Consider the following 57,671-nt stretch of genomic DNA (forward strand, 5'->3'; position numbering starts at 1 on the left):
CAAACTGCTCACGGCTGATGTCACTGGGATAGCGTGCTCTCATCTCCATATGATCGGATATTTCGGGCAGACTTTGAACAGGTTCTAAGAGCCAACATGGACGTACTTGCGGCGTGTCCCGCGATGGTGGGCGGGCAAGGGCCCCGCAGCCAAGCCCCAGATCATCGGCCCTACAGACAAGCCGAAAATCATCCGCTCCGCCCTACACCGGAGCGCAGCCGTTTTGTCAGCCGCTCTCAGCCCACGTAAGTAATCAGCGACCGTCCCGCAGACGGCTGTGGCGATAGCCGTAGCCGAAATAGACCACCAGCCCGACCAGCGTCCACACCCCCATCAACATCCAGTTGTGCAGCGTCATCGCCGACAGCAGGGCCAGACAGCTCAACACACCGGCGCTGCAGATCAGCCAGGCTACCGGCATGCGGAACGGGCGCGGCAGTTCCGGGTGGGTGCGGCGCAGGATCAACACGCCCGCGCACACCGCCGCGAACGCGATCAGCGTGCCCATCGAGGTCAACTCACCCAATACATCCAGCGGGAACACCGCCGCCAGCAAGGCAATGCCAACACCGGTGATCACGGTATTGACGTGCGGGGTGCGGTACTTGGGATGGATGCGGGTGAAGATCGATGGCAGCAGCCCATCGCGCGCAATGATCATGAAGATGCGCGGCTGCCCGATGATCATCACCAGCACCACCGACGACAGCCCGATCAACGCACCCACTTCCACGATCACCCGCAACCAGGCCAGCTGCGGATGCGCCGCCACCGCAGTCACCACCGGCTCGTCGGTACCCAGCAAGGTGTAGGGCACCAGCCCGGTCATCACCGCCGCCATCGCGATGTAGAGCACGGTGCAGATGACCAGCGACAGGATCATGCCGATCGGCAGATCGCGTTGCGGGCGGTGCGATTCCTGCGCCGCCACCGACACTGCCTCAAAGCCGATATAGGCGAAAAACACCATCGCCGCGCCGCGTAGCACGCCTTCCATGCCGTACTTGCCCGGGCCTTCGTTGGCCGGAATGAACGGGTGCCAGTTGGCGGTGTCCACGTATTTCCAGCCCACCCCGATCACCAGCAGGATCAGCCCGGTCTTGAGGATCACCATGGCCATGTTCATCGCCGACGATTTGCGGATGCCCACATAACAGAGCCAGGTCAGCAGCAGCACGATCCCGGCCGCGGGCAGGTTGGCGATCGCGCCGGTGCGCTGCAGCTTGCCGTCCAGCGGCGCACTGACCAGGGCGGCCGGCAGATGGATGTCGAAATGTTCCAGCAGGCTGAGGAAATAGCCGGTCCAGCTGACCGCTACCGCCGAGGCGGACACGCCGTATTCCAGCACCAGCATCCAGCCGATGAACCAGGCCGCTAGCTCGCCGAAGGTGGCGTAGGTATAGGTGTAGGCACTGCCGGAGACCGGCACCATCGCGGCAAACTCGGCGTAGGCCATCGCGCAGAACGCGCAGCACACCGCCGCCAGCACGAACGACAGCATGATCGCCGGGCCGGCATGGTCGGCGGCCGCCTGGCCGGTGATGACGAAGATGCCGCCGCCGATCACTGCGCCAATGCCCAGTGCAGTCAATCCCCACGGCCCGAGCGCGCGTTGCAGGCCGAGCCCGTCGGCCGCCTCATGGCTGGCGTGCGGGTGTTTGGTGGCCCAGAGTTGCTTGAACATGCAGCGGTTCCTGTTGAATCCCTGCACATGGCGGTGCGGGCGTGTGCGAGGGGTTCGCGTTACCAAATCCCCGCATGTGGAGGTGCGGGCTCTTGCGAGGGACTCGCAGTTACACCTTACGGGCCAGACGGCTATGGCGGATGCCGTAACCGAAATAGATAAACAGACCGATCACGGTCCAGCCCACGAACACTTTCCAGTGCTCCTGGAAGGCCTGGAAGAACAGGAACAGGCAGGCCAGCGCGCCCAGCGGGCAGATCACCATCGCCAGCGGCACCCGGAACGGGCGCTCCAGCTCGGGCTTGGTGAAGCGCAAGACCATCACGCCGGCGCACACGGTGGCGAAGGCGAGCAGGGTGCCCATCGACACCAGTTCGCCCAACACGCTGAGCGGGATCAACCCGGCCAGTAGCGCCGCGACCACGCCGACGAAGATCGTGCCGACGTAGGGCGTGTGGAACTTCGGATGCACCTTGCCGAACAGTTTGGGCATCAACCCGTCCTTGGCCATGGTGTAGAAGATGCGCGGCTGCGCCATCAGCATCACCAGCACCACCGAGGACAGGCCGGCGATCGCACCGATTTCCACGGCGGTCTTGAGCCAGGTCAGCTGCGGGTGCGCTTCCAGTGCGGTGGCCACCGGCTTGGCGGTGCCAAGCTGGGTGTAGGGCAGCAAGCCGGTCAATACCGCGCAGACGATGATGTAGATGACGGTGCAGACCGCCAGCGACACCAGGATGCCGATCGGCATGTTCTTCTGCGGATCCTTGGTCTCGCCAGCGGAGGTAGAGACCGCGTCGAAACCGATGTAAGAGAAGAACACGATGGACGCCGCACGGAATACCCCGTCCCAGCCGAACTTGCCCGGCCCGGTGTTTTCCGGGATGAAGGGGTGCCAGTTGGCCGGGTCGATATACGAAATGCCGAAGCCGACGAACAGGCAGATCACCACCACCTTGATCGCCACCACGATTGCATTGGCGAACGCCGACTGGGTGACGCCGACGTAGCACAGCATGCTCACTGCAGCCACGATCAGTACGGCCGGCAGGTTGATGAGGTTGCCGGAGCTGACGAAGTTATGGCCGTCCCAGGCCAATGGCGCACCGGCCAGTTCCGCCGGGAACGGCAATCCGAGCGTGCCGGTCAAAAAGCTGATCAGGTAGGCAGACCAGCCGACGGCGACGCTGGAGCCGGCGAACAGGTATTCCAGTACCAGGCACCAGCCGATGAACCAGGCGATGCCCTCGCCGAGCGTGGCATATGAATACGAATAGGCACTGCCGGACACCGGCATCATCGCGGCAAACTCGGCGTAGCACAGGCCGGCGAACGCGCAGGCGATGCCGGCAAACACGAACGACAGCATCACCGCCGGTCCTGCGTGGTTGGCAGCGGCCTGGCCGGTCAGCACGAAGATGCCGGCGCCGATCACCGCGCCGATGCCAAGCATGATCAGATGCTTGGCAGTGAGGGTGCGTTGCAGTGTGGCCTCGCCTTGCAGGCTGCCTTCGACCGGTTCGCCCGCATCGACACGTCCGGCGGGTTCGATCGGTTTGACCCTCAACAAAGACTTCAGCATTCGGTACATCCCTAAGTGGCAAAGCTAAGGCGCAGGCGCCCGGACGAAGGTGGTGCGCCGCATCCCGGTGGGACAGGCAAGCGGCCTACCTTGCCAAAGCTACGCGCTCACGACAAGCACGTACGCAGCATGAACGACGATAATGAGCGCCTGGCCCGCAACGGGCGACCGAGAACGACAGATGGTGGATGCGACGCTGCAACAGCAATTGGCTGCCTATCGCGCACGCTGGCCGGACGAAGCCGAGTTGGCCGAGCAATTCGCGCAACTGCTGGACGATGCCAGTAATCCATTCGTGCGCGAGCGTGTCGAAGGTCATTTCACCGGTTCTGCGTGGGTGGTCAGCGCCGATGGCACGCGCGCGCTGCTGACCCATCACCGCAAGCTGCAGCGTTGGCTGCAGCTGGGCGGACACGCCGACGGCGACCGCGATCTGGCGCAGGTCGCTTTGCGCGAGGCGCAGGAGGAGTCTGGATTGAGCGGGCTGCGCCTGGCGGAGCCGGCAATCTTTGACCTGGACCGGCACTGGATTCCAGCAAGGGGCGAGGTGGCCGGGCATTGGCACTACGATGCGCGCTATTTGGTGGTCGCCGGCGAGAACGAGCACTTCCAGGTCAGCGAGGAGTCGCTGGCCCTGGCTTGGAGGCCGATCGCCGAACTGCTCGCGGAACCGGACCTGGATACCTCCTTGCGGCGAATGGCGCGGAAGTGGGTGGCGCGCCCATTGGTCTGGCTGAGCTGACAAGAGGTTCCGAGGCACCGCCAGTGTATCGCTGCAGGACTGATGCGCCCGAAGCGCGAGTTCTAGGGTCTGCAGCGATCTATGGAATCGGATAGCGGCTGCGAATGGGTGGCAGCCCCTCGATCACCGCTCAGCGCGACATTACCAATGTGCCGTGCCCGCAGCCGGATGCTGGACGCGTCGATGTCGTCGCTATCGATCATCTCGTCAATCAGTTCCCCGTGCCGGATCGTCAGCGTCTGTGCGCTCACGTTGGCAACATCCTGTAGATCCAGAGCAATCTTGCTCTTGCCGATAGACGGTGCGTCCAGGGTTTCATCGACCAATTCTCCCTCGTCGATACGCACGCAGCCGTTGCCCCGGACGTTTCCGGAATCGCGCAGCCTGACCTTGACCTTGCTATTGCGAATGCGCTTTGCGTCGATCGGTTCATCGATCAGTTCTGCATTATCGATGACCAGCGCCTGGTGTGCATGAAGGTTACCGCTCTGGCGCATGGTCACGCGAACATCGGCTCGCTCCAGAGACGGCGTCTCCACGATACTGCTCAATAACGCGCCTTGTCTGATCTCGATCCTGCCTGCCTCGACATTTGCGGCCTGGTCGAGATGCACGCCGGTCGTGCCGCTTCGCATCGACGAGACAAGCGAGGCATACGGCAAATAGGCTCGATCGATTTTCAGCGTACCTTGACTGCCTAGAACGTTTGCACTCCGGCGCAGTTCGATGGCGATCGCAGGGGCCACCGAGGGATTGGACGTGCGTATGTCCATGAATGAACTCAGGCTCGGCGGCATCGGGCCGGTACGGCCGATGCGGACTTCAGCGCCAGGCTGAGATAGCAGGATGTTCGCTGAATCTTCAATCGCTATCCGAATATACGCATTTTTGCCCACCGGTCCTGTCACCAGACTCATCGGCGCTTGCGCAGCGCTGTCGTCACTGATATCGAGCAGGCCTGAGACGTGGAGGTTGCCACTGTGGCGGACGAGCAGCCGGACGTCGGCGGACCGTCCTATGCCATACACCAGCAAAGGCAACAACGAAGCTGTCATGCGGGCATTATCCACGCTGGCATTGCGCTCGTTGCACACGGCAATGGAGACGTTTTGTCCATCGCCGATCATGACGGCGTCGGCCGTTGCAAGTCTCTTCCAAGGGCCGGCGTTGAAAGAAATGAAGCGGCCTGCCGTCGCGGGCCGTGTTGCCGTGCATGCCCTCGGTAGAGCAAAGCGAGAGCGAGGCTCCAAGACACTGGCCTGCGCGTACGTGCTATGCAGCAACGCCAGCGTGATGAAAAAAACGATCTGCTCGATGTGTCTGGCGACCTTCGGCGAAGACCACGCGCTATGAAACCTGCTCCTCATCCGTATCGTCCCTATTAGGAAAGCGGCTGCTTGAAAGAGGTGGCGCTGCGAACGCTGCCTTGTTCGCACACTAGCACTGGATGCGATCGGAACGTGTGCCTGATGCCAGGTATCGGATGCTGCGCAGCCTCGCTCTCATTGTCTGCGCAATGTCGAGACGATGTGCACGATGCTGGATCGGGAGGTCAGCTCCAGCACATGCCCGCTGCTTTGCCTCGCGAAAACGTTCCTACGCAGTCAGAGAGCATGCGTAGCGTAAAGCGGTGCGGATATCGGGCGGCGATATCCACCCTCAATACAGGATGCGCGTCCGCAAGGTGCCCTGGATCTGGGCTAATCCTTCCTTCAACGCGGTGGCCTGCGCCTCGCTGGCGCTGACATCGATCACCACGTAACCCACCTTGGCGTCGGTGCGCAGGAACTGGCCGTCGATGTTGACGTTATGGCGCGAGAACAGTTCGTTGATCTTGGACAGCACGCCCGGCACGTTGCGGTGGATATGCAGCAAGCGCAGGCTGTCGGGATGTTCGGGCAGGGTGACTTCAGGGAAATTCACCGCCGACAAGGTGCTGCCGTTGTCGCTGTAGCGCACCAGTTTGGCGGCCACTTCGACACCGATATTGTCCTGCGCTTCCAGCGTGCTGCCGCCCACGTGCGGGGTCAGGATCACGTTGTCGTGCGCAATCAACGGGGATTCGAACGCATCGCCGTTGCCCTTGGGCTCGATCGGGAACACGTCCACCGCCGCGCCGCCGATCTGGCCGGAGGTCAGCGCCGCATCCAGCGCGTCGATATCGATGACGGTGCCGCGCGAGGCGTTGATCAGATGCGCGCCATGCTTCATGCGGGCAATTTCTGCAGCGCCGATCATGTCCTTGGTGGACGGTGTTTCGGGCACGTGCAAGGTCACCACGTCCGAGCGCGCCAGCAGGTCGTTCAGATCGATCGCCGCACGCGCGTTGCCCAGCGACAGCTTGGTTTCGATGTCGTGGAAGATCACCTGCATGCCCAAGGATTCGGCCAGCACGCCGACCTGCGTGCCGATATGCCCGTAACCGACGATGCCCAGCACCTTGCCGCGCGTTTCGTGGCTGCCGGCGGCCGACTTGGACCAGTCGCCGCGATGGCATTCGGCGTTTTTCTGCGGAATACCGCGCAACAACAGGATGGCCTCGGCGATGACCAGTTCGGCCACGCTGCGGGTATTGGAGTAGGGCGCGTTGAAGACCGGAATGCCGGCCAGCTCGGCCGTGTCCAGCTCGACCTGGTTGGTGCCGATGCAGAAGCAGCCAATGGCGATCAAGCGCTTGGCATGCGCCAGCACCTCGGCACTCAATTGCGTGCGCGAGCGGATGCCGACGATGTGCGCCTCGGCGATACGCGCGATGAGTTCGTCTTCCGGCAACGACTTGGCATGCAGTTCGATCTGCGAATAACCGGCGGCGCGCAGCACATCCACGGCGGTCTGGCTGATTCCTTCCAGCAATAGGACGCGGATGTCCTGCTTGGGAAACGAGGTTCTCTTCGGCGACATGAGGGGGGCGTACTGCAGCAATCGGGTCGGCAACTATGCCAGATGGGGTGCCGGATTTGGCGGCCGCAACGCAGTGTTTGCGCAGGCAAAGCCCTTGCGGTGCAACGGTTTCAGTTGAATCCAACACTGCAGCTTCAGTACGTGCGGCTGCTGGACGAGGCTGGCGCACACTGGCAGGCTGTGCGGTTCCTACCGCAGCGCCGCGTGCCATGACCGATCCCCGCATCCTTTCGTTGCAACAGGCCGTGCCTGCGTTGCGTTTGAAAACCGAGCCGGCCGACCTGGAGCATTACGGCCGCGACTGGACGCGGCGCTGGACGCCCAACCCGCTCGCGATTGCCTTGCCCGGTTCGGTGGACGAGGTGCAGGCCGTGGTGCGCTGGGCAAATGCGCAAGGTGTGGCAGTGGTGCCGTCGGGCGGGCGCACCGGGTTGTCCGGCGGTGCGGTGGCGGCCAACGGCGAGCTGGTACTCAGCCTGGAGCGTCTAAACAAGCCGCTGGAGTTCAACGCGGTGGACCGCACGCTCGCCGTGCAGGCCGGCATGCCGCTGGAAGCGGTGCACAACGCCGCACGCGAACATGGCTTGGTCTATCCGGTGGATTTCGCTGCGCGCGGTTCGTGTTCGATCGGCGGCAATATCGCCACCAATGCCGGCGGCATCCGGGTGATTCGTTACGGCAATACGCGCGAATGGGTGGCAGGCTTGAAGGTGGTCAGCGGCGCTGGCGAATTGCTCGAGCTCAACAATGCGCTGGTGAAAAATTCCAGTGGCTACGACTTCCGTCATCTGATGATCGGCTCCGAAGGCACGCTCGGCATCGTGGTCGAAGCGACACTGCGGCTGACCGACCCGCCGCCGCCGAGCAACGTGATGCTGCTGGCGCTGCCGTCCTTCGATGTATTGATGCAGGTGTTTGCCGCGTTCCGCGCGCAGCTGCGCCTGGAAGCGTTCGAATTCTTCACCGACCGCGCGCTGGAACATGTGCTGGCGCATGGCGCACAGGCGCCATTTGCGGAATTCCACCCCTATTACGTGGTCACCGAATTCGCTGCTGGCGACGAGGTGCAGGAAGCCGCCGCGATGGCGGCGTTCGAGACCTGCATGGAGCAGGGCTGGGTCAGCGACGGCGTGATCAGCCAGAGCGATGCGCAGGCTGCGCAGCTGTGGCGGCTGCGCGAAGGCATTACCGAAGCATTGGCGCGCTACACGCCCTATAAAAACGATGTGTCGGTGCGCATCTCGGCAATGCCGGCGTTTATGGCCGAAACGCAGGCGTTGTTGCATGACGCCTATCCGCATTTCGATGTGGTGTGGTTCGGCCATATCGGCGACGGTAATCTGCACATCAATGTGCTCAAGCCGGATGACATGACGCAGGCCGATTTCGTTGCTGCCTGCGACCACGTCACCAAGCTGCTGGCGCAGGCCTTGCAGCGTTTTAGTGGCAGTATTTCTGCCGAACACGGGATTGGGTTGGTCAAGAAGGCGTACCTGTGGAGCACGCGCTCTGCAGCGGAAATCGCCTTGATGCGCGGCATCAAACATGTGCTCGATCCTCATCTTTTGCTGAATCCCGGCAAGCTGTTCGAGATGGACGAGCTGCCCGGCACCACGCGCGCCGGTTAGTCTCTCACCACCTTCACATGGAATCGATACGCCGATGATGCGCTCTCTCGTGTTTTGCGCTTTGACGCTGCTGCCGCTGGCAGCTTTCGCAACCAGCCTGGCCGGTACCTCGGCGGGTGCATCGTCGGCCGGTTCGTCCGACAGCAGCAGTTCGGGCGACGACAAAGTGGTTGCCGATGCACGCGAAGACGCGGCCGGCTTCGTCGCCAGCGATGGCGCCATCCGTGGCGCGCGTCTGGAAGCGGCGCTGCTGCAGCTGCGTAGCCGCAACGATGCGGCGCGGCTGTCCAGCGACCTGCAACTGACTCAGTCCATCCTGGCCCAGTGAGTTCGCGCCGCTGGTGCGGGTGGCTGTGGTTGGCCGCCGTGATCGCACCGGCGGCGCAGGCCGAGTTGCATGTTGAAGTTGTTCCGTTGGACCTCAGTCCGGCGCAGATCGCAGCAACGCATGTCTTAGTTGAACAGGTGACGCAGCGTCTGCCGTCAGGGTGGACGCTGCGCATCACTGCACCGATCCAGCTGCAATGGCGCACGGATCTACCGGCGCACGTGCATGGTCGTGCGATCGGCCAGCGCGTTCTGCTCGATCGCGTGTTGCTGCAGGCGTGGAGCGCGCAATCGGCGACGGCGCAGGCGGATATCGACGCACCGGCCACGCGCGCGGCAATGGCGGCCGTGGTGCACGAGCTGGCACATGTGCTCGATCGTGGCCCGCAAGGCGGGTTGTCGCGCGATCCGCGTCTGCGCGATCTGGCTGGCTGGCAGGTGCGTCCATGGCGGCTCGGGCGTGGCGAAAATCAATTCAGCGATCGCAGCCCCGACGACTACGAACGGCGTAGCCCCGCCGAGTTTGTTGCGGTGAATCTCGAACATTACGTGCTGGATGCCGACTATCACTGCCGGCGCCCGGCGCTGTCTGCGTGGTTTACCGAACAACTTGGCGCGCCACGCGCGGTCAGCGCGTGCGAAACGACATTGCCGTACCTGCAGGCCGATAGCGATGCCGGTGCGATGTCGCTGCTGCGGCTGGATCCAGCGCGCGTGTACGCGGTGGACTATTTGCTGGCAGAGGGCAACGAGCAGCCGATGAGTCGCTGGGGCCACAGCATGTTGCGTCTGGTGATCTGTGCGCCTGGCCGTATACCTGGTCCGGATTGCCGCATGGATCTGCAGTATCACAGCGTGTTGTCGTTTCGCGCCTTTGTCGGCGATGTGCAGATTTCCAGCTGGCGCGGGCTGACCGGCTCCTATCCGTCGCGGCTGTTTGTACTGCCGTTGAATCAGGTGGTCGACGAATACACCAAGGTCGAACTGCGCGCTTTGTCGTCGGTGCCGTTGAAGCTCACGCCCGAGGAAATCGCCGCGCTGCTCGCCCGCGTGGCGCAAGTGCATTGGAGCTACGACGGGCGCTATTACTTCATCGGCAACAACTGTGCGGTGGAAACCTACAAGCTGCTGCACGACGGCGTGCCACGCCTGGCCGCAGCCAGGTTGTCGTCGATCACCCCGCGCGGTGTGCGGCATCGCTTGCAACGCGCCGGCATCGCCGACATGCAGGTGCTGGACGACCGTGCGCAAGCGATCCGTCAAGGTTATTACTTCGAGTCGGCAGCCGCGCATTACCAGACCATGTTCGAGGTGATCCGCCGCGGCATGCCGGTGCCGCAGACGAGCGTGGAGCAATGGCTGGATGCACGCCCGGATGCACGTGCGCAATGGTTCGATCAAGGCGGTTTGCGCGAGACGGCAGCGGCCTTGCTGCTCGAACAAGCTGCATTGCGGCGACAGGAATTGCTGGCGCGCGATGCGCTCAAGCGCCTGCTGCAACCGGGTGCTGCCGGGCGTGATGCTGTGCAAGGCCAGCTACAGGCGTTATTCGCACGGCAGGCGCAACTCAGTCACCCGGCCACGCTGCTGGGAACGTCCGGTTACGGAGTGCCTCAGGCAGACGAGCAGCAACAACTGACCGCACGCGTGGCGCAAGAAAGTGGCGTGTTGATCGATGGTTGGAAGCAGCTGCAAGCGCTGGGTCGTCAGCAATTGCCGGCCGACGTGCGCATTGGATTGGAGCAGGGCGAGGCGAATGTTGAGCGCTTGCGCGCGCGGCTGCGTGTGCTCGCACGCGGCGATGCGGCTGCCGACAAGGTGCAGCCGGATATGGGCATGCCGCTGGAAGCGCAATAGTGACCCGGACTCCCGGGTTAGCTGAGCAGTACAAGCCCCTCTCCCATCGGGAGAGGGGTTGGGGTGAGGGTACGGGGCGAAGCTCTCGTGTGGGTCCAGCTGCACGAGGCTCCCGCACCCTCATCCGCACCTGCGGGGCACCTTCTCCCGGTGGGAGAAGGGCTACACCGGCATACCTCAACCAGCTGGTTTCAGATCCGCTTGTATCGAATACTTGCGCAGCCATTCGATGACATGCGCATCGCTGCGGTACTGCCTTAGTAGCTTGGCCAGCCGCGCCGGCGCTGGTGTGCAGAACTGCGCAATCGCCACTTCGATCTCGTGTCGACGGTCGGCATCTTAGGTCTCTTCCCCAGCGAAGTGCTCGCAGGTGTCGTAGTCCTCCACCAGCGTGCGCACATCCTCCGGCATGCCGCACAGGCCCGGAGGATGTTGCAGCCATTCGTCGTCCACCTTGGTGTCGGTGCAGGCCACCGGCGCGGGCTTGGATGCGGATGTCGGCGCGGGTTGCTCCGTGCAGGCGGCCAACAGCCCCAGCGTCAGCACAACGAACAGCTTGCGCATCAGTCGGCGCGGCCCGCGAATTCGCCGGTGGTGGTGTTGACCAGCACGCGCTCGCCGTTGGTGATGTACTCGGGCACCATGATTTCCAGGCCGGTGTCGAGCTTGGCCGGCTTGGGGCGCTTGGTGGCGGTGCCGCCCTTGAGCTCGGGCGGGGTTTCGATCACTTCCAGCGTCACCGTTTGCGGCAACTGCACCGCCACCGGCTGGTCGTCGATCACCTGCACGTAGATGCCGGTCAGCCCGTCGGTAATGTAGCCGGCATCGGTGCCGATCACATCCGCGTCCAGCGTGTACGGGGTGAAGTCCTCGTCGTCCATGAACACGAAGGCCTCGCCGTCCTTGTACGAAAACGTGGACAGACGACGCAGCAGCTCCACTTCCGGCAGGTTGTCGTCGGCATCGAAGCTGGCGTCGGTCTTCATCCCGCCCGGCACGCTGTACGTGATGAAGCGGAAGCGCACATTGCCGCCGCGGCCTTGCGGCGAGCTGCGTTCGATGTCGCGGATCTGGTAAATGCCGCCGTTGTATTCGACGACGTTGGCTTTCTTGATGTCGTTAGCTTTCATGGGAATCGGGAGTTGGGAATGGGGAATCGGAAACGCCGAGTACGGGGTGCTGAGAGTAGGGCGCCGTTACGATTCCCCATTCTCGATTCCCCATTCCCGGCTACTTGGGCGCCAATCGCACGCCGCCGTCCAGGCGAATCACTTCGCCGTTGAGATAGCGATTGCGCAGGATGAAGGCGACGGTGTCGGCGTATTCGTCGGGTTGGCCCAGGCGCGAGGGGAACGGGATCGACGCGGCCAACGATTGCTGTACGGCCTCGGGCATGCCATCCACCATCGGGGTCCAGAACACGCCCGGCGCGATCGTCATCACGCGGATGCCGAAGCGCGCCAGTTCGCGTGCCATCGGCAAGGTCATGCCGACCACGCCGCCCTTGCTGGCAGCGTAGGCAGCCTGGCCGATCTGGCCTTCATAGGCGGCCACCGACGCGGTGTTGATGATCACCCCGCGCTCGCCATCGTCGCCGGCGGCGTTGTGCTGCATCACATCGGCCGCCGCCTTGGCGACATTGAAGCTGCCGACCAGGTTGACCAGCACGGTGGTGCGGAAGGTCGCCAGCGGCATCGGTGCTTCCTTGCCCAACACGCGGCCCGAGCCCAGGATGCCGGCGCAGTTCACCGCAAGGTTGAGCCCGCCCAGCGCCTGCGCGGACTGCGCCACGTTGGCGGCAACCTGCGCCTCGTCGGTGACGTCGGTGGCGAAGTAATGCGCGTTGCCGGCGCCGAGCAAGGCCAGCGCCGCCTCGGCCTTGTCGGCATTGACGTCGAACAAGGCGACCTTGCCGCCGTCGGTCACGATGCGCTGCGCCACGGCCAAGCCCAGGCCCGAAACGCCGCCGGTGACAATGGCAAGAACAGAAGATGGCTGCATGCGGTGGTTCCCCGGGAAACGTTGGATGCCGATGGAGGCTGGCGGCGATCGGTGGGCGAAGCGGTCGGCAATTCTAGCCGAAGCGTCCAGGCGATCGCCCTGGCGGCAGGGGGCGTGAGTAGGCTGCGGGCGAGCTGTTGCGTTAACGCCTCAGCCAGCCGCCGCCAACGCCTTGCCGACCTTGCTGCCGGTCTCGCGGCCGAGCAGTTGCGCCAGCCAGCGGCCGGTGCGGGCGAGGGCAGCCAGATCGATGCCGGTTTGCATGCCTAATCCGTGCAGCAGATAGACCACATCTTCGCTGGCCACATTGCCGCTGGCGCCCTTGGCATACGGGCAGCCGCCGGCGCCGGACACCGCCGCATCGACCACGCGCACGCCTTGCTCCAGGCAGGCGGCGATATTGGCCAGCGCCTGGCCGTAGGTGTCGTGAAAATGCACGGCCAATGCCTGCATCGGCACGACTTGTGCGACTGCGGCCAACATCTGGCGCGCCTTGACCGGCGTGCCGACGCCGATGGTGTCGCCCAGCGAAATTTCATAGCAGCCCAGCGCGTACAGCCGCTGCGCGACACTGACCACGTCGGCCACCGGCACGGCGCCCTGATACGGGCACCCCAGCACGGTGGAGACGTAACCGCGCACGCGCACACCGTCGAGCGCGGCCTGTTCCAGGACCGGGCGAAAGCGCTCGATCGATTCGTCGATGCCGGCATTGGTATTGGTGCGATTGAAGGCTTCGGACGCCGCAGTGAACACCGCCACTTCCTGCGCGCCGGCCGCGCGTGCCCGCACATAGCCCTGCAGGTTCGGCACCAGCACCGGATAGGCAATCCCCGGCGCCTGGGTGATGCCGGCAAACACCTCGGCCGCATCGGCCAGTTGCGGCACCCAGCGCGGGCTGACGAAGCTGGTTGCTTCGATGGTGCGCAGTCCGGTGGCCGAGAGTTGATCGATCAAGGCGATCTTGTCGGCGGTCGCGATCGGTTGCGCTTCGTTCTGCAAGCCATCGCGCGGGCCGACTTCGACAATGCGCACGAACGCGCTCATGCCATGTCCTCCGGCACCCAGGCCGGCGCGCGCTTGTCGAGAAAGGCGCTCAAGCCTTCCTGGCCCTCGGGCGAGACGCGCAGGCGCGCGATCCACGCGGCATTGGCCGCATCGATGGCATCGCGGTCGGCAGGCGGCAACACCGAACGCACCAGGGATTTGGCGCTGGCCGCCGCCAGTGGTGCGGCCGCCAGCAGCAAGCGGACCTGTCGCTCCACCGCGATGTCCAATTGATCGGCGGCAACCAGTTGATGCAACAGGCCCAGCAACTGCGCCGTGCTGGCGTCGAAAATTTCGGCAGTGGCGAACCAGCGCCGCGCCTGGCGCGCGCCGATCGCGGCAATCACATACGGCGAAATGACCGCTGGAAGCAGGCCTAGCTTGCTTTCGGTCAGACCGAAGCGCGCTTCGGTGCAGCCGATGGCGATATCGCAGCACGCCACCAGGCCTACGCCGCCGCCGAACGCGGCGCCATTGACGCGTGCGATGGTCGGCTTGGGCAATTCGTCGAGCGTGCGCATCAAACGTGCGAGCGCCAGTGCATCGGCAGCGTTGTCGGCCTCGCTGGCGCTGGCCATGCCGCGCATCCAGTTCAGGTCCGCGCCGGCGGAGAAGGCGCCGCCTGCACCGGTGATCACGACCACCCGGATCTGCGCCGCCTGGCCGGCCTGCTGCAAGGCTTCGGTGAGCGCGCTGATCAAGACCGCATCGAAGGCGTTGTGCACCGAAGGGCGGTTCAGTCGCAGCGTGCGGACCGCTCCCTGGTCCTCCACGATCAAGCCGGTGTCCTGCATTGCGTCAACGTCCATGAATGGGATGCGAACCATGATAGCGGCACAGCTGGCCCCAGCCATGACGCGGTGCGTCGATGCTAGAATTGAGAACCATTCCTAACAATCAGGCCGTCTTTGTGACGCTGTCCGACATGCCCTTGCATCGCGCCGCCATCGTGGATTCCGTGGAGGATCGCCTCCCCAACGACACGATTGCCCGGCGCCTGCGTGAACTGGGCTTTGTCGCTGGCGAAGAAGTGACGGTGCTGGCGACCGGGCCGGTTGGACGCGAACCGTTGCTGGTGCAGGTCGGTTACACGCGTTTTGCATTGCGTCGCAGTGAGGCCGCGCGCGTGCAGGTGCGCATCGAAGGGGCACAGGCATGAATGCGGCAAGTGTTCCGCTGCGCCTGGCCTTGGTCGGCAACCCCAACAGTGGCAAGACCGCGCTGTTCAACCAGCTGACCGGCAGCCGGCAGAAGGTGGCCAATTACACCGGCGTCACCGTCGAGCGTAAGGAGGGGCATTTCCGTGCGCCGTCCGGACGCGACTTCGCGGTGCTGGATCTGCCCGGTGCCTACAGCCTGCAACCGGCCAGCCTGGACGAAGCGATCACCCGCGACCTGTGCCGCGGTTTCTATCCGGGCGAGCCGGCGCCGGACGTGTTGGTGTGCGTGATGGATGCGACCAACCTGCGTCTGCATTTGCGCTTTGCGCTGGAGCTGCGCGAGTTGGGGCGGCCGATGATCGTGGCCTTGAACATGGTCGACGCCGCGCAACGCCGCGGCATCGTCATCGATCTGCCGGCCTTGGAACAGGCGCTCGGCGTGCCGGTGGTCGAAACGGTGGCAGTGCGGCGCGGTGGCGCCAAGGCCTTGGTCGAGCGCATCGATGCGCAGGCCGCGAGCTTGATCGCACCGGCTGCCACGCCGCCGGCCGACGGTAACTACCATGCGCAGGTACGTCAGATTTTGAGTGCGGCGGTGACGATGCCGACGCGCACCTCGCGCGTGGATGACGCACTGGACCGTTGGTTGCTGCATCCGATCTGGGGTCTGGTGACGCTGGCGGTGGTGATGTTCCTGATCTTCCAGGCGGTGTATGCCTGGGCCACGCCGGTGATGGACCTGATCGATGCCGGCACCGCGATGCTGGGCGAGTGGGTGGGCGCCACGCTGCCGGAAGGCCCGCTCAACAGTCTGCTCAAGGACGGCATCATCGCCGGCCTGGGTGGGGTGATCATCTTCCTGCCGCAGATCCTGATCCTGTTCGCCTTCATCCTGGCGTTGGAAGAATCCGGTTATCTGCCGCGCGCGGCCTTCCTGCTCGACCGCATGATGGCCGCGGCCGGATTGTCCGGGCGCTCGTTCATTCCCTTGCTGTCGAGTTTTGCGTGTGCGGTGCCGGGCATCATGTCCACGCGCAGCATCCAGGACCCGCGCGACCGGCTTGCCACCATCATGGTCGCACCGTTGATGACCTGTTCGGCGCGCTTGCCGGTCTACGCGTTGTTGATTGGCGCCTTCATTCCGCAGAAGACCGTGTGGGGCATTTTCAATCAGCAGGGCCTGATCCTGTTCGCGCTGTACGCCGCGGCCATCGTCAGTGCCTTGCTGGTGTCGTGGACGATGAAGAAGTGGCGGCGCGACAAGAGCGAGCATCCGTTGATGCTGGAGCTGCCGTCCTACCGCGTGCCGCAACTGCGCGATCTGGCCTTGGGCCTGTGGGAACGTGCGGTGATCTTCCTCAAGCGCGTCGGCGGCATCATCCTGGCGCTGACCGTGCTGCTGTGGTTTCTGCTGTCTTTCCCGGAAGCGCCGGCCAATGCGACCTTGCCGGCAATCGACTACAGCTTTGCCGGCCGCATCGGGCATGCGATGGCCATCTTCTTCGCACCGCTGGGCTTCAACTGGCAGATCTGTATCGCGCTGATCCCGGGTCTGGCCGCGCGTGAAGTGGCGGTTGCCTCGTTGGCCACCGTGTATGCATTGTCCGCCGCCGATGACGATGCCGCCGCGCAAGCCTTGTCGCCGCTGATCAGCGATGGCTGGTCGCTGGCCACCGCACTGTCGCTGCTGGTCTGGTACATCTACGCGCCGATGTGCATCTCCACGCTGGCGACCATCAAGCGCGAAACCAACTCGTGGAAGCAGATGACCATCAGCGCGGTGTACCTGTTCGCGCTGGCCTATCTGGCCTCGCTGGTGACCTACCAAGTGGCCGTGCTGCTCGGAGCCGGCTGAGATGGATCTCTCGCTCACGCTGCAATACGTGGTCATCGCATGCGCAGTGCTGCTGAGCCTGTGGGTGGTGTTGAAGAAGCAGTTCCCCGGCGTCTTGCGACGCATGCGTGGCGCGCTGGCGCTGGGTCTGCTGCGCGATGGGCGACCTGGGTGGATGCGATCGCTGGGGCGCCGCGTGGCACCACCGGCGACGCAGGGCGCGGCGGCCTGCGGTGGTTGCGACAGCTGCGGGCCCACGCCGCCGCGTAGTCACTGAACACGCTGCACTGCACAGCGCCTCGGCCACAGGCCTTCGCTATGCTTGACCCATGACGACCTCCTTCCAGATCTCCCGACGTGCGCAGGCGCTGACCAGTTCGGCGATTCGCGAAATCCTCAAGATCACCGAGCGGCCGGAGGTGATTTCCTTCGCCGGTGGCTTGCCGTCGCCGGCCACCTTTCCGGTGGAGCGCATGCGCGCGGCCAGCGATCAGGTATTGCGTGATGCGCCGCAGGCCGCGCTGCAATATGGCCCGACCGAAGGGTATGCGCCGCTGCGCGAATGGGTCGCCGCACGCCTGAGTCGCGACGGCGCCATCATCAGGCCCAGCCAGGTGATGATCACCACCGGCTCGCAGCAGGGCCTGGATTTGCTCGGCAAGGTCTTTATCGACGAAGGCAGCAAGGTGCTGGTGGAAACGCCGAGTTACCTGGGGGCGTTGCAGGCGTTCTCGTTGTTCCAGCCGGCGTTCGTGGGCATGCCCTCGGACGACGACGGTGTGGTGGTGGAGGCGCTGGACCCCGCCATGTTGGCGGACGCGCGTTTTCTGTATTGCCTGCCGAATTTTCAGAATCCCACCGGGCGTCGCTTGCCACTGGCGCGGCGTCAGGCCCTGGTCGCCCGCGCAGCCGAGGCAGGCGTGCCGATCGTCGAAGACGATCCGTACGGCGAGCTGTACTACAGCGGCCAGCCGTTGCCGAGCCTGCTCTCGCTCAACCCGGAGGGCGTGATCTATATGGGCTCGTTCTCCAAGGTGCTCGCGCCCGGGCTGCGGCTGGGCTATGTGGTCGCACCGGAGGCGGTGCTAGGCAAGCTGATCCAGGCCAAGCAGGCGGCCGATCTACACACCCCGTCGTTTACCCAGCGCCTGGTCTACCAGACGCTGCAGGACGATTTTCTCGAGACGCACATCCCGCAAATTCGCGCGCTGTACGCACGCCAGTGCAGGTTGATGCTGGAAGCGCTGGATCGCCATTTCCCGCCACAGGTGCAATGGAACCGTCCCGAAGGCGGCATGTTCCTGTGGGTGAGCTTGCCGCCCGGTCTGGATGGCACGGCGCTGCTGGCCCGTGCGATCGCGCGCAACGTCGCCTTCGTGCCGGGCGCGCCGTTCTACGCCACCTTGCCGCAGACCAATACCTTGCGGCTGTCGTTCGTGACCGTGCCTAGCGAGAAGATCGATGCCGGCATCCGGATCCTGGGCGAGGTGTTGCGCGAGGCGCTGGCCGAGTTACCAGGGCAGGGCGCATAACCTCGGCCAGCACGCCACTGCAAAGCGCACCGATCGCACTGCTCGGCGCTTTTGCGTTTTCCGAATCCCCAATCCCGACTCCCCAATCCCGGCTATCTTGTACAACCCCCATCGCCTAGCTAGCCTGCCGCCATGACAACGTCTCCTGTGAAAGTTCTGATCCACGGCGCCTCCGGGCGGATGGGCAAGGCATTGCTGCGCTTGGCCGCCGAAGACGAGGGCTTGCACGTCGTCGGCGCGGTGGTGGGGCGCTCGCCCTCGCAACGCGTGGTGGACGGCGTGCCGTACTTTGCCGCCAGCGAACTCGGCGGTGCGCCGGCCTTCGATGTGGCGATCGACTTCAGCCTGCCGCAAGGCTTCGCGCCGATCCTGGCCTTGTGTGCGCAACGCGGCAAACCGCTGGTGTCCGGCACCACCGGGCTGGACGATGTGCAGCGCGCTGCGTTGCTCGACGCTGCGGGCAAGATCCCGTTGGTGTGGGCATCCAACTTCAGTCTCGGTGTCGCGGTGCTCACCGAGCTGGTGGAGCGTGCCGCCGGCAGCCTGCCGGGTTGGGATTGCGATATCGTCGAGGCGCATCATGTGCACAAGCAGGACGCGCCATCCGGCACCGCACTGACGCTGGGCGAAGCGGCAACCGGTAGTGGCGCGCAGCCGCGCTTCGCCAGCCTGCGTGCCGGCGATATCGTCGGCGAGCACACGGTGCAGTTCACCGGGCTGGGCGAACGGGTGGAACTGATTCACCGCGCCAGCAACCGCGACATCTTTGCGCGTGGTGCGCTGCATGCGGCCAAACGGCTGATCGGCAAGCCGGCCGGCAGCTATCGGGTGCGTGACCTGGTGCTGTAACCCGGCGCGCAACCGCGCATGAATGGCGAGCCGCTCCAGCAGCGCATTCACCTCGCTGTTGCGATGTCACTGCAGCATCGGGCGCTCTTCAGGCTGGCATGCCGGGGCACTTGCCTTTACAATTCTCGCTTGCCCGAACCAGCGTCGGACCGGTCCTCAGCACCGCGTCCGCGCTTTGCTGCAACCGGAATTTGGCCGGAAGCGCATCGGAGTCCCAGGCAGCCAGAGCGAGACCCCACGTGACCCAACCCGCAATCCTTGTCCTCGAAGACGGCACCGTGTTCGAGGGCGAATCCGTAGGCGCCAACGGGCTTTCCGTCGGCGAAGTGGTGTTCAACACCGCCATGACCGGTTATCAGGAAGTCCTGACCGATCCGTCCTATGCCCGCCAGATGGTCACGCTGACCTATCCGCATATCGGCAACACTGGTTTCACCGATCAGGACGACGAGGCCACAAAGATCTGGGCTGCCGGCCTGATCGTGCGCGATGTGCCGCGTCGCCCCAGCAGCTGGCGGAGCGAAGTGGCTTTGCCGGAATGGCTGCAGGCCCGTGGTGTGGTGGCCATTTCCGGCATCGACACCCGCAAGCTGACCCGCCTGCTGCGGCAGAGGGGCGCCCAGAACGGCGCGCTGATGGCCGGCGAGATCGACGTCGAAAAGGCGCTGGAAGCCGCGCGCAGCTTCCCCGGTCTGAAGGGCATGGACCTGGCCAAGGTGGTCTCGACCGAGACCAGCTACACCTGGCAGGAAGGCTCGCTGGATCTGAACTCAGACACTTTCGTGCGGGCCGAGCTGAAGTACAAAGTCGTGGCCTATGACTACGGCGTCAAGCTGAACATCCTGCGCATGCTGGCCGATCGTGGTTGCGACGTCACCGTGGTGCCGGCGCGCACGCCGGTGGCCGAGGTGCTGGCAATGCAGCCCGATGGCGTGTTCCTGTCCAACGGTCCGGGCGATCCGGAACCCTGCGATTACGCCATCAGCGCGATCCAGGAATTGATCGCCAAGAAGGTGCCGACCTTCGGCATCTGCCTGGGCCATCAGTTGCTGGCGCTGGCCGCCGGTGCCAGGACGGTCAAGATGGCTACCGGCCACCACGGTGCCAATCATCCGGTGCAGGATCTGGATGGCGGGCGAGTGATGATCACCTCGCAGAACCATGGCTTTGCGGTCGACGAAAGCACGTTGCCGGCCAATGTGCGGGTGACCCATCGTTCGCTGTTCGATGGCACCAATCAGGGCATCGCACTGACCGACGCCCCGGCGTTCTCGTTCCAGGGCCACCCGGAAGCCTCGCCGGGCCCGCGCGACGTGGGGCCGTTGTTCGATCGGTTCGTGGCATTGATGGTCAAGGATGCCGAGCGCGCATGAGCGCTCGGTTGATAGGTGTGTTGATCCTGCTGGTGGGCGCTGCCCTGGCTTACTGGGGCGTGTGGATGCCGCTGGAGCAGGCACGCGCTGGCGCCGAGTCGATCACGCTGCATGGCGGCATGAAGCTGGCCTTGATGGTGCCGATGTGCGTCGTGTTCGGCGTCGGCTATGTGATTGGAGGGGAATCCTTTCACCATCGCATGCAGAACAGCGACCCGGACAAGGTGCGCCGCTGGGGCAAGACCTCCGCGATCGGCTGGCTGCTGATCCTGGGCAGCCTTGCCGCGTCCTTCGGGCTGTATCAATGGCTTCAGCACACCCTGCACGGCCTCGGCTATGGATCTGCCGGATGACCGCTGCTTTCGGCTCAGCCAAGTCGATCAATCATCACGCTGCGTTGCGATGCGATCGCCGCGGCCACTCTTCCGTACTTGCGGCTCGCCGCAAGTCCTTCATCGAGTAAAGAAATGCCAAAGCGCACCGACCTAAAAACCATCCTGATCATCGGCGCCGGCCCGATCGTCATCGGCCAGGCCTGCGAGTTCGATTACTCCGGCGCGCAGGCGTGCAAGGCGCTGCGCGACGAGGGCTACCGCGTGGTCCTGGTCAACAGCAATCCGGCCACGATCATGACCGACCCGGACATGGCCGATGCGGTCTACATCGAGCCGATCAACTGGCAGACGGTCGAGAAGATCATCGCCAAGGAAAAGCCCGACGCCCTGCTGCCGACCATGGGCGGGCAGACCGCGCTGAACTGCGCATTGGATCTGGCTGACCATGGCGTGCTGGAGAAGTACAACGTCGAGCTGATCGGCGCCAAGCGCGAAGCGATCCGCATGGCCGAAGACCGCGAGCTGTTCCGCGTGGCGATGGGCGAGATCGGTCTGGATTGCCCCAGGGCCGAAGTGGCGCACACGCTGGAAGAAGCGCTGGATATCCAGACCCGCGTCGGTTACCCGACCATCATCCGCCCCAGCTTCACGTTGGGCGGCAGCGGCGGCGGCATCGCCTACAACCGCGAAGAGCTGATCGACATCGTCGGCCGTGGCCTGGAGCTGTCGCCGACCACCGAAGTGCTGGTGGAAGAATCGGTGCTGGGCTGGAAGGAATTCGAGATGGAAGTTGTGCGCGACACCGCGGACAACTGCATCATCGTCTGCGCGATCGAAAACCTCGATCCGATGGGCGTGCACACCGGCGACTCGATCACCGTGGCGCCGGCGCAGACCCTCACCGACAAGGAATATCAGCGCCTGCGCGATGCCTCGATCGCGGTGCTGCGCAAGATCGGTGTGGACACCGGCGGCTCCAACGTGCAGTTCGGTATCAGCCCGACCAACGGCCGGGTGGTGGTGATCGAAATGAATCCGCGCGTGTCGCGCTCCTCGGCGCTGGCCTCCAAGGCCACTGGCTTCCCGATCGCCAAGGTCGCCGCCAAGCTGGCGGTGGGTTACACGCTGGACGAGTTGAAGAACGAGATCACCGGCGGTTTGACCCCGGCCTCGTTCGAGCCGTCGATCGACTACGTGGTCACCAAGATTCCGCGCTTTGCTTTCGAAAAATTCCCGCAGGCCGATGCGCGCCTGACCACCCAGATGAAGTCGGTGGGCGAGGTGATGGCGATGGGCCGCACCTTCCAGGAATCGCTGCAGAAAGCGCTGCGTGGCCTGGAAACCGGCAAGATCGGGCTGGACCCGACCGGCCTGGATCTGAGCAGCGAAGACGATATCGCCGCGCTCAAGCGCGAGCTCAAGGCGCCGGGCCCGGAGCGTTTGTTCTACGTCGCCGATGCGTTCCGCGCCGGCATGAGCGTGGCCGATATCTACGCGCTGTCGTTCATCGATCCGTGGTTCCTGGACCAGATCGAAGAACTGATCAGCCATGAGCAGCAGCTCGCCGACGACGGTATGGCTTCGCTGGATGCCGCGCGCCTGCGCACGCTCAAGCGCGCCGGTTTCTCCGATGCGCGGTTGGCCGAGTTGACCGGCACCAACGAAGAATCGGTGCGCACGCTGCGTCGCGCACTCAAGGTGCGCCCGGTCTACAAGCGCGTGGATTCGTGCGCGGCCGAATTCGCCACCAGCACCGCCTATCTGTATTCGACCTACGAGGACGAATGCGAAGCGCTGCCGACCGATCGCGACAAGATCATGATCCTGGGCGGTGGCCCCAACCGCATCGGCCAGGGCATCGAGTTCGATTACTGCTGCGTGCATGCGGCACTGGCGCTGCGCGATGACGGCTACGAGACCATCATGGTCAACTGCAACCCGGAAACCGTGTCCACCGATTACGACACCTCCGACCGACTGTACTTCGAGCCGTTGACGCTGGAAGACGTGCTGGAAATCGTCGAGCTGGAAAAACCCAAAGGCGTGATCGTGCAGTACGGCGGCCAGACCCCGCTGAAGCTGGCGCGTGCGCTGGAAGCCAATGGCGTGCCGGTGATTGGCACCTCGCCCGATTCGATCGATCTGGCCGAAGACCGCGAGCGTTTCCAGCAACTGGTCGACAAGCTGGGATTGAAGCAGCCGCCGAACCGCATCGCGCGCAATTCAGAAGAAGCCTTGGTGCTGGCACGCGAGATCGGCTATCCGCTGGTGGTGCGCCCGAGTTATGTGCTGGGCGGCCGCGCGATGGAGATTGTTTACGGCGAGTCCGACCTGGCGCGCTACGTGCGCGATGCGGTCAAGGTCTCCAACGATTCGCCGGTGCTGCTGGACCGCTTCCTGGATAACGCGGTGGAAGTGGACGTGGACATCATTGCCGACAAGGACGGCAACGTGCTGATCGGCGGCTTGATGGAGCACATCGAAGAAGCCGGCGTGCATTCGGGCGATTCGTCGTGCTCGCTGCCGCCTTATTCGCTCTCGCCCAAGACTCAGGCCGAGCTGCGCCGTCAGGTCGTCATGCTGGCTGAAGGCTTGAACGTGGTCGGCCTGATGAACACGCAGTTCGCGGTGCAGGTCGATGAGGCCGGCGACGATGTGGTGTTTTTGCTGGAAGTGAACCCGCGCGCCTCGCGCACCGTGCCGTTCGTGTCCAAGGCCACCGGCATGCCGCTGGCCAAGATCGCCGCACGCTGCATGGCCGGCAAGACGCTGGCCGAGCAGGGCGCCACCAAGGAAATCGTGCCGGATTACTACTCGGTGAAGGAAGCGATCTTCCCGTTCGCCAAGTTCCAGGGCGTAGACCCGATCCTCGGGCCGGAGATGCGCTCCACCGGTGAGGTGATGGGCGTGGGCCGCAGCTTCAGCGCCGCGTTCGCGCGTGCGCAGGAGGCCGGCGGCATCAAGGCGCCGCCGGTGGGCAAGGCGTTCGTGTCGGTGCGCGACCCGGACAAGAAGCGCGTGTTGCCGGTGGCGCAGGCGCTGGTGGAGCGTGGCTATACGTTGGTCGCCACGCGCGGCACCGGCGCCTGGCTGCAGGAAAACGGGTTGAGTTGCGAAATCGTCAACAAGGTCGCCGAAGGGCGCCCGCATATCGTCGATTCGATCAAGAACGGCGAGATCGTGTACATCGTCAACACCACCGAAGGGCGCGCCGCCATCTCCGATTCGTTCTCGATTCGGCGTGAAGCGCTGCAGCATCGCGTGACCTATTCGACCACTGTCGCCGGCGCCAAGGCGCTGGTGCATTCGCTGGAATTCCGCGGCACCGGCCCTGTGTGGTCGCTGCAGGAACTGCACAAGGAGCTGCAAGCATGAGAGCACCCATGACCGCGAAGGGCGCCCAGCGTCTGCGCGAAGAACTCGATCAGCTGAAGTCGGTCAAGCGCCCGGCGGTGATCAGCGCGATCGCCGAAGCGCGTGCGCACGGCGATCTGAAAGAAAATGCCGAATACCACGCCGCGCGCGAGCAGCAGAGCTTCATCGAAGGCCGCATCAAGCAGCTGGAAGGCGAGCTCTCGCATGCCGAGATCATCGACATCACCAAGTTGTCGGCCGGCAACAAGATCGTGTTCGGCGCCACCGTGACGCTGGCCGACACCGAGACCGACGAAGAGAAGCGCTACCAGATCGTTGGCGATCTGGAAGCGGACATCAAGCTGGGCATGATCGCGATCTCCTCGCCATTGGCACGTGCGTTGATCGGCAAGCTGGAAGGCGATTCGGTCACCATCGACGCGCCGGCCGGCCAGCGCGACTACGAAGTCGTCAGCGTTGCCTATCTAGATTGATTGCCTGGACTGATCGACTGCCATTGATCGACGCCACCGACCGATGACGACCGCAACGCTGCTGCTGCCGGAAACACGCCGTCTACCCGGCGAGTTGGGCGACACGCCGGTGGCGCGTGCGCTTGCGCGTGCCGACCAGCAAAGCACCGAGTCCGGCGAAGTGGCGCAGTTGCAACGCCACTTCACGCTGACGCCTGCGCACTGGCCGGTGGCAGCGCTGACCCGTCAGCTCGATGCCGGCGATGCCGCGGGCGCGACCTGGGTACGTGCCGATCCGGCCTATGTGGTGCCGGATATGCAGGGCGCGCGCTTGATGGGCTACGGCGAGGCGCTCGGCCCCACTGCCGAGGACCTGGCGGTGTTGCTGCCCATCCTCAAGCCGATGTTCGGCGATGCCGGGTTTCTGCTGGATGCGCCAACGCCCTCGCGCTGGTATCTGCGGCTGTCGCCGGATGCCAAGCTGCCGGAATTCGCGCCGCCGGATCTGGCGATCGGCGACGACTTGTTCGAGCATCTTCCCGCCGGCGATGTCGGCCGGCGCTGGCGCGCGTTGTTGACCGAAGCGCAGGTGCTGCTGCATCAACATCCCTGGAACGAAGGCCGCGTGGCCAGCGGCAAACCGGCGATCAATTCGCTGTGGTTCTGGGGCGGCGGCGTGCTGCCGCATGCGGTGAGTTCGCCGCATCGGCAAGTGCGCAGCCGCGAGTCGCTGCTACGTGCGCTGGCCCTGGCGGCCGGTGCCGATGCGCAGGGCGAACAACGCGTGGATGCATTGGTGGATCTGCGTCATCTGCGGTCGCTGCAGCAATTCAGCGACGACGCGGTGGCGCCGTTGCTGGCGGCCATGGCACGTGGCGAGCTGGATCGGCTGGTACTGGATTTCCAGGACGGGCAGACCGTCTCGCTGACGCACGCGCAACGCTGGCGTTTCTGGCGCAAGCCGCGCTTACAGCTGGCGCAATGACGTCCACTCCGCAGATCGTCCGGCGCCCGCCCGGGCAGGCCGGCAGTTGGCCCGATTCCATGTTGCCGCTGTTGCGCCGCATCTATGCCGCGCGCGGTGTCACCGATACGCAAGGCGCGCATCCGCGGTTGGGGCAACTGCTGTCGCCGGAGTTGCTGCACAACAGCGACGTTGCTGCCGAGCTGCTGGCCGATGCGATCGCACACCAGCGCCGCATCCTGGTGGTGGGCGATTTCGATTGCGATGGCGCCACCGCGTGCGCGGTTGGCGTGCGCGGCTTGCGCATGCTCGGCGCGCTGGATGTGCATCACGCGGTGCCCAATCGCATGGTGCATGGCTATGGCCTGTCGCCTGCGCTGGTGGACGAACTGGCCGCGTTGCAGCCGGATCTGCTGGTCACCGTCGATCACGGCATCGCCTGTCATGCCGGTGTGGCCGCGGCCAAGGCGCGCGGTTGGACCGTGCTGGTCACCGATCATCACTTGCCCGGCGAGGTGTTGCCGCCTGCCGATGCGATCGTGGATCCGAATCTGGCCAACGACAGCTTCCCGAGCAAGTCGTTGGCCGGCGTTGGTGTGATTTTCTACGTGCTGCTGGCATTGCGCAGTGTGTTGCGCGCGCGCGGCGCATTTGCCGACCGCGCCGAACCGGATCTGTCGGTGTTGCTGGACCTGGTCGCGGTCGGCACCGTCGCCGATCTGGTGCCGCTGGATACAAACAACCGTGCGCTGGTCTCGGCCGGCTTGCGCCGCCTGCGCGAGGGCAGGGGCTGTATCGGACTGCGCGCCCTGATCGATGCCAGCGGTCGCGATGTGGCGCGCCTGAGCGCCAGCGACATCGGATTCGCGCTCGCCCCACGCCTCAATGCCGCGGGCCGCCTCGAAGACATGGCCTTGGGCATCGAGCTATTGCTCAGCGAAGACTGGAGCCGCGCACGCGAGATCGCCGGCACCCTGGAAGAGATCAACGCCGAGCGCCGCGCGGTGCAGCAGTTGATGACCGACGACGCCGAGCAAGCCGTCACCAAAGTGGTGCTGGATGCCGATGGCGAATTGCCGATCGCGGCCTGCCTGTTCGATGCCGAGTGGCATCCCGGCGTCATTGGATTGGTCGCTTCCAAACTCAAGGACCGCCTGCATCGCCCGGTGATCGCGCTGGCGCCGGCCGAGCCGGGCAGCAGCCTGTTGCGCGGCTCGGCGCGGTCGATTCCCGGCCTGCATATCCGCGATGTGCTGGCGGCGGTGGATGCGCGCCACCCGGGCCTGATCCAGAAGTTCGGCGGGCATGCGATGGCAGCAGGGTTGAGCATGGATCACGCCGCGCTGGCCACGTTTGAACAGGCATTCCGGTCGCAAGTGCAATCGATGGTGGATGCCTCGCTACTGCACGCCGAATTGCACAGCGATGGCGAACTGGCTGCGCACGAACTCGATCACCTGCATGCCGAAGCGCTGCGCGTGGCCGGGCCGTGGGGGCAGGGCTTTCCCGAACCGTTATTCGATGGTCGGTTCGAGGTGCTGCAGTGCCGCGTACTCAAGGAGCGCCATCTCAAGTTGACGCTGCGTTGCGCCGGGCGCGCCGAGCCGCTCAATGCGATCCACTTCAACGGCTGGCGCGGTAGTGAGCCGGGTCGGATGGTGCGGCTGGCCTACCGCCTGGTCAGCGACGATTATCGCGGCGGCACCGCGGTGCAATTGATCGTCGAACATTGCGAGCCGGCAACCGTCACGGCCTGATCTGCTGGCTTGGCGCGATGGTTCCAAGCCGCGTTGGTCGAGGGCGCGGTGTCCTCACCGCACCGCTCGCTGGACACGCCGTGAATCCGTCCGTGTAGGGCGCTGAGGGTACGGTTCTAAGCGCGCGGCTGTCAGTCGCTGGCCTCGGTAGGGGCGGCAGCCGCTGGCTTCGGTAGGGGCGGCAGCGCGGCCGGGGATCGGCTCCTCGGCTCGGTCAGACATCCTGTCTGACTCGCCGCCGCGGCACATCCGTGTGCCGCTCTCCGCCAATCCCCGGCCACGCTGCCGCCTCGGCTTGTCGTTTCCATGACCTGGTCGAGGCACGACAATTCGTCATCTTGTTTTCCAGTGACCCACGCGATTCGCGATGACAAGTATGTAGGTGCTTTCTTAAAGGCCTGTGTTGTTCGGCGTGTGCCGGGAAGCTGACCGGACGCGCCGTGATCCGAGAAACACGTGTCATGCTCTGCTAGCAACCACGCACACCGACCATCTTCGATGGTCCTTGCCCGCCCACCGTCGCGGGACCTTACGCGGCATGGATGCCGCGTAAGAGCCTACATGGACGTACTTGCGGCGTGTCCCGCGATGGTGGGCGGGCAAGGGCCTTGCAGCCAAGCTGCAGCTCAGCCGCTCTGCACTTGACGGCGCACTCACAAGCGGCATTTGCGCGGTGGTACATGCCCTAGCGGCCGCACGCCTGATGGCCGCAAAGTAGTTTCATTCGCCGCTCAAAGCGTCTTGCAAGACAGTGCAAGCGCGCACTGGCGCTAGCACTCACTCGCACTGTCCTCGCATCGATCAAGGTGACTTCTTGACCTCGGTCACCAGCGTCGGCAATTCCCATGCGCCGCCCGCGGCCACCAGCCGGCACAGGCCGGAGGTGGATTTGGAGGTCGGCACAAACCGGCGGCCGTCCCAGGTCCAGCTGGCCTGGCTGTAGCAATCGCCCAGACCTCGCCCCTTGTGCGATGCGAGGATGGTCGCCTCATCCAGACCGCTGGCCTGGGTGGTGATCAAGGTGGGCGCGAACGGCGCGCGCGCATTGATGACCCAATAGCCGGTGCCGACGTTGTAGGCGCCCATCCAGCAATCGGTCGAGACCAATAATTTGTCGCTGCTGAGCCGGGTGATCGTCAGCGGTTCCGGCGCAGTGCTTGCGTCCAGCCCCTTGCATTCGTCGTTGGCCGGCAAGCTGGCACGCAGCGCCTGATAGAGCGCCGGCAGTTTGCCCAGGCGCGCATCGGCCGCTTGCGGCGCGGCGAGTTTGGCTTCGCGCACCTGCGGTACCGTCAGAGCCGGCAGCACTGCGGCTTCGTCGTGATCGCCCTTGCGCACCAGCGCACCACGCGTGCCCAGCCGGCCCTGGAATTCGTCCATCTTCAGCAGCACCGCCGCCGCGCCGCGGTCGGACAGCTGCCAGCGGCGACCATCGTTGCCGAGCGCCACGATCTTGCTGCTGCGTGTCAGCGCGGCCAGCAGTGCGGTGACCTGCGCGCTGGTCAGCAGCGCGGTGCCGCTGTCGCGATTGAGCGCCAGCTTGCCCAGATCGCGCTGGTCGATGCGCAATGTGAGCGACGCCGGCATCTTGACCTCGTCGTACTGGCCCAGCATCAACTCGGCCGTCACCGCTTGCCCGGCCCCGGCCTTGCGGGTCAGCAGCACCGACACCGGCGTACTGTCGCCTTCGTCCGGCTGGTAACCGGCAGCGCGGCAGGTGCGGGTGTTGTCGCAGGCGATGGTCCAGTCTTCATGGTCGAAGGCGATGCCGACCGGGGCCTCGGCAAGGGCGGCGACGGGCGTCAGCAACAAGGTGGCGGCGAGCAGGGTGGGGCGCATGGTGTTCTTCGAAAGAGCGTGTCCGGCGCGCATCTTGCGGTGCTGCGGATAGGCCGTCCAGTCCATCGCGCGCCAAACAGCGCCATCGGTGCGCAATGCGTTCATGACGGCATCGGCATGACGTCGACTTGCCTCGTCGAACGCTGCGTGCGCCCACGCAATCCGAACAAGGGGCGCAGCCAGCGCACGCGGCGGATCGCATATTCATGCAGTGCCAGACCGCCGATCACGGTGGCGGCAATCACCAGCGCCGGTTCCAGCCAGGCATTCAGGTGCAACGGCATCAGCCAGTAGAGCGCCACGATGATCAGGCTCTGATGCAGGATGTACCACGGGAACACTGCCTCGGTGCAGTAAGGCAGCCAGCGGAATGGACGGTTCAAACGGTGCCTGGCCCAGCCAAGCATCGTCAGCAGCGCCAGCCAGGTGTAGGCGGCACGTGCGCTGTGTTCCACGTTTTCCCAGGGCAGCGCAGCCAGCGTTGCACCCAGTTGCGCCGGTTGTCCATGGATGCCGACATAACGGATTGCCAGTTCGGTGTCGATCGCCAATAGCGCGGCGCCGAGTGTGAGCCACCGCATCCGCACCGCCCAAGCCCAGAAACGCTCGCGGCGTGCCAGCATGTACCCCAGCACGAACAGCGGGAACGATTCGGCATGCACGAACCAGTCGCCGACCAGCGCGTGGGTGGGCGGGTGGCGCGGCATCACCCACAACACGCAGAACGCTTCCCACAGGATCGGCAACAGCAGCAGTGCCGGCACCGCCAGCGCAGCGGGCAAGCGAGGCAACGCGGCCAACCGCAGCGGTCGTGTCAGCGATACCAGCGCCATCAACGCGATGGTGTAGGGCAGCAGGTAGGCCAGATACCACAGATGATTCCAGGTGATGCCGTGCTCCCAACCATCGAAGCTACCGGCCGGCCACGGCCGCACCTGCCAATAGCGCAGCAAGAAGGTTCCGAAGCCCGGGCTGACCTTGCCGTTGCTCACGCCCTGGCAATACGCCTGCACCGCAACCACCACGAACATGCCGAACAGCAACGGTGGCAGCAACCGCCCGCAGCGCTGCAAGGCGAAACGCCAGGGCCTGGCCTGCGGCCGCGATAGCCCGATCGCGATGCCGGAGATCATGAACAACAACGGCATCCGCCAGCGATTGAGCACGATCATCGGCCACTGCAACCACTGCGCCGTGTGCACGCTCTTGAGGTGGAAATCCCAGTCGGCCACATAGGCCATGCCCACGTGATAGAGGATCAGCAGTGCGAAGGCGAAGACGCGCAAGGCGTCGATATCGTGGCGGCGCTCGGTCATGGTCGTGTCGGTTGAGGGCATGCCTGCATCCTCGTCAGATCCGGCCCCATGTAGCTGCCCCAAGGGTGACAACGCGCTCCCCGAGTGACCAATCGCGGCGCTGCAGGGACGAACCGGGGACGGCAAGCGTGCGGTTTCCCTAGAATGCGCGGATGAATTCACCTGTTCCCGGGGCCATTCCACCCAATACCGACGGCGCTCCCAGCGCAGGCAAGCGCTGGGTGGCGTTGATCTGGTTGCTGGTTTTCTATGGCAGCGCGCTCGGCAACACCGCGACCGTCTGGCTGGCGGCGCGTCGCGACGGTCAGCCGTTGCTGTTGTGGCAGGTGCTGACCTGGGAGCTGAGTAGCGCGACCGCCTCGTTATTGCTCCTGCCGCTGTTGCTCTGGCTATGCCGGCGCTGGCCGCTGCATGCCGATGTCTGGCGGCGGCGCATTCCGCTTTATATGGCGGCCGGGCTGGTCTGGTGGTTGCTGCACGTCAGCGGCATGGTGCTGTTGCGCAAGCTGGTCTATCTCGCGGTGGGGGCGCACTACGACTTCGGTGGCTGGCGCTTGCAGTGGGTGTACGAACTCTCCAAGGATCTGCGCACCTTCGCCTTGCTGGTGGCGCTGCAACACACGCTGGCCTGGTATGGGCGGCGTCGGCAGGGCGAGGCGCATCTGCTGGCCGCGCCGGACGAAGGCGCGCCGGTGGAGCCGCTGGATCGCCCGCAACGCTTTCTGGTGCGCAAGCTGGGACGCGACTTCCTGGTCGCCACCGCCGACATCGAATGGGTCCAGGCCTCGGGCAACTACGTCAATCTGCACGTGCGCTGCCACGACTACCCGCTGCGCAGCACCATGGCCGCGATCGAGGCCAAACTCGATCCGGCGATGTTCGTGCGCATCCACCGCAGCTACCTGGTGAAGCTGACACGCGTGCAGGCGATCGAACCGCTGGAATCCGGCGATGCCCGCGTGCACCTGACCGATGCAACGGTATTGCCATGCAGCCGCCGCTATCTGGCTGCGTTGCGGACAGTGGCCGGGCAGGCGCCCGTCGCGCAACGGGCCGAGCCTGCACCGGCTGGCTGAGTGGAGCGGCGCCGATCGTATGCAAAGCCGCCTTTGTCCGGGCTGCGTCACTCAGCGCCCCGGCACCTGACCTGTGCGCCGGCCAGGCTGCCGACTGCACCGACCGGCGCTTCCCGATGCTTGCTGTGCCCGCAGAACGCTGCGACCCGGCATGGCCACCGCCGCGTTCCGCCGCCGCCGCCCGCTTGCTAAACTACCGGGCTTGTTTGCCGGAAGTCCGTCATGATCGAAACCAATCCGATCCGCCAGCGCATCACCGATCTCAACGATCGCGTGCTCTCGCTCAGGGGGTATCTTTGACTACGACGTCAAGAAAGAGCGTTTAGAGGAAGTCACCCGGGAGCTTGAAAATCCCGATGTGTGGAACGATTCCGAGCGCGCGCAGGCCCTGGGCCGCGAGCGCTCGATGCTGGAAAAGACCGTCATCGGCATTGCCGACGTGCTGGCCGGCCTGGCCGACGCCGCCGACCTGCTGGAACTGGCCGAAAGCGAGCAGGACGAAGACACCGCCGTGGCGGTGCTTGCCGACCTGGACAAGTATCAGGTGCATGTCGAGAAGCTGGAATTCCAGCGCATGTTCTCCGGCCAGATGGACGGCGCCAACGCGTTCGTCGACATCCAGGCGGGCGCCGGTGGCACCGAGGCGCAGGACTGGGCCGAAATCCTGTTGCGCATGTATCTGCGCTGGGCCGAGTCGCGCGGCTGGAAGACCGAGCTGATGGAAGTATCCGGCGGTGAAGTCGCGGGCATCAAATCGGCCACCATCCGCATCGAAGGCGAGTTCGTCTATGGCTGGCTGAAGACCGAGATCGGCGTGCACCGGCTGGTGCGCAAGTCGCCGTTCGACTCGGACAACCGCCGGCATACCAGCTTCACCTCGGTATTCGTGTCGCCGGAAGTGGACGACAACATCGAGATCGACATCAATCCGGCCGATCTGCGCACCGACGTGTATCGCTCCTCCGGCGCCGGTGGTCAGCACGTCAACAAGACCGAATCGGCGGTGCGTATCACGCATATTCCGACCAACACCGTGGTGGCCTGTCAGACCGGCCGCAGCCAGCACCAGAACCGCGACAACGCGATGAAGATGCTGGCCGCCAAGTTGTACGAGCTGGAAGTGCAAAAGCGCAACGTCGAACGCGACGCGCTGGAAGCCACCAAGTCCGACATCGGCTGGGGCAGCCAGATCCGCAACTACGTGCTCGACCAGAGCCGCATCAAGGATCTGCGTACCGGCATCGAGCGCAGCGATACGCAGAAGGTGCTCGACGGCGATCTGGACGAATTCGTCGAGGCCAGCCTCAAGGCCGGTCTGGCGGCAGGCTCCAAACGCCTGGATGCCTGACCGCTGCGCGAGGTCGATGTGCCTGCGCGCATCGACCTCGCGCCGCCTGCGGCCGCAATGCGTCCTGATCGTGCAGCGGCTGCAGATTGCCCAACAGTCGACACTGCTGCACCGCGCAGTCGTCACAGTCCCACCGTAAAACAAGGCAGCAACCGGCACGTCCGGTTCCTCACTCCCCACCGGGCACGCGCCCGACCCACAGCAGATCGATTCCCGCCATGACCGAACAGACCCCCGCGCCGCAGATCCCCGCCGACGAGAACAGCCTCATCGCCGAGCGTCGCGCGAAACTGGGCGCGTTGCGCAGCCAGGGCATCGCCTATCCCAACGATTTCGTGCGCGAGCAGTTCGCCGGCGACCTGCAGGCCGAATTCGCCGATGCCGAGACCTGGACCCCCGAGGCGCTGGAAGCGAGCGGCCGCACCGTCAGGATGGCCGGCCGCCTGATGGCCAAGCGGGTGATGGGCAAGGCGAGTTTTGCGCAGATCCAGGACGAGTCCGGGCGGGTGCAATTGTTTCTGCAGGGCAATGTGTTGGGCGATGCCTACACCGCGTTCAAGGGCTGGGATGTCGGCGACATCGTCGCAGTGGAGGGCGGGTTGACCCGCACCAAGACCGGCGAGCTGTCGGTCAAGGCCACTGCGCTGCGCCTCCTAACCAAGTCGCTGCGCCCGCTGCCGGACAAGTGGCATGGCCTCTCGGACGTGGAGCAGCGCTATCGCCAGCGCTATGTCGATCTGATCGTGACCCCGGAAGCGCGCGAGGTCTTCATCAAGCGCTCCAAGATCATCCGCGCCATGCGCGCCTGGCTGGACGCGCGCCGCTTCCTGGAAGTGGAAACGCCGATGATGCATTACATCCCCGGTGGCGCCACCGCCAAGCCGTTCACCACCCACCACAACGCGCTGGATCTGGATCTGTACCTGCGCGTGGCGCCGGAGCTGTATCTCAAGCGGCTGGTGGTCGGTGGGCTGGAACGCGTCTACGAGATCAACCGCAATTTCCGCAACGAGGGCGTGTCGACCCGGCACAACCCCGAGTTCACCATGCTCGAACTCTACGAGGCCTATGCCACGTACCACGAGATCATGGATCTGACCGAGCAGGTGATCCGCGATACCGCGCAGTCGGTGCTGGGCACCACCCAGGTGAACTGGGATGGCGCCGACATCGACCTGGCGCCGGCTTTCCGGCGCTGGCGCATGGATGAGGCCGTTCGCCATCACAATCCGGACATCAGCGCGGCCGATTGCACCGATCGCGCTGCGCTGCTGGGCCATTGCGAGCGCCTGAAGATCAAGGTCAAGCCGTCCTACGGCTGGGGCAAGCTGCTGCTGGAAATCTTCGAGGCCACCGTGGAGCACACCTTGGTGCAGCCGACCTTCATTACCGATCATCCGGTCGAAGTGTCGCCGCTGGCGCGTTCCAGCGACACCGAGCCGGGGTACACCGATCGCTTCGAGCTTTTCATCAACGGCAAGGAACTGGCCAACGGTTTTTCCGAGCTCAATGACCCCGAAGACCAGGCCGCGCGCTTCCAGGCGCAGGTGCAGGCCAAGGATGGTGGCGACGACGAAGCGATGCATTACGACGCTGATTACATCCGTGCGTTGGAGTACGGCATGGCGCCGACCGGTGGTCTGGGCATCGGCATCGACCGCCTGGTGATGCTGCTGACCGGCAGCACCTCGATCCGCGATGTGCTGCTGTTCCCGTATATGCGTCCGGAAGCCTGATGCTCTGCGCCGTCGGGTCGCCGACGGCACAGATACTGCATATGCTTGAGCGGAGCCCCGAATGGCGTATCGTCGGGGGAGTCGGCAGTACCGTCGGCGTTATCGCTTTCCCGTTCTCGAGACAGAGGAGCAACGGCTATGCAGGATGTTTTAGGGAATCCGGTCGGTGTATCGTCGACGGATACATGGGGAAGCTGGTCGGAAAAGGCGGATCTGGGATTGAACATCGTTATTGTCGATGACCAGATGTCTGCGCGGACGATGCTGCGTCACGTCATCGAAGACATCGCACCGGAGTTGAAGGTCTATGACTTCGGTGACCCGCTCGACGCGCTCGCCTGGTGCGAAGCCGGACGCGTGGATCTGCTGCTGCTCGACTATCGCATGCCGGGCATGGATGGCCTGGAGTTCGCCCGCCGGCTACGGCGGCTGCCGAGCCATCGCGATATTCCGATCATCCTGATCACCATCGTCGGTGACGAACCGATTCGTCAGGCCGCACTGGAAGCCGGCGTGATCGACTTCCTGGTCAAGCCGATCCGCCCGCGCGAACTGCGCGCGCGCTGCGCCAATTTGCTGCAGCTGCGTCAGCAGAGCGAAAGCGTCAAGCAACGCGCGCTGTCGCTGGAACAGCGCCTGCTGGCCAGCATGAACGAGGTCGAAGAGCGCGAACGCGAAACCTTGTCGCGGCTGGCGCGCGCCATCGAGTACCGCGATTCGGGGACCAGCGCGTTCCTGGAGCGCATGTCGCACGTGGCCGGCCTGATCGCCGAGCAACTCGGCCTGTCGGAAGAAGAGGTGCGCATCATCGAGATGGCCGCACCGCTGCACGACATGGGCAAGATCGCCATTCCCGATTCGGTGCTGCTCAAGCCGGGCAAGCTCACCGACGACGAGATGAGCATCATGAAGCGGCATCCGCGCATCGGCTACGAGCTGCTCAGCGGCAGCCAGAACCGTTTCATCCAGGTCGGCGCCCTGATCGCACTGCGTCACCACGAACGTTACGACGGCACCGGCTACCCGGACGGACTGGTGGGCGAGGCGATTCCGCTGGAAGCGCGCATTGTGGCGGTGGCCGACGTCTTCGACGCGCTGCTGTCGCCGCGCCCGTACAAGGAGGCCTGGACCATGGACGCTGCGCTTGCGTATCTGTACGCCCAACGCGGCCGCCTGTTCGACCCGCGCTGCGTGGATGCACTGCTACGCGGCCGCGCGCAGCTGGATCAGATCTGCGGGGAGTTCTCGACCGCATCGGCACGACCCGGGGTGTGAAGTGAAGGCGGTGCTTGGCCAGCTGCGCGCTCGACTCGCCCGGCGTGCCGACAGCGAGCATGGTCAGGCGCTGGTGCGCATCGTGTTGATTCTGCTGATCCTGGTCTATGCGCTGACCTTCGCTCAGCAGTGGCAGGTCTCCAGGCACCAGCTGCAGCAGCTGTTCTGCCTGATCGCAATCGGTCAGGGGATGGCGCTGGTGCTCTTTGGCTGGATTGTTGCAAACCCACAGCGCTCGCATCTGCGTCGCACGCTAGGGATGCTGTCCGATTACGGCTTGATCGGGCTGGCGATGACCTGGCTGGGGGCGCCAATGGCATTCTTGTATGTCGTGTTGCTTTGGATAACGATCGGCAATGGGCTGCGGTTCGGTAGCGAGGCCCTGCACAACGCGGTGGCCATGGCCACGCTCAGCTTCGGCGCAACGCTGGCCAACAGTAGCTATTGGCAGGGTCGGCTTGGCTTGGCGATCGCGCTGCTGGGTGCGTTGATCGTCATTCCTATGTCATTGTTGCGTACGCTGCGCGAGCACGACCAGGCGATCATTGAGCCACCGCCCGCTGCCGGTATCGACGCTGCGACGCAGCACGGAAGGATCCCAACCCCATCGACGCCACCGCGCGTCTGAGGCGTCTATGAAGTTTCCACTGCCATGGTTGAAGCAACGTCTGTCAGGACGGGCGGACACGGAGCACGCGCAAAATCTGGTCCGTATCATCATCACCACCCTGTTTATTTCTTACCTGGGCTGGCGCTACCAACATACGCATGGCGACACGCTGGTTGCCACTTGGTTGATCCTGGTGGGCGAGCTGGTTGTGTCGCTTGGCCTGATGGTGGCGATCCTGCTGCGACCGCAGGTGTCCCACACGCGTCGCCTGATCGGCATGCTGCTGGATTACACCTGCACCGGTGCGATCATGGCGATCCAGGGCGAGCCTGCCTCACCGTTATACGCAGTGTGCATGTGGGTGACCATCGGCAACGGTCTGCGCTACGGCAGCAACTATCTGCGCGCCGCTACGGCGATGGGCAGCCTGTGCTTCCTCAGCGCCATCCTGATTTCACCCTATTGGAAAGCCAATCCATACCTGAGCTGGGGCTTGTTGCTGGGCCTGATCGCCGTGCCGCTGTACTTCGATTCGCTGTTGCGTGCGATGACACGGGCGGTGCGCGAGGCGCGTCATGCCAATCAGGCCAAGAGCCGTTTTCTGGCCAATATGAGTCACGAATTCCGCACGCCGCTCAATGGGCTGTCGGGCATGACCGAAGTGCTGGCAACCACGCGCCTGGATGCTGAGCAGAAGGAGTGCGTCAACACCATCCAGGCGTCGGCACGCAGCCTGCTGTCGCTGGTCGAAGAAGTGTTGGACATTTCAGCGATCGAGGCCGGCAAGATTCGCATCGACCAGCGCGATTTTTCGCTGCGTGAGCTACTCGGCGCGATTGGACTGATCTTGCAGCCGCAGGCCAGGGCGCGAGGCTTGCACTACAGCACCCAGGTTGCTGCCGACGTTCCCGATTTGCTTAAGGGTGACACTGGCCATCTTCGGCAGGTACTGCTCAACATCGTGGGCAATGCCGTCAAATTCACCGAGCAAGGCCATGTGCTGCTGCGGATCACGCGAGTGTCGGCCGGCAGCGCACTGCGACTGCGGTTCGATGTGGAAGACACCGGCATCGGGGTGCCGCTGGATATGCGGTCGAGGCTGTTCGACGCGTTCGAGCAGGCCGACGTTGGCCTGTCGCGGCGTTATGAGGGGACCGGGCTTGGCACCACCATCGCCAAGGGATTGGTGGAGGCAATGGGCGGCAGCATCGGGTTCAAGGAGAACCAGCCCAGCGGTAGCGTGTTCTGGTTCGAACTGCCGATGGCGATCGGCGCACCTGTGCAGGCGGCACCCGCACAGGTGTCTGGCGGCGCACTCGTGGGAACGCAAGACGAACTGGAAGCCTCCAACGTCATCGCGTTCTCCAATCCATTTCTGCGTCATCGCGCGCGCGTGCGCAGCATGCGCATGCTGGTGGCCGACGACCACGAAGCAAACCGCATGGTGTTGCAGCGGTTGCTGGAAAAGGCCGGGCACAAGGTGAGGTGCGTCAACGGCGCCGAGCAGGTACTGGACGCAATGGCTGAAGAAGATTTCGATGCGGTCATCGTCGATCTGCACATGCCGGGCATGAGTGGTCTGGACATGCTCAAGCAATTACGGGTAATGCAGGCCAGCGGAATGCGTTACACCCCGGTTGTGGTACTGAGTGCCGATGTCACGCCCGACGCGATTCGTACATGCGAACAAGCCGGCGCGCGTGCGTTCTTGGCCAAGCCGGTTGTTGCAGCGAAGTTGCTGGATACCTTGGCCGATCTGGCTGTCAGTACGCGGCCCTTGGTCACGCCGACAACAAGTGTGCAGATCCCGGACATGTTCGATGGTGTGCTCGATGCCAGTGTGCTGGACGAGCTGGCTGCACTGGGTATGGGAGATGAGTTCGAACACCAGTTCGTGCGTCAGTGCCTGGAAGACGCGCAGAACTGCGTCGGTGCGATCGAGCGTGATGGAACCCGTTCGGATTGGGAGCAGTTGCGTGAGAGCGCGCATGCATTGCGTGGCGTTGCCAGCAACCTGGGTCTGGCGCAGGTTGCCGGTAGCGGGGGCGAATTGATGCGCATGGCCGACTGGCAATTACAGGCAGAGTGGCGGCAGCGGCTGTCTGCGTTGCGCGGCCAATTGCAGGCCGGAAAGGACGCACTCGACGCACGCGTGAAGCGCGCCAAGGACGAAGAGTGCTCCCCCCGTAATAGCGAATAGCGCGGCCGGCGCATCAGCCGGCATCGAGTCCCGAGCGGCGCGACTGCGCTCGTACCAGCCGGTCCATCGTGCGCAGCGATTTTTCGCCCAACTGCATCGCTGTATTTACCCAGATCTCGGTGATGCGCATCATCTCTTCCAGCGGTACGGCGGTGGTCATTTCGCGTACCTGCTGCATCGCTGCCCATGCGTGCGGCGTACGCTTGCTCTCACGGATCACCTGTTCCACTGCAGCCACACCCTGGCCGCGTGGGACCACGCGATCAATCAGCCCCAGGGCGAGCAGTTCTTCAGCCGAGTACAGATTGCCATTGAGCATGATCCGCTGCGCCAATTGCGGGCTGACGCGCTGGCACATAAAAGAGTAGGCACCCATGCCCGGGAACAGATCGAACAGGACTTCGGGCAGCCCCATCATCACGCCTTCCTCGGCAATGATGGTATGGCAGCCCAATGCCGCCTCGAAACCGCCGCCCAGCGCATTGCCCTGGACCAGAGCGATGCTGTGCGCACGTGCGCCGAGGCCAACGTGAAACGCGTGCACCCCGCGTACGCAGCGCTGCGCGTAGTCGAGCAAGCGGGCGCGATCGCCTTCGCGAATCAACTGGCAGAACAGCGCCAGATCACCGCCAAGGTTGAAAACGTCGCTGTCCGATGCCAACACCACGTGTGGGGACGTCGCACCGGCATGGAGAAGGCGCTGGCTGAGGTCGACCTGGTAGCCGGTAATGTCGTCGACCAGGCGCGAAGAGAAGCAGGCGCGACCTGGATTTATGTCCAGATTGGCATGCATGTGAATCCAGTAGACGTCGCGTTGCAGTTCTTCGATGACGCGTAGGGTGGAACCGATCGTGGTGCGAACAAAAGGTTGAACTGCAGACATGGTGGTTCTCCGTGAAGACCGTCCGGCCGGCCGCCTTACGGACGGAGAGTGAGAGGAACGAGGAGCGTGCGCCGACCGCTGATTCTATGCGTGCAAAAGCAAACGCCCGCAAGGCCTTGCGGCATTGCGGGCGCGAGATGATGGCTGAACGGCCTCTATCCTGCGATGGCAGGTAGGATTACTCCTTCGGCGCATCCCGCAATTCGCGACGCAGAATCTTGCCGACGTTGGTTTTCGGCAATTCCTTGCGGAATTCGATCACGCGCGGCTGCTTGTAGCCGGTCAGGTTGGCGCGGCAATGCGCCTTCACGGCGTCGGCAGTCAGGGCAGGGTCCTTCTTGACGATGACAGCCTTGACGATCTCGCCGGACTTCTCGTCCGGCACGCCCACGGCGGCCACTTCCAGCACGCCGGGCATCTCGGCGATCACGTCTTCGATCTCGTTCGGATACACGTTGAAGCCGGAGACCAGAATCATGTCCTTCTTGCGATCGACGATGTAGACGAAGCCCTGTTCGTCCATGCGGGCGATATCGCCGGTGTGCAGCCAGCCCTCGGCATCCATGACCTTGGCGGTTTCTTCGGGTTTCTTCCAATAGCCTTTCATCACCTGCGGGCCCTTGATGCACAGCTCGCCGATTTCGCCCTGCGGCAGCACCGCGCCGGCGTCGTCCTTGATGCAGGCATCGGTGGACGGAATCGGCAGGCCGATCGAGCCGTTGTAGTCCTTCAGATCCATCGGGTTGATGCAGGCGGCCGGCGAGGTCTCGGTCAGGCCGTAGGCCTCGACCAGGGTCAGGCCGGTGACCTTCTTCCAGCGTTCGGCGACCGAGCGTTGCACCGCCATGCCGCCGCCGAGGGACATCTTGAGCGAGGAGAAATCGACCTGATCGAAACCCGGCGTATTGAGCAGCCCGTTGAACAGCGTGTTGACCCCAGTGAAGGCAGTGAAGCGGGTCTTCTTCAATTCCTTGACGAAGCCGGGCATGTCGCGCGGGTTGCTGATCAGGTGATTGCAGCCGCCGATCTTCATGAAGACCAGCCCGTTCGCCGTCAGCGCGAAGATGTGATAGAGCGGCAGTGCGGTGATCACCACCTCATGGCCTTCTTCCAGCTTGCCGGTGCTGGCAAGCCACTGGTGGGCCTGCTGCATGTTGGCGACCAGGTTGCGGTGGGTCAGCATCGCGCCCTTGGCCACGCCGGTGGTGCCACCGGTGTATTGCAGGAAGGCGATGTCGTCGGACTCGATCTGCAGCGTCGGAACTTTGTGCTTGCGGCCCAGCGCGAGCGCGTCGCGGAAACGGATCGCGCCCTTGAGGCGATACTCCGGCACCAGCTTCTTGACGTACTTGACGACGAAGTTGACCACCGCCGCTTTCGGGAAGCCGAGCATGTCGCCCAGGCCGGTGGTGATCACCTGCTTGACCGGGGTATCGGCGATGACCTGCTGCACGGTGGTACCGAAGTTGTCGATGACCACCAGTACGCTGGCGCCGGAGTCGATCAGCTGATGCTTCAGCTCGCGCGGGGTGTACAGCGGATTGACATTGACCACGGTCAGACCGGCACGCAGGATGCCGAACGTGGCGACCGGGTACTGCAGGCAGTTGGGCATCATCAGGGCGACGCGGTCGCCTTTCTTCAACTGCAGTTCGCCAAGCAGATAGGCGGCGAATTGTTCGACCAGCTGATCGGCTTCGCGATAGGTGATGGTCTTGCCGAAGCTGTGATACGCGGGGCGATCGGCGAAGCGCGCGACCGACGTGGCGAACACTTCCGCAACGGTGCGGAACTGCTCAAGATCGATCTCGGCGGCGACGCCGGCCGGATAACTCTGTAACCAAGGACGTGCCTGATTCATCTGCCCCCCTCCAGGGTGTTCGGTGCGTGACGCGGCGTGTTCCACGGCACGACTGCAAGTGGCAGCATACAGTCATGCATGTAAAAGGCGAAGTGTGATGCAGGGCAGCATTCAACTGCGATGGCGATATTGGCTCGCCGTACTGTGCATGCTTGCGCTGATCGGTTGCGCGCGGCCTGCGCCGGAACAACGGTTGCGTGCGACGCTGGAGCAACTGCATCAGGCGATCGAAGCACGCGAGATCGGCGATGCGATGGCGCCGGTGGCCGAGGATTTTATCGGCGAACAAGGACTGGACGCAGCCGGTCTGCGGCGATTGATGCAACTGCAGATGCTGGGCAATCAACAGATCGGCGTGACCCTGGGGCCGGTGGATGTGCAACTGCGCGGTGACACCGCAAGCGTGCGTTTCACTGCGTTGCTGACCGGTGGCAGCGGGCGCTGGCTACCCGAGCAGGCGCAGACGTATCAGGTGACCACCGGCTGGCGATTGCAGGGCGGCGACTGGCAGCTGTATCACGCGCAGTGGGAGCCGACCGGGCGTTGAGCGCTTGCCTGAAACGACACTCCCGCCAAGCGGCGGGAGTGTCGTTGAACGTGTAAAGCGCAATGCGCTGTGCGATCAGGCCGCTTTGCGTGCAGCCAATTGGCGTAGCACGTACTGCAACAAACCACCGTGCTTGAAGTACTCCACTTCCTTGGGCGTGAGCAGCAGCACCTTGACCTGGAACTGCTTGACGCTGCCGTCGGACTTCTTGGCATCGACGGTGGCGCGACGGCTGGCACCATCTTGCAGGCCGGTGATGTCCAAGACCTCGGAGCCATCCAGACCCAGCGTCTGCGCGTTTTCGTTCTCGAGGAACTGCAGCGGCAGCACGCCCATGCCGACCAGGTTGGAGCGATGGATGCGCTCGAAGCTCTCGGCGATCACGGCCTTGACGCCGAGCAGGTTGGTGCCCTTGGCCGCCCAGTCGCGCGACGAGCCGGTGCCGTATTCCTTGCCGGCCAGCACCACCAGCGGCACGCCATCGGCCTTGTACTTCACTGCCGCATCGTAGATCGCCAGCTTTTCCGGCTGGCCACCGTCGGCGGGGTAATACAGCGTGTTGCCGCCTTCTTCACCGCCGAACATCAGGTTCTTGATGCGGATGTTGGCGAAGGTGCCGCGCACCATCACGTCATCGTTGCCGCGACGGCTGCCGTAGCTGTTGAAGTCGGCCGGCTGCACGCCGCGCTCCTGCAGGAAGCGACCCGCTGGCGAATCCTTCTTGATGTTGCCGGCCGGAGAGATGTGATCGGTGGTGATCGAGTCGCCGAACAGGCCCATGATGCGCGCACCGTGCACGTCTTCGACGTGGCCGACCTGCATGGTCATGCCGTCGAAGTAGGGTGGGTTCTTGATGTAGGTCGAGGCCGCGTCCCATTCGTACAGCGCGCCATCCGGCGAGGCAATGGTGTTCCAGCGGCTGTCGCCCTTGAACACGTCGGCGTAGTTCTGCTTGAACATCTCCGGGCCGACGGTGGCGGCGATGGTGTCGCCGATTTCCTTGTTGCTCGGCCAGATGTCGCGCAGATAGACCGGCTGCCCGTCGCTACCGGTACCCAGCGGGTCGGTGGTGAGGTCGATGTCGGTGGTGCCGGCGATCGCGTACGCCACCACCAGCGGCGGCGAGGCGAGGTAATTCATCTTCACTTCGGGATGCACGCGGCCTTCGAAGTTGCGGTTGCCCGACAACACCGAGGACACCACCAGGTCGTCCTTGGCGATCGCCGCCGACACGTCGTCCGGCAGCGGGCCGGAGTTGCCGATGCAGGTGGTGCAGCCATAGCCGACCACGTAGAAGCCCAGCGTTTCCAGATCGGCCAGCACACCGGCCTTGCTCAGATAATCGGTGACCACGCGCGAGCCTGGCCCGAGTGAGGTCTTCACCCACGGCTGTGCCTTCAGGCCCTTGGCTGCCGCGTTACGCGCCAGCAAGCCGGCGCCGAGCATCACTGCCGGGTTGGAGGTGTTGGTGCAGGACGTGATCGCCGCGATCACCACCGAGCCATCGCGCAGCTGCCAGCCGGCGCCGCTGTCGTTGGAGGCTTCGGCTTGCGAGGCCTTGGCGCCGACCGCAGTGCCGCCGCCGCCTTCGTTCTTCAGGCGGTCTTCCTGTTTGATATCGGTCAGGCGCTTGCTGCGCGCATCGACGAACGGCTTGAGGCTCTCACGGAAGTTGGTCTGCATGTCTTCCAGCAGCACCCGATCCTGCGGCCGCTTGGGGCCGGCCAGCGATGGCTTGACCTCACCCATGTCCAGCTCCAGCGTGGCGCTGTACTGCGCCTGCGGGGTGTTCACGTCGTGCCACAAACCCTGCGCCTTTGCGTAGGCCTCGACCAGCGCAATCTGTTCCTCGCTGCGGCCGGACAGGCGCAGATAGGTCAGCGATTCTTCATCGACCGGGAAGATGCCGCAGGTGGCGCCGTATTCCGGTGCCATGTTGCCGATGGTGGCGCGGTCGGCCAGCGGCAGATGCTGCAAGCCTTCGCCATAGAACTCGACGAACTTGCCGACCACGCCGGCCTTGCGCAGCATCTGGGTGACGGTGAGCACCAGGTCGGTGGCGGTGGCGCCTTCGGGCATCTTGCCGCTGAGCTTGAAGCCGACCACCTGCGGAATCAGCATGGAGGACGGCTGCCCAAGCATTGCCGCCTCGGCCTCGATACCGCCCACGCCCCAGCCCAGTACGCCGATGCCGTTGATCATGGTGGTGTGGCTGTCGGTGCCGAACACGGTGTCCGGATACGCAATCTGGGTGCCGTCCTTGTCCGCGCTCATCACCACGCGCGCCAGGTTTTCCAGGTTCACCTGATGGACGATGCCGGTGTTGGGCGGCACCACCTTGAAGTTTTCGAACGCCTTCTGGCCCCAACGCAGGAAGCCGTAGCGTTCCTGATTGCGCTGGAATTCGATCTTGCCGTTGAGGTCGAGCGCATCGGCCGAGCCGAACACATCCACCTGCACGGAATGGTCGATGACCAGTTCGGAGGGAATCTGCGGGTTGATCTGGTCGGCATTGCCGCCGAGCTTGACCACGGCATCACGCATCGCGGCCAGGTCGACCACGCACGGCACGCCGGTGAAGTCCTGCAGCACCACGCGGGCCGGCATGAAGGCGATCTCGATATCGGGCTCGGCCTTGGGGTCCCATTTGGCGACCGCCTCGATGTGGTCCTTGCCGACGGTGACACCGCCGTCTTCATGCCGGAGCAGGTTCTCCAGCAGGATCTTCATGGAATAGGGCAGGTGGCCGATATCGAAGCGCTCGCCCAGCTTTGGCAGGCTGTAGTACTCGTAGCGCTTGCCGTGGACCTCAAGCGAGGTGCGGGTGGAAAAGGAATCGCTCATGCATCACTCCTATGGCAGCAGGCTGTAGGTTTGTTCTGAACAGTGTGACTAATTCAGTGTGTACGTTCGGTTGCAAGACTCGGTATGTGGCCTTGAGTACGACAAGTCAAGTATGTAGAATCGCTGCATACTTTATGCCGGGGCCACCTTCATGGAAGCCACAGTTGCCGAACGCGGGCAGATCACGCTGCCTAAAGCCGTACGCGATGCCCTGGGCCTGACCAAGGGCACCACGCTCAAGATCGAGCTCGACGGCGGCCGCATCATCCTGCGCAAGGACGTCAGCGAGGCGCTGCGCAAGGTGCGCGGCAAGTTCAAGCTGGTCGACGGCCTGACCAACACCGACGAAGCCATGCGCGCCATCCGTGGCCGCGCGCCCGGGGATCCGTTCGACCCATGATCGCCCTGGATTCTTCGGTACTGCTGGACATCCTGATCGGCGATGCGGTCTACGGCGAGGTGTCGGAGATCTGCATCGGCGATGCGCTGGCGCGCGACGAGGTGGTGGTCTGCGATGCGGTGGTGGCCGAGGTGCTGGCCATGCTCGATACCCAGGTCGACCTGATGGAAACGCTGGCCTCGATCGGCGTGCGCTACGAAGCCACCCAGGAAGCGGCGGCGGTACGCGCCGGCCATATGAACAAACGCTTCCGCGCGCGTGGCGGCAAGCGCGAGCGGGTGGTGGCCGATTTTCTGATCGGCGCTCACGCGATGCTCCAGTGCGATGGGCTGATCACCCGCGACGAGGGCTTTTTCCGCGACTACTTCAAGGGTTTGAAGATTGTTGTTCCCAAACCCGCAAGCTGATCCGCACGCATCCACGTTTCGCGTTTACACATTCACGTTTTACACATTCACACGTTGTCTTTTCGGAGAATCCGCATGTTGGAAGCCTATCGCCACCACGTTGCAGAGCGCGCCGCGCTCGGTATCCCGCCGCTGCCGCTGACCGCGCAGCAGACCGCCGAGGTCATCGAGCTGCTCAAGGCCCCGCCTGCGGGTGAAGCGGAGTTCCTGGTCGAGCTGCTCAGCCAGCGCGTGCCGGCCGGCGTCGACGACGCTGCCAAGGTCAAGGCCTCGTACCTGGCCGCGCTGGCGTTCGGTACCGAGACCACCGCGCTGATCAACCCCACGCGTGCCACCGAGCTGCTCGGCACCATGCTGGGCGGCTACAACATCCAGCCGTTGATCGATCTGCTCGACAACGCCGAGCTGGGCGCCACCGCTGCCGAAGCGCTCAAGCACACCTTGCTGGTGTTCGATGCCTTCCACGACGTGCAGGAAAAGGCCGAGGCCGGTAATGCGCACGCCAAGGCCGTGCTGCAGAGCTGGGCTGAGGCCGAGTGGTTCACCAGCAAGCCGGAAGTGCCGCAGAGCCTGACCGTCACCGTGTTCAAGGTGCCGGGCGAAACCAACACCGACGACCTGTCGCCGGCCCCGGATGCGACCACGCGCCCGGACATCCCGTTGCATGCGTTGGCAATGCTCAAGAACGCACGCGACGGCGCGGCCTTCGTGCCGGAAGAAGACGGCAAGCGCGGCCCGATCCAGGCCATTGCCGACCTCAAGGACAAGGGCCATCTGGTCGCCTATGTGGGCGATGTGGTCGGTACCGGTTCCTCGCGCAAGTCGGCGACCAACTCGGTGCTGTGGTGGACCGGCGAGGACATTCCGTTCATTCCGAACAAGCGCTTCGGTGGCGTGTGCCTGGGCGCGAAGATCGCGCCGATCTTCTACAACACGATGGAAGATGCGGGTGCATTGCCGATCGAGCTGGACGTGTCGCAGATGGAGCATGGCGATGTGGTCGAGCTGCGTCCGTACGACGGCAAGGCGCTGAAGAACGGCCAGGTGATCGCCGAGTTCGCGATGAAGTCGGACGTGCTGTTCGATGAAGTGCGCGCCGGTGGCCGCATTCCGCTGATCGTGGGCCGCGGCCTGACCGCCAAGGCGCGCGAATTCCTGGGCCTGCCGGCGTCTGATCTGTTCCGTCTGCCGATGGTGCCGCCGGATACCGGCAAGGGCTTCTCGCTGGCGCAGAAGATGGTCGGCCGCGCCTGTGGCTTGCCGGAAGGCGAGGGCATGCGCCCGGGCACCTATTGCGAACCGAAGATGACCTCGGTGGGCTCGCAGGACACCACCGGCCCGATGACCCGCGACGAGCTGAAGGACCTGGCCTGCCTGGGCTTCTCGGCCGACCTGGTGATGCAGTCGTTCTGCCACACCGCCGCTTATCCGAAGCCGGTGGACGTCAAGACCCACCACACCTTGCCGGAGTTCATCTCCACCCGTGGCGGCGTGTCGCTGCGTCCGGGCGATGGCGTGATCCACAGCTGGCTCAATCGCATGCTGCTGCCCGACACCGTGGGCACCGGCGGCGACTCGCACACCCGTTTCCCGATCGGTATTTCGTTCCCGGCCGGTTCCGGTCTGGTGGCCTTTGCCGCCGCCACCGGCGTGATGCCGCTGGACATGCCCGAGAGCGTGCTGGTGCGCTTCAAGGGTGAGATGCAGCCGGGCGTGACCTTGCGTGACCTGGTCAACGTGATCCCGCTGTATGCGATCAAGGACGGTCTGCTGACCGTGGCCAAGCAGGGCAAGAAGAACATCTTCTCCGGCCGCATCCTGGAGATCGAAGGCTTGCCGAATCTGAAAGTGGAACAGGCGTTCGAGCTGTCCGACGCCTCGGCCGAACGTTCGGCGGCCGGTTGCACCGTGCACCTGGACAAGGCGCCGATCATCGAATACCTGACCAGCAACATCACCCTGCTGCGCTGGATGATTGCCGAAGGCTACGCGGATGCGCGCACGCTGGGCCGCCGCATCAAGAAGATGGAAGAGTGGCTGGCCGATCCGCAACTGCTGCAGCCCGATGCCGACGCCGAATACGCAGCCGTCATCGAGATCGATCTGGCCGACATCCATGAGCCGATCGTGGCCTGCCCGAATGACCCGGACGACGTCAAGACGCTGTCCGAAGTTGCAGGTGCGGCGATCGACGAGGTGTTCATCGGTTCGTGCATGACCAACATCGGTCACTTCCGTGCCGCCGCCAAGTTGCTGGAAGGCAAGCGCGATATCCCCACACGTTTGTGGGTTGCGCCGCCGACCAAGATGGACGCCTCCGAGCTGACCAAGGAAGGCCATTACGGCACCTTCGGCGCAGCCGGCGCGCGCATGGAAATGCCGGGCTGCTCGCTGTGCATGGGCAACCAGGCGCAGGCACGCGAGGGCGCCACGGTGTTCTCCACCTCCACGCGTAACTTCCCGAATCGCCTTGGTCGCAACACCAACGTGTACCTGGGTTCGGCAGAGTTGGCGGCGATCTGTTCGCGTCTGGGCCGCATCCCGACCAAGGATGAGTACATGGCCGATGTGGGCGTGATCAAGACCAGTGGCGACCAGATCTACCGCTACATGAACTTCGATCAGATCCAGGAATATCAGGATGTCGCGGATACCGTCGCTGCCTGATTCAGATAGTTGATCAGGTGTTCGAAAACGCCCGGCAATGCCGGGCGTTTTTCGTTATTCGGGTGGTCACTTCGCTTTGCCTCCACGATGCCGGAAGTTAAAGCCAATAGCAGTTAACTCGCCTGTCGCGGTGCAACAAAAATCTGAAGTGCAGGGGACTAGAGTGGCGCCGCTCCCATGGCTCTCACGATTTCCAATGCCTCTTTGCACGATCGCTGGTCAAACGCTGCACTACGCACAATACGGTCAAGGGTTTCCGGTTCTGCTTGGCCACAGCTACCTCTGGGATGCGGCCATGTGGGAGCCGCAGATTCACGCGCTCTCGCAGCACTATCGGGTCATCGTTCCCGAGCTGTGGGGACATGGGCAATCGGCGGCGCTGCCGGCGGGCACGCAGACGGTTGGCGACCTTGCCAAGCAGATGCTGCTATTGCTGGATGCGCTGGAACTGCCGCAATGCGCGGTGGTCGGTTTGTCGGTCGGTGGCATGTGGGGCGCAGAGCTCGCGTTGCTTGCGCCGGAGCGCGTGTGCAGCCTGGTGCTGATGGATACGTTTCTGGGCGCTGAGCCGCAGGCCACTCGAACACGCTATTTCGACCTGCTGGATGCGATCGAAGCGGCGGGGCAGGTGACGCCTGCATTGATCGAGGCAATCGTGCCGATCTTTTTCCGTTCCGGTATCGATCTGAGCTCTGCGTTGCCGGCTGCGTTTGCGCAACGATTGGCGGGGATGTCGGCCGAGCAGCTGCGCGCGTCGGTGGTGCCGTTGGGCCGGTTGATCTTCGGGCGTGCCGATCGGTTGGAGGCGTTGTCGGCGCTGAATCCGGCAAACACGTTCTTGCTGGGTGGCGAATACGATATTCCGCGCCCGCCGGAAGAGCTATGGCTGATGGCCGAAGTGATCGGCTGCGATTACGAGTTGGTGCCCGATGCCGGGCATATCGCGTCGCTGGAGAATCCGGCGTTCGTTACTGCGCAGTTGTTGGGTTGGTTGAAGCGCACAGTGGGGCAAGGTGTTGGCGTGAATGCCGCGATGTACGCTTGAAGGCAGCGCTCGGAAGGATGGTCCCAAGCGACGTAGGTCGGGTGCGCGGTGCCCTCACCGCTCGCGGGACACGCCGTGAATCCATCCCTGGAGGCTCGGGGGCGGCATCCATGCCGCCACACGGTCCCGCAAGCGGTGAGGACACCGCACCAGAGAGTTGGTCGGTTGTTTTCTTAAAATCTTGTCCGTTGCTCGGCTTGCATTGAGAAGCTGATCGGCCGCAGCGTTATCCGAACACCGCACGTCATGCATCGCTTGCACCACGCACACCGATCATCTCGACTGGTCCTTGCCCGCCCACCGTCGCGGGACCTTACGCGGCATGGATGCCGCGTAAGAGCCTACACGGACGTACTTGCGGCGTGTCCCGCGAGGGTGGGCGGGCAAGGGCCCTGCAGCCAACGACCCTACGGGCAAGGACCCTGCAGCCAAGCCACAGATAAACCGCTCTGCAGCCTACGCATGCATAGCTTCCAAGCGTCCGAAGATAATCGAGATCTCACGGCCTTGAAGCGGCTGACAAAACGTCGCGAGCACGGGGCGTCTGGGCGTGGACGGCGCACTCAAAACTGGCATGTACGCGTGGTACATACCGCATCGTGCAATAGCGGCGCCCGTCTGATGGCCAAGAAGTAAATGTGTCAGCCGCGCTAAGGCTGCGCACCCAACCAGGCTTCCAACGCTGCGGCCGGTAGCGGGCGTGAGAACAGATAGCCCTGCAGCACTTCGCAGCCCAGGTCGGCGAGGAACAAGCGCTGCGCTTCGTTTTCCACGCCTTCTGCAACCACATGCTTGCGCAGATGCTCGCCGATGCGCAGCACCGAGGTGGTGAGTGCGCGAGCGTCTTCGCTGTGTTCGATGTCGCGCACGAAGCTCATGTCCAGCTTGAGTTCGTCGATCGGCAGGCGGTGCAGATGGCTCAGGCTGGAATAGCCGGTGCCGAAGTCGTCCAGCGACAACGAGATGCCGGCTTCGCGGATGGCATGCAGGTTTTCCAGCACGCCGGGTTGCCCGGAGAGCATCACGCTTTCGGTCATTTCCAACGTGAGATCGGAGGGCAGCACGCCCATGTCGGCGATGAGTCTGAGCAGGTCGCTGAGCATGCGCGGACTTTCGAAACTGCTGGCCGACAGATTCACCGATACACGGGCCACCGGCACGCCGCGTTGGCGCCAGTCGGCGACCTGCTGGCAGGCGCGGCGCAATACCCAATCGTTGAGCTGCGGCATCATGCCTTGTTCTTCGGCCACGGGTAGGAACCGTGCCGGCGACACCGCGCCGAGTTGCGGGTGGTTCCAGCGCAGCAGTGCTTCCACGCCATACAGCGCGTGCGGCGCGGCGCTGTGCAGCTGCGGTTGATAGTGCAGTTGCAGCTGATCGCGGCCAATGGCCTGGCGCAGCTCCGCTTCCAGCGCAACGCGCTCCTGCGCCATGCGATTCATGTCGGAACTGAAAAAGCGGAACCGTCCGCCGCCTTCTTTTTTGGCGCGATTCATCGCCAGATCGGCATGCCGCAACAGGATGTTGATGTCGCGACCGTCCTCGGGAAACATCGCCACGCCCACGCTGGCAGACGGATGCACGGTCATGTGGCCGACCGCCAACGGCACGGCGATGGTGCAGAGCAAACGCTCTGCCGCGGCACTGGCCTGTTCGGCACTGCATTGCGGCAGGGCGAGCGCGAACTCGTCGCCGGCCAGGCGCGCCAGCATGGCGGTGGCGGTGAGTTGTTCGCCGATGCGTAATGCGATGTCGCGCAACAGGCCATCGCCTGCGGCATGGCCCTGGCTTTCATTGATCAGCTTGAAGCGGTCGATGTTGATGAACATCAACGCGGCCGGTTCGCTGGCGTATTCGGCCTGCGTCAACGCCTGCTCGGCGCGTGCGCTGAACATGATGCGGTTGGGCAGGCCGGTCAGCGCGTCGTAGAACGCGAGTTGATGCACGCGCTGGCGGATCTGCTCGCGTTCCAGCGCCAGCGTGCACAACTGTTGGCATAGATCGGTGAGCCGCACATGCCAGGCATCGGCACGTTGCACCTTGCGGTAATACAGCGCGAAGGTGCCCAGCACGCGCGAACTGTTGGTGCGGATCGGCGTGCTCCAGCAGGCGCGCAAGCCCATCGGCAGCAGCAGGTCGCGGTACGGTGCGAACAGCGGGTCGGTGGCGATGTCTTCCACCATGACCGCACGGCCGCGCCAGGCGGCGGTGCCGCAGGCGCCTGCGCCGGGCGCGATCTTCAGCCCGTTGACCGCATCGGAATATTCGGGCGGCAGGCTGGGGGCGGCCAGCGAATGCAGGCAGCCCTGATTGTCCGCGCTCATCACCGTGGCCAGCACGTCCGGTGCAATGCGTTCGACCTCGGTGCAGATCAACGTCATCACCTCGATCAGCGGGCGCTCCTGCACCAGCGCCTCAAGCACGCGGTGCTGCAGCACCTCGTGCATCTTGGTGTCGGTGATGTCGGTCAGCACCGCCACGTAATGCGATGGGTTGTGCCTGGCGTCGTAGATCGGATTGAAGTTGAGCGAGATCCACAGCGGCGTGCCGTCCTTGCGATAGACCAGCAGGTCGGCCTGGGTCTGCTGCAGGGAGTCGGCGCGTTCGCGGATGCGTGCCACCTCGTTCTTATCGCTCTGCGCGCGGGTGAGCACGTCCGAGGGGCGCTTGCCGACCAGTTCGGCCTCGGTATAGCCGAACATGCGCTGGAAGCCGTCGTTGGCATAGAGCAGGTGCGATTGCAGATCGCAGATCAGGATCGCACTGCTGCTGCCATCCAGCGCTTCGGCCAACAGGCGCGAGCGCGTGGCATCGGGACGTTCGTCGGGTTTGACCATGCCGGCAGTGACCGGGCCGGCCTTGATCGACGGTGTGTCGAGTGCGCCAAGTTCTGTCGCGCTATCTACCGTTGAATCCGCAGCAGCGACCGATGTGGTTCCCGGTGCGCCGGGAACCTCCGCCTGGTCGGTCGGAGACGGGGGCAGGGCGCTCATGCCGGATCAACGTGCCTGCGCCGACAGCGCGATCAAGCGCTCGGCAACGCGGTCCAGCGGCACCACTTCCTGCGCGGCGCCGAGTTTGTAGGCGGCGCCGGGCATGCCCCACACCACGCTACTGGCTTCGTCCTGCACCAGCGTGGGCGCGCCGGCCTGCAGCATTTCCAGCAGGCCGCGTGCGCCGTCGTCGCCCATGCCGGTGAGGATGGCGCCGACCGCGTTCGGGCCGGCGTTGGCGGCGACCGAGCGGAACAGCACGTCCACCGCCGGCTTGTGGCGATTGACCGGCGGGCCGTCGTCGATGCGGCAGCGCCAGCGGGCACCGTCGCGGATGATGCGCAGATGCTGGCCGCCGGGCGGCAGATAGGCGTGGCCGGGCAGGATCGCTTCGCCATCGCTGGCTTCGCGTACCGACATGGCCGAATGACGATTGAGGCGCTCGGCAAAGGCAGTGCTGAAGCTGGCCGGCAAGTGCTGGGTCATGACCACCGCCGGTGCATCGGCAGGCATGTGTTCGAGCACCACGCGCAGGGCTTCAGTGCCGCCGGCGGAGGCGCCGATGGCGATCAGGCGGTCGGTGGTGCGGAAGCGCAGGGCGCTGCCAGCCACCGGCGCGGCCTGCATGTCCAGGGTGACCTTGGGCGCGCTGGGGCGATTGAGCGCGCTGACCTTGGCCTTGGAGGCCATCTTGACCTTGCTGACGATTTCTTCGGCATAGCCTTCCAGCCCGCGCGCGACATCGATCTTGGGCTTGGAGATGAAATCCACCGCGCCTAGCGACAAGGCCTGCAAGGTGGTGTCGGCGCCACGCTCGGTCAGCGATGAAATCATCACCACCGGGGTGGGGCGCAGGCGCATCAGGTTTTCCAGGAACACCAGGCCGTCCATGCGCGGCATTTCTACATCCAGCGTGATCACGTCCGGATTGAGCCGTTTGATCTTTTCGCGCGCCAGGATCGGGTCGGCGGCCGAGCCGATCACTTCGATGCCGGCATCGCGCGACAGGATCTCGGTCAGCATCTGACGCACCACCGCCGAGTCGTCGACGATCAATACGCGAACAGGGGTTTCCAGCGTCATTCGAACAACTCCACTCCACCGGTGACCGGTGCTTTGGACAGACGGGCGCGCACGGCAGATTCGGTAGCGGCGACTTCGGCTTCGTGTGCGTGCGGCAACCGCTGCACGACAACGCGTCCGGTCGTCGGGAAGAACCAGACCTTGCGCGGATGGATGCCGCACAGATCTTCGGCAATGATGGGGATGTGCTCGGCCAGCAGGTACTGGCGCACGAACTCGGCGTTGCGGGTGCCCACCGGGTTGCTGGTGAAGCCCTTGAGCACGTTGGCGCCACCGAAGACCTTGGCTTCGATCCGCTTGCGATGCGCGCCGCGCTTGAGCATGTCGTTGATCAGCAACTCCATCGCATAACTGCCGTAGCGCGCGGGTGCGCCATCGCCAACCTGGCCTTCCGGCAGCAGGAAATGGTTCATGCCGCCGATCTTCAATACCGGGTCGCGAAGACAGGCCGCAACGCACGATCCCAAGGTGGTCGTCAACGCGGTGTCGTCGTCCACCACCAGGTATTGGGTGGGCAGCAGCTTGGCGGTGATGGTCTGGAACCGCGAATCGCGGTAGCGCATGACATCGTCGACCTGCACAGCGGTACTCATGTAGCGGCTCCCGCGCGCGGAGCGCGCCGATACAGCGTGCGCCCGCACGGCTGGATCAGGTCGGCCGCGTGCAGGTAATTCTCCGAGTGCCCGGTATAGAGCAGGCCGTCATCGCCCATGTGGCTGACCAGACGCGACAGGATGCCGCGCTGGGTGGGCTTGTCGAAATAGATCATCACGTTGCGGCAGAACAGCGCCGCATACGGGCCACCGACGTCGTAGCGCGGCGACAGCAGATTCAACTGCTTGTATTCGATGAGCTGGCGCAGCGCGGGAATGACCCGGCACTTGCCTTCGTTGGGGCCGCTGCCGCGCTGGAAATACTTGCGCTTGATCGATGCATCCAGCGAGGCGACGCGGTCGATGGCATAGACGCCGCGCGAGGCGGTTTCCAGCACCTGGGTATCGACGTCGGTGGCGATGATGCTCACCGGTGGCGTCAGCGAGCCGAACGCTTCGCAGGCGGTGATGGCGATGGAGTAGGGCTCCTCACCGGTGGAGGCCGCACACGACCAAATCTTCAGCGGTGCCTGCGAGGCGCGCTTTTGCAGTTCTTCGCGCAGCTTGTCGAAGTGGTGCGGCTCGCGGAAGAACGAGGTCAGGTTGGTGGTCAGCGCGTTGGTGAACGCCTGCCATTCCTCTTCGTCGTTGCCGGCTTCCAGTTGGTCGATGTAGTCGCGGAAGGAGCGCAGACCGAGCACGCGCAGACGACGCGACAGACGGCCATACACCATGTCGCGCTTGGCCGGAGCCAGGGCGATGCCGACACGCTGATAGATCAGGTCGCACACGCGTTTGAAATCGCGGTCGCCAAAATCAAATTCGCGTGTGTCTGAAGCGGAAGTCGAGGTGGTCGTCATATCCGTACGCGTCGTTAGCTAGTACTGGATATCGGCCATGTGGTCATGCAACTGAAGCACCAATCTGCGCCGTCGCGGGCGGTTGGGGCCGGTTGCCGAGGATTTGTCGAGCATGGCGCTACGGCATGGCGCCGGCAGCAGGGGATGATGGCGCAGATGCGCGTTGCGACAGAGGGCAGAAATACACCCTAGAAACACACCGCCCCGGCTTGGCCGGGGCGGTGTGGGTGACGGCGGTGAATCAGAACTCTTGCCAGTTACCGTCGGCCAGTGCGGCCTGCGGCTTGGCCTGGCGCGAAGGCGCGGCCGTTGCACGCGCGGCCGGTTTGGCGGCGGGCTTGGCTGCGAGCGGACGTGAGGCCACCGCCACCGGGCGGGCGCGTGCGACCGGCGCGGCAGGCTCGTCCAGCTTGAACACCGAGACTGCTTCGGCCAGGTGACCGGCCTGCTCTTCCATCGAGCGTGCGGCGGCCGTGGCTTCTTCCACCAGCGCGGCGTTCTGCTGGGTGGTTTCGTCCATCTGGGTGATGGTCTGGTTGACCTGTTCGATCCCGGCCGACTGTTCCTGCGAAGCAGCAGAGATCTCGCCCATGATGTCGGTCACGCGCTGCACGCTGGCCACGATGTCGGCCATGGTCGCACCGGCCTTGCGCACCAGTGCCGAGCCTTCGGCAACCTTGTGCACGGAGTCGTCGATCAGTCCCTTGATCTCCTTGGCCGCACCGGCCGAACGCTGCGCCAGCGTGCGCACTTCCGAGGCCACCACCGCAAAGCCGCGGCCCTGTTCGCCGGCACGTGCGGCTTCCACCGCCGCGTTCAACGCCAGGATATTGGTCTGGAAGGCGATGCCGTCGATGACGCTGATGATGTCGGCGATCTTCTTGGACGAGGCTTCGATGCCGGACATGGTGGCGACCACTTGCGAGACCACTTCACCGCCTTGCGAGGCCACACCGGTGGCGCCGATGGCAAGCTGGTTGGCCTGACGGGCGCTTTCGGCGTTCTGCTTCACGGTGGAGGTGAGCTCCTCCATCGAGGCGGCAGTTTCTTCCAGGTTGGCTGCCTGCTGCTCGGTACGATGCGACAGATCCTGATTGCCCGAGGCGATCTCGCCGGCCGCCGAGTTGATGGCGGTGGAGGAGACCTTGATGCGCCCGACGATGTCGGCCAGCTGCTCGGCGGTGGCATTGGCATCGTCACGCATCTGCGCAAACACGCCGCTGAACTCGCCGTGCATGCGCACGGTCAGATCGCCACGCGACAGCGCCGACAGCAGCGAGGAAATCTGCTCCAGGCTGGCAGCGTTGGCATCCAGCAAGCCGTTGAGTTGCTGCGCCAGCTGCAGGAAGAAACCCTGCTTGCCGTCGGTTTCCACCCGGCCGCTCATGTCGCCGCTGGCAGCGGCACGCACGATACGGGCGACTTCTTCTTCGACCTGGACTTCGATGGTGCGGTCGCGCCATTCGCAGACATCGCCGGTGCTCTCGTCCTGCTCGTTCTTGATCACGGTGACGGTCTGCATCATCACGAACTCGCCGTAGCGTTCTTCGAAGCTGGTGATGCCGTCGCGTTCCAGTGCGGCGATGGCCTTGCGCACGGTCGTCTCGGGCAGGCCGAGATAACTGATGTGCTGACCGATGATCTTGCTGGCTTCAAAATCCGACGATGCCAGACGGATGCTGCCTTCGTAATGCGCGACGAGCTTCATGAACGCTTCGTTGGCGTAGATGATGGTGCGATCGGTATCGGTGATGAAGGTGGCGGTGGAGGACTTGTCCAGCGCGGTGCGAATGCGCAGGTTTTCGTCGGCAATCTTCTGGTCGCGTTCGATGCGTTCCTTCAGATCGCGCTGCATGCGCTGCATGGAGCGCATCAGTTCGCCCACTTCGTCCTGGCCCTGCACGTTGATCTTGCCATCGAGTTTGCCGCCAGCGATTTCGGTGGCGGTGGAGACCGCGCCGCGCATGCTCTTGACGATGGAACGGGCGAACAGAAACGCCAGACCCAGGCCACCGGCGATACCGAGCAGCAACACCACAATGGTCAAGCTGACCGAGGTGGCGTGGACCTTCTCGGCCTTGCTCTTGGCCGCCTGTGCCAGGCGGTTGTCTTCGACGATCAACGCGGCCAGCGAATCCTTGGCCTTGTTGTGCAGGGTGCGGGTTTCGCCGACGAAGGTGTCGACGGCATCGTCGGGCAGATTCAGTTCGAGCATTTCGTTGACGCTGGCGTAGGAGGCCGAGGCCTTCTTCCAGTCTGCCACGAAGCTCGCAAACAGCTTCTTCTGCTCCGGGCTTTCGATCAGGCGGGGATAGCCCTTGATCGTCGCTTCGATTTCGCCATCGAGCCGCTTGGCGCGGAGCTTGGCTTCCTGCTTCACCGCGTCGCTTGCGCGCACCAAACTTTGATAAGAAGCATTACGGTATTCGCCGAGCATGCCGCGCAGGTCGCCTGCTTCGCGCACGCTGGACATGGTGTTGCCGGCCAGGTCACTGGTGACGTTGTTGAGCGAGGCCAGACCCGAATAAGCGATGATCCCCTGCACCAGCAAGATCAGCAGCACAATGCCGAACGCCAGCATCAGCTTGGGCATCAATTTCAGATTGTTGATCCATTGCATTGACACGATTCCCCGTAGAAGTCAGTCCGCATAAGCGCAAACAGCAGATCGCCACGCGCGAGGGCGTG

44 protein-coding genes, 1 other RNA gene and 1 pseudogene are annotated in these 57,671 nt (G+C 64.2%); 26 read left to right on the forward strand and 20 right to left on the reverse strand.

Features of this window, described 5'->3' with window-relative positions:
* Positions 1 to 253 precede the first annotated feature (253 nt).
* Both XcyCFBP4188_RS03710 and XcyCFBP4188_RS03715 read right to left on the reverse strand, forming a co-directional pair.
* On the reverse strand, positions 254 to 1,684 hold the full coding sequence (locus XcyCFBP4188_RS03710; RefSeq protein WP_006451508.1) for an amino acid permease: 1,431 nt from the start codon (positions 1,682 to 1,684) through the stop codon (positions 254 to 256).
* 109 nt (positions 1,685 to 1,793) lie between these two features.
* Positions 1,794 to 3,266, reverse strand: a complete 1,473-nt coding sequence (locus tag XcyCFBP4188_RS03715) for an amino acid permease (protein ID WP_043909600.1) — start codon at positions 3,264 to 3,266, stop codon at positions 1,794 to 1,796.
* Positions 3,267 to 3,408: 142 nt separating this feature from the next.
* On the opposite strand from XcyCFBP4188_RS03715, the gene XcyCFBP4188_RS03720 reads away from it, so the two are divergent.
* Positions 3,409 to 4,008 carry an NUDIX hydrolase gene (locus tag XcyCFBP4188_RS03720; protein ID WP_104591651.1) on the forward strand — a complete coding sequence of 200 codons (600 nt, stop codon included), beginning with the start codon at positions 3,409 to 3,411 and terminating at the stop codon, positions 4,006 to 4,008.
* Positions 4,009 to 4,070: 62 nt separating this feature from the next.
* Here the strand turns inward: XcyCFBP4188_RS03720 and XcyCFBP4188_RS03725 are convergent, their stop codons facing one another.
* The gene (locus XcyCFBP4188_RS03725; protein ID WP_160113174.1) at positions 4,071 to 5,135 is read right to left on the reverse strand and encodes a hypothetical protein; all 1,065 of its coding nucleotides are present in this window, start codon (positions 5,133 to 5,135) and stop codon (positions 4,071 to 4,073) included.
* Between the two features lie 532 nt (positions 5,136 to 5,667).
* Positions 5,668 to 6,909 (reverse strand): phosphoglycerate dehydrogenase, encoded by a 1,242-nt coding sequence (serA, locus tag XcyCFBP4188_RS03730; protein WP_104591653.1) that lies wholly within the window; start codon positions 6,907 to 6,909, stop codon positions 5,668 to 5,670.
* 209 nt (positions 6,910 to 7,118) lie between these two features.
* Here serA and XcyCFBP4188_RS03735 point away from each other — a divergent pair, with 209 nt between their 5' ends.
* Genes XcyCFBP4188_RS03735 through XcyCFBP4188_RS03745 form a run of 3 tightly spaced genes read left to right on the forward strand, consistent with a single transcriptional unit; the run spans position 7,119 to position 10,721 of the window.
* Positions 7,119 to 8,537, forward strand: coding sequence for an FAD-binding oxidoreductase (locus XcyCFBP4188_RS03735; protein WP_104591654.1), 1,419 nt, complete (start codon positions 7,119 to 7,121; stop codon positions 8,535 to 8,537).
* A gap of 34 nt (positions 8,538 to 8,571) precedes the next feature.
* Positions 8,572 to 8,865: a DUF2388 domain-containing protein gene (locus XcyCFBP4188_RS03740; protein ID WP_104591655.1), complete on the forward strand. Its 294-nt coding sequence runs from the start codon at positions 8,572 to 8,574 to the stop codon at positions 8,863 to 8,865.
* Positions 8,862 to 10,721, forward strand: coding sequence for a DUF7844 domain-containing protein (locus tag XcyCFBP4188_RS03745; RefSeq protein WP_104591656.1), 1,860 nt, complete (start codon positions 8,862 to 8,864; stop codon positions 10,719 to 10,721). Before XcyCFBP4188_RS03740 ends, XcyCFBP4188_RS03745 begins: the two co-directional genes overlap by 4 nt.
* A 177-nt stretch (positions 10,722 to 10,898) precedes the next feature.
* On the opposite strand, the pseudogene XcyCFBP4188_RS03750 reads toward XcyCFBP4188_RS03745, so the two are convergent.
* The 5 genes and pseudogenes from XcyCFBP4188_RS03750 to XcyCFBP4188_RS03770 all read right to left on the reverse strand — a co-directional run bounded on the left by XcyCFBP4188_RS03750 (position 10,899) and on the right by XcyCFBP4188_RS03770 (position 14,563).
* Positions 10,899 to 11,285 (reverse strand): annotated as a pseudogene (locus XcyCFBP4188_RS03750) (hypothetical protein).
* Positions 11,285 to 11,851, reverse strand: a complete 567-nt coding sequence (gene yeiP / locus XcyCFBP4188_RS03755) for an elongation factor P-like protein YeiP (RefSeq protein ID WP_104591657.1) — start codon at positions 11,849 to 11,851, stop codon at positions 11,285 to 11,287. The pseudogene XcyCFBP4188_RS03750 and the gene yeiP overlap by 1 nt, the downstream one beginning before the upstream one ends.
* Positions 11,852 to 11,951: 100 nt before the next feature.
* A complete protein-coding gene (locus XcyCFBP4188_RS03760; protein ID WP_006451518.1) occupies positions 11,952 to 12,722 on the reverse strand; it encodes an SDR family oxidoreductase in 771 nt (256 codons plus the stop codon).
* A 150-nt stretch (positions 12,723 to 12,872) separates the two neighbouring features.
* Positions 12,873 to 13,769, reverse strand: a complete 897-nt coding sequence (locus XcyCFBP4188_RS03765; protein ID WP_006451519.1) for a hydroxymethylglutaryl-CoA lyase — start codon at positions 13,767 to 13,769, stop codon at positions 12,873 to 12,875.
* On the reverse strand, positions 13,766 to 14,563 hold the full coding sequence (locus XcyCFBP4188_RS03770) for an enoyl-CoA hydratase-related protein (protein ID WP_043909608.1): 798 nt from the start codon (positions 14,561 to 14,563) through the stop codon (positions 13,766 to 13,768). Before XcyCFBP4188_RS03770 ends, XcyCFBP4188_RS03765 begins: the two co-directional genes overlap by 4 nt.
* Positions 14,564 to 14,679: 116 nt before the next feature.
* On the opposite strand from XcyCFBP4188_RS03770, the gene XcyCFBP4188_RS03775 reads away from it, so the two are divergent.
* From XcyCFBP4188_RS03775 to recJ, 11 genes are all read left to right on the forward strand, one after another.
* Positions 14,680 to 14,928, forward strand: a complete 249-nt coding sequence (locus tag XcyCFBP4188_RS03775; protein WP_043909609.1) for a FeoA family protein — start codon at positions 14,680 to 14,682, stop codon at positions 14,926 to 14,928.
* Positions 14,925 to 16,784 carry a ferrous iron transporter B gene (gene feoB / locus XcyCFBP4188_RS03780; RefSeq protein WP_104591658.1) on the forward strand — a complete coding sequence of 620 codons (1,860 nt, stop codon included), beginning with the start codon at positions 14,925 to 14,927 and terminating at the stop codon, positions 16,782 to 16,784. Before XcyCFBP4188_RS03775 ends, feoB begins: the two co-directional genes overlap by 4 nt.
* Before the next feature lies 1 nt (position 16,785).
* Positions 16,786 to 17,040 (forward strand): DUF6587 family protein, encoded by a 255-nt coding sequence (locus XcyCFBP4188_RS03785; RefSeq protein ID WP_043909610.1) that lies wholly within the window; start codon positions 16,786 to 16,788, stop codon positions 17,038 to 17,040.
* Between the two features lie 52 nt (positions 17,041 to 17,092).
* Positions 17,093 to 18,295, forward strand: coding sequence for an aminotransferase-like domain-containing protein (locus XcyCFBP4188_RS03790; RefSeq protein WP_006451523.1), 1,203 nt, complete (start codon positions 17,093 to 17,095; stop codon positions 18,293 to 18,295).
* Positions 18,296 to 18,427: 132 nt separating this feature from the next.
* The gene (gene dapB, locus XcyCFBP4188_RS03795) at positions 18,428 to 19,144 is read left to right on the forward strand and encodes a 4-hydroxy-tetrahydrodipicolinate reductase (protein ID WP_006451524.1); all 717 of its coding nucleotides are present in this window, start codon (positions 18,428 to 18,430) and stop codon (positions 19,142 to 19,144) included.
* 239 nt (positions 19,145 to 19,383) lie between these two features.
* A complete protein-coding gene (gene carA / locus XcyCFBP4188_RS03800; protein ID WP_006451525.1) occupies positions 19,384 to 20,517 on the forward strand; it encodes a glutamine-hydrolyzing carbamoyl-phosphate synthase small subunit in 1,134 nt (377 codons plus the stop codon).
* A gap of 17 nt (positions 20,518 to 20,534) precedes the next feature.
* On the forward strand, positions 20,535 to 20,870 hold the full coding sequence (locus XcyCFBP4188_RS03805; RefSeq protein ID WP_225306983.1) for a hypothetical protein: 336 nt from the start codon (positions 20,535 to 20,537) through the stop codon (positions 20,868 to 20,870).
* Positions 20,871 to 20,984: 114 nt separating this feature from the next.
* The gene (gene carB, locus XcyCFBP4188_RS03810; protein WP_074057555.1) at positions 20,985 to 24,227 is read left to right on the forward strand and encodes a carbamoyl-phosphate synthase large subunit; all 3,243 of its coding nucleotides are present in this window, start codon (positions 20,985 to 20,987) and stop codon (positions 24,225 to 24,227) included.
* An 8-nt stretch (positions 24,228 to 24,235) separates the two neighbouring features.
* A complete protein-coding gene (gene greA / locus XcyCFBP4188_RS03815) occupies positions 24,236 to 24,700 on the forward strand; it encodes a transcription elongation factor GreA (protein ID WP_006451528.1) in 465 nt (154 codons plus the stop codon).
* Positions 24,701 to 24,743: 43 nt separating this feature from the next.
* A complete protein-coding gene (locus XcyCFBP4188_RS03820) occupies positions 24,744 to 25,664 on the forward strand; it encodes a hypothetical protein (protein ID WP_006451529.1) in 921 nt (306 codons plus the stop codon).
* Positions 25,661 to 27,400 (forward strand): single-stranded-DNA-specific exonuclease RecJ, encoded by a 1,740-nt coding sequence (recJ, locus tag XcyCFBP4188_RS03825; protein ID WP_006451530.1) that lies wholly within the window; start codon positions 25,661 to 25,663, stop codon positions 27,398 to 27,400. The genes XcyCFBP4188_RS03820 and recJ overlap by 4 nt, the downstream gene beginning before the upstream one ends.
* An 801-nt stretch (positions 27,401 to 28,201) precedes the next feature.
* On the opposite strand, the gene XcyCFBP4188_RS03830 is transcribed toward recJ, so the two are convergent.
* Positions 28,202 to 29,239, reverse strand: a complete 1,038-nt coding sequence (locus tag XcyCFBP4188_RS03830; RefSeq protein ID WP_043909383.1) for a DUF1176 domain-containing protein — start codon at positions 29,237 to 29,239, stop codon at positions 28,202 to 28,204.
* A gap of 101 nt (positions 29,240 to 29,340) precedes the next feature.
* Positions 29,341 to 30,555, reverse strand: coding sequence for an acyltransferase family protein (locus tag XcyCFBP4188_RS03835; RefSeq protein WP_043909378.1), 1,215 nt, complete (start codon positions 30,553 to 30,555; stop codon positions 29,341 to 29,343).
* A gap of 152 nt (positions 30,556 to 30,707) precedes the next feature.
* Between XcyCFBP4188_RS03835 and XcyCFBP4188_RS03840 the strand changes: the two genes are divergently transcribed.
* From XcyCFBP4188_RS03840 to rpfC, 6 genes are all read left to right on the forward strand, one after another.
* The gene (locus XcyCFBP4188_RS03840; RefSeq protein ID WP_046932886.1) at positions 30,708 to 31,631 is read left to right on the forward strand and encodes a LytTR family DNA-binding domain-containing protein; all 924 of its coding nucleotides are present in this window, start codon (positions 30,708 to 30,710) and stop codon (positions 31,629 to 31,631) included.
* A gap of 222 nt (positions 31,632 to 31,853) precedes the next feature.
* Positions 31,854 to 32,979 (forward strand): peptide chain release factor 2 gene (prfB, locus tag XcyCFBP4188_RS03845; RefSeq protein ID WP_104591659.1). Its coding sequence is split into 2 segments (ribosomal slippage): positions 31,854 to 31,928 and positions 31,930 to 32,979, totalling 1,125 coding nucleotides; the frame shifts between segments, so codons are not numbered across the junction.
* A gap of 218 nt (positions 32,980 to 33,197) precedes the next feature.
* On the forward strand, positions 33,198 to 34,715 hold the full coding sequence (lysS, locus tag XcyCFBP4188_RS03850; RefSeq protein ID WP_006451241.1) for a lysine--tRNA ligase: 1,518 nt from the start codon (positions 33,198 to 33,200) through the stop codon (positions 34,713 to 34,715).
* 138 nt (positions 34,716 to 34,853) lie between these two features.
* Positions 34,854 to 35,990, forward strand: coding sequence for a cyclic di-GMP phosphodiesterase response regulator RpfG (gene rpfG, locus XcyCFBP4188_RS03855; protein ID WP_006451240.1), 1,137 nt, complete (start codon positions 34,854 to 34,856; stop codon positions 35,988 to 35,990).
* Positions 35,991 to 36,000: 10 nt separating this feature from the next.
* Positions 36,001 to 36,618, forward strand: coding sequence for an RpfH protein (locus tag XcyCFBP4188_RS03860; protein WP_074058827.1), 618 nt, complete (start codon positions 36,001 to 36,003; stop codon positions 36,616 to 36,618).
* A gap of 7 nt (positions 36,619 to 36,625) precedes the next feature.
* Positions 36,626 to 38,800, forward strand: a complete 2,175-nt coding sequence (rpfC, locus tag XcyCFBP4188_RS03865; RefSeq protein WP_006451238.1) for a sensor histidine kinase RpfC — start codon at positions 36,626 to 36,628, stop codon at positions 38,798 to 38,800.
* Between the two features lie 13 nt (positions 38,801 to 38,813).
* On the opposite strand, the gene rpfF is transcribed toward rpfC, so the two are convergent.
* Positions 38,814 to 39,683 carry a diffusible signal factor synthase RpfF gene (gene rpfF / locus XcyCFBP4188_RS03870; RefSeq protein WP_006451237.1) on the reverse strand — a complete coding sequence of 290 codons (870 nt, stop codon included), beginning with the start codon at positions 39,681 to 39,683 and terminating at the stop codon, positions 38,814 to 38,816.
* Positions 39,684 to 39,861: 178 nt separating this feature from the next.
* A complete protein-coding gene (gene rpfB / locus XcyCFBP4188_RS03875; RefSeq protein ID WP_006451236.1) occupies positions 39,862 to 41,544 on the reverse strand; it encodes a fatty acyl-CoA ligase RpfB in 1,683 nt (560 codons plus the stop codon).
* A 97-nt stretch (positions 41,545 to 41,641) separates the two neighbouring features.
* Here rpfB and XcyCFBP4188_RS03880 point away from each other — a divergent pair, with 97 nt between their 5' ends.
* Positions 41,642 to 42,091: a nuclear transport factor 2 family protein gene (locus tag XcyCFBP4188_RS03880; protein WP_006451235.1), complete on the forward strand. Its 450-nt coding sequence runs from the start codon at positions 41,642 to 41,644 to the stop codon at positions 42,089 to 42,091.
* Between the two features lie 75 nt (positions 42,092 to 42,166).
* Here the strand turns inward: XcyCFBP4188_RS03880 and acnA are convergent, their stop codons facing one another.
* The gene (gene acnA / locus XcyCFBP4188_RS03885; protein ID WP_006451234.1) at positions 42,167 to 44,935 is read right to left on the reverse strand and encodes an aconitate hydratase AcnA; all 2,769 of its coding nucleotides are present in this window, start codon (positions 44,933 to 44,935) and stop codon (positions 42,167 to 42,169) included.
* 151 nt (positions 44,936 to 45,086) lie between these two features.
* On the opposite strand from acnA, the gene XcyCFBP4188_RS03890 reads away from it, so the two are divergent.
* The 4 genes from XcyCFBP4188_RS03890 to XcyCFBP4188_RS03905 all read left to right on the forward strand — a co-directional run bounded on the left by XcyCFBP4188_RS03890 (position 45,087) and on the right by XcyCFBP4188_RS03905 (position 49,454).
* Entirely contained in the window at positions 45,087 to 45,335 is a 249-nt protein-coding gene (locus tag XcyCFBP4188_RS03890) for an AbrB/MazE/SpoVT family DNA-binding domain-containing protein (RefSeq protein ID WP_002806474.1), read from the forward strand.
* The gene (locus XcyCFBP4188_RS03895) at positions 45,332 to 45,742 is read left to right on the forward strand and encodes a type II toxin-antitoxin system VapC family toxin (RefSeq protein ID WP_006451233.1); all 411 of its coding nucleotides are present in this window, start codon (positions 45,332 to 45,334) and stop codon (positions 45,740 to 45,742) included. Before XcyCFBP4188_RS03890 ends, XcyCFBP4188_RS03895 begins: the two co-directional genes overlap by 4 nt.
* 75 nt (positions 45,743 to 45,817) lie before the next feature.
* A complete protein-coding gene (gene acnB, locus XcyCFBP4188_RS03900) occupies positions 45,818 to 48,409 on the forward strand; it encodes a bifunctional aconitate hydratase 2/2-methylisocitrate dehydratase (RefSeq protein ID WP_006451232.1) in 2,592 nt (863 codons plus the stop codon).
* A gap of 196 nt (positions 48,410 to 48,605) precedes the next feature.
* The gene (locus tag XcyCFBP4188_RS03905) at positions 48,606 to 49,454 is read left to right on the forward strand and encodes an alpha/beta fold hydrolase (protein ID WP_006451231.1); all 849 of its coding nucleotides are present in this window, start codon (positions 48,606 to 48,608) and stop codon (positions 49,452 to 49,454) included.
* 514 nt (positions 49,455 to 49,968) lie between these two features.
* Here the strand turns inward: XcyCFBP4188_RS03905 and XcyCFBP4188_RS03915 are convergent.
* From XcyCFBP4188_RS03915 to XcyCFBP4188_RS03940, 6 genes are all read right to left on the reverse strand, one after another.
* A non-coding RNA gene (locus tag XcyCFBP4188_RS03915) (sX9 sRNA) lies at positions 49,969 to 50,045 on the reverse strand.
* A 59-nt stretch (positions 50,046 to 50,104) separates the two neighbouring features.
* The gene (locus XcyCFBP4188_RS03920) at positions 50,105 to 52,447 is read right to left on the reverse strand and encodes a sensor domain-containing protein (RefSeq protein ID WP_006448343.1); all 2,343 of its coding nucleotides are present in this window, start codon (positions 52,445 to 52,447) and stop codon (positions 50,105 to 50,107) included.
* Between the two features lie 6 nt (positions 52,448 to 52,453).
* Entirely contained in the window at positions 52,454 to 53,530 is a 1,077-nt protein-coding gene (locus XcyCFBP4188_RS03925) for a protein-glutamate methylesterase/protein-glutamine glutaminase (protein WP_006448344.1), read from the reverse strand.
* The gene (cheD, locus tag XcyCFBP4188_RS03930; protein ID WP_006448345.1) at positions 53,527 to 54,123 is read right to left on the reverse strand and encodes a chemoreceptor glutamine deamidase CheD; all 597 of its coding nucleotides are present in this window, start codon (positions 54,121 to 54,123) and stop codon (positions 53,527 to 53,529) included. Before cheD ends, XcyCFBP4188_RS03925 begins: the two co-directional genes overlap by 4 nt.
* On the reverse strand, positions 54,120 to 54,983 hold the full coding sequence (locus tag XcyCFBP4188_RS03935) for a CheR family methyltransferase (RefSeq protein WP_023903866.1): 864 nt from the start codon (positions 54,981 to 54,983) through the stop codon (positions 54,120 to 54,122). The genes cheD and XcyCFBP4188_RS03935 overlap by 4 nt, the downstream gene beginning before the upstream one ends.
* Before the next feature lie 241 nt (positions 54,984 to 55,224).
* The gene (locus tag XcyCFBP4188_RS03940; RefSeq protein WP_167393499.1) at positions 55,225 to 57,603 is read right to left on the reverse strand and encodes a methyl-accepting chemotaxis protein; all 2,379 of its coding nucleotides are present in this window, start codon (positions 57,601 to 57,603) and stop codon (positions 55,225 to 55,227) included.
* Positions 57,604 to 57,671 lie beyond the last annotated feature (68 nt).

Origin of the sequence: Xanthomonas hortorum pv. cynarae, from assembly GCF_002939985.1 — a bacterium.
GTDB classification, from domain to species: Bacteria; Pseudomonadota; Gammaproteobacteria; order Xanthomonadales; family Xanthomonadaceae; genus Xanthomonas; species Xanthomonas hortorum_D.

Coding starts and splice junctions, on each gene's coding strand:
- lysS (WP_006451241.1), top strand. CDS start 33,198: ATGACCGAACAGACCCCCGCGCCGCAGATCCCCGCCGACGAGAACAGC.
- XcyCFBP4188_RS03890 (WP_002806474.1), top strand. CDS start 45,087: ATGGAAGCCACAGTTGCCGAACGCGGGCAGATCACGCTGCCTAAAGCC.
- acnB (WP_006451232.1), top strand. CDS start 45,818: ATGTTGGAAGCCTATCGCCACCACGTTGCAGAGCGCGCCGCGCTCGGT.
- recJ (WP_006451530.1), top strand. CDS start 25,661: ATGACGTCCACTCCGCAGATCGTCCGGCGCCCGCCCGGGCAGGCCGGC.
- XcyCFBP4188_RS03935 (WP_023903866.1), bottom strand. CDS start 54,983: ATGACGACCACCTCGACTTCCGCTTCAGACACACGCGAATTTGATTTT.
- XcyCFBP4188_RS03940 (WP_167393499.1), bottom strand. CDS start 57,603: ATGCAATGGATCAACAATCTGAAATTGATGCCCAAGCTGATGCTGGCG.
- rpfB (WP_006451236.1), bottom strand. CDS start 41,544: ATGAATCAGGCACGTCCTTGGTTACAGAGTTATCCGGCCGGCGTCGCC.
- yeiP (WP_104591657.1), bottom strand. CDS start 11,851: ATGAAAGCTAACGACATCAAGAAAGCCAACGTCGTCGAATACAACGGC.
- XcyCFBP4188_RS03830 (WP_043909383.1), bottom strand. CDS start 29,239: ATGCGCCCCACCCTGCTCGCCGCCACCTTGTTGCTGACGCCCGTCGCC.
- acnA (WP_006451234.1), bottom strand. CDS start 44,935: ATGAGCGATTCCTTTTCCACCCGCACCTCGCTTGAGGTCCACGGCAAG.
- XcyCFBP4188_RS03740 (WP_104591655.1), top strand. CDS start 8,572: ATGATGCGCTCTCTCGTGTTTTGCGCTTTGACGCTGCTGCCGCTGGCA.
- XcyCFBP4188_RS03715 (WP_043909600.1), bottom strand. CDS start 3,266: ATGCTGAAGTCTTTGTTGAGGGTCAAACCGATCGAACCCGCCGGACGT.
- XcyCFBP4188_RS03760 (WP_006451518.1), bottom strand. CDS start 12,722: ATGCAGCCATCTTCTGTTCTTGCCATTGTCACCGGCGGCGTTTCGGGC.
- XcyCFBP4188_RS03920 (WP_006448343.1), bottom strand. CDS start 52,447: ATGAGCGCCCTGCCCCCGTCTCCGACCGACCAGGCGGAGGTTCCCGGC.
- XcyCFBP4188_RS03905 (WP_006451231.1), top strand. CDS start 48,606: ATGCCTCTTTGCACGATCGCTGGTCAAACGCTGCACTACGCACAATAC.
- feoB (WP_104591658.1), top strand. CDS start 14,925: ATGAATGCGGCAAGTGTTCCGCTGCGCCTGGCCTTGGTCGGCAACCCC.
- XcyCFBP4188_RS03725 (WP_160113174.1), bottom strand. CDS start 5,135: ATGATCGGCGATGGACAAAACGTCTCCATTGCCGTGTGCAACGAGCGC.
- XcyCFBP4188_RS03925 (WP_006448344.1), bottom strand. CDS start 53,530: ATGACGCTGGAAACCCCTGTTCGCGTATTGATCGTCGACGACTCGGCG.
- XcyCFBP4188_RS03835 (WP_043909378.1), bottom strand. CDS start 30,555: ATGACCGAGCGCCGCCACGATATCGACGCCTTGCGCGTCTTCGCCTTC.
- XcyCFBP4188_RS03840 (WP_046932886.1), top strand. CDS start 30,708: ATGAATTCACCTGTTCCCGGGGCCATTCCACCCAATACCGACGGCGCT.
- XcyCFBP4188_RS03710 (WP_006451508.1), bottom strand. CDS start 1,684: ATGTTCAAGCAACTCTGGGCCACCAAACACCCGCACGCCAGCCATGAG.
- cheD (WP_006448345.1), bottom strand. CDS start 54,123: ATGAGTACCGCTGTGCAGGTCGACGATGTCATGCGCTACCGCGATTCG.
- XcyCFBP4188_RS03735 (WP_104591654.1), top strand. CDS start 7,119: ATGACCGATCCCCGCATCCTTTCGTTGCAACAGGCCGTGCCTGCGTTG.
- rpfG (WP_006451240.1), top strand. CDS start 34,854: ATGCAGGATGTTTTAGGGAATCCGGTCGGTGTATCGTCGACGGATACA.
- serA (WP_104591653.1), bottom strand. CDS start 6,909: ATGTCGCCGAAGAGAACCTCGTTTCCCAAGCAGGACATCCGCGTCCTA.
- carB (WP_074057555.1), top strand. CDS start 20,985: ATGCCAAAGCGCACCGACCTAAAAACCATCCTGATCATCGGCGCCGGC.
- XcyCFBP4188_RS03785 (WP_043909610.1), top strand. CDS start 16,786: ATGGATCTCTCGCTCACGCTGCAATACGTGGTCATCGCATGCGCAGTG.
- greA (WP_006451528.1), top strand. CDS start 24,236: ATGACCGCGAAGGGCGCCCAGCGTCTGCGCGAAGAACTCGATCAGCTG.
- XcyCFBP4188_RS03770 (WP_043909608.1), bottom strand. CDS start 14,563: ATGCAGGACACCGGCTTGATCGTGGAGGACCAGGGAGCGGTCCGCACG.
- XcyCFBP4188_RS03790 (WP_006451523.1), top strand. CDS start 17,093: ATGACGACCTCCTTCCAGATCTCCCGACGTGCGCAGGCGCTGACCAGT.
- rpfF (WP_006451237.1), bottom strand. CDS start 39,683: ATGTCTGCAGTTCAACCTTTTGTTCGCACCACGATCGGTTCCACCCTA.
- rpfC (WP_006451238.1), top strand. CDS start 36,626: ATGAAGTTTCCACTGCCATGGTTGAAGCAACGTCTGTCAGGACGGGCG.
- XcyCFBP4188_RS03895 (WP_006451233.1), top strand. CDS start 45,332: ATGATCGCCCTGGATTCTTCGGTACTGCTGGACATCCTGATCGGCGAT.
- XcyCFBP4188_RS03880 (WP_006451235.1), top strand. CDS start 41,642: ATGCAGGGCAGCATTCAACTGCGATGGCGATATTGGCTCGCCGTACTG.
- XcyCFBP4188_RS03765 (WP_006451519.1), bottom strand. CDS start 13,769: ATGAGCGCGTTCGTGCGCATTGTCGAAGTCGGCCCGCGCGATGGCTTG.
- XcyCFBP4188_RS03720 (WP_104591651.1), top strand. CDS start 3,409: ATGAGCGCCTGGCCCGCAACGGGCGACCGAGAACGACAGATGGTGGAT.
- XcyCFBP4188_RS03820 (WP_006451529.1), top strand. CDS start 24,744: ATGACGACCGCAACGCTGCTGCTGCCGGAAACACGCCGTCTACCCGGC.
- dapB (WP_006451524.1), top strand. CDS start 18,428: ATGACAACGTCTCCTGTGAAAGTTCTGATCCACGGCGCCTCCGGGCGG.